General features: G+C 43.3%; 51 protein-coding genes, 4 tRNA genes, 3 rRNA genes and 1 pseudogene. 53 read left to right on the top strand and 6 right to left on the bottom strand.

Annotated elements, in window-relative coordinates; genetic code table 11:
- Nucleotides 1-15: 15 nt before the first annotated feature.
- Nucleotides 16-1,833 carry a glutamine--fructose-6-phosphate transaminase (isomerizing) gene (gene glmS, locus KW136_RS03875; RefSeq protein WP_216797307.1) on the top strand — a complete coding sequence of 606 codons (1,818 nt, stop codon included), beginning with the start codon at nucleotides 16-18 and terminating at the stop codon, nucleotides 1,831-1,833.
- 955 nt (nucleotides 1,834-2,788) lie between these two features.
- Here the strand turns inward: glmS and KW136_RS03870 are convergent.
- Nucleotides 2,789-3,022 (bottom strand): hypothetical protein, encoded by a 234-nt coding sequence (locus KW136_RS03870; RefSeq protein WP_216797305.1) that lies wholly within the window; start codon nucleotides 3,020-3,022, stop codon nucleotides 2,789-2,791.
- A 1,100-nt stretch (nucleotides 3,023-4,122) separates the two neighbouring features.
- A complete protein-coding gene (locus KW136_RS03865) occupies nucleotides 4,123-4,812 on the bottom strand; it encodes an orotate phosphoribosyltransferase (RefSeq protein ID WP_216797303.1) in 690 nt (229 codons plus the stop codon).
- 325 nt (nucleotides 4,813-5,137) lie between these two features.
- Between KW136_RS03865 and KW136_RS03860 the strand changes: the two genes are divergently transcribed.
- The 18 genes and pseudogenes from KW136_RS03860 to KW136_RS03775 form a co-directional block, all read left to right on the top strand.
- The gene (locus KW136_RS03860) at nucleotides 5,138-5,287 is read left to right on the top strand and encodes a hypothetical protein (protein ID WP_217946837.1); all 150 of its coding nucleotides are present in this window, start codon (nucleotides 5,138-5,140) and stop codon (nucleotides 5,285-5,287) included.
- Nucleotides 5,288-7,822: 2,535 nt separating this feature from the next.
- Nucleotides 7,823-9,354: ribosomal RNA gene (locus KW136_RS03855) — 16S ribosomal RNA — on the top strand.
- 352 nt (nucleotides 9,355-9,706) lie between these two features.
- A 23S ribosomal RNA gene (locus KW136_RS03850) occupies nucleotides 9,707-12,593 on the top strand.
- 122 nt (nucleotides 12,594-12,715) lie between these two features.
- A 5S ribosomal RNA gene (rrf, locus tag KW136_RS03845) occupies nucleotides 12,716-12,829 on the top strand.
- The 16S, 23S and 5S rRNA genes sit together here, the layout of an rRNA operon.
- 533 nt (nucleotides 12,830-13,362) lie before the next feature.
- A tRNA-Tyr gene (locus KW136_RS03840) sits at nucleotides 13,363-13,450 on the top strand.
- A 35-nt stretch (nucleotides 13,451-13,485) separates the two neighbouring features.
- Nucleotides 13,486-13,559: transfer RNA gene (locus KW136_RS03835), tRNA-Gly, on the top strand.
- Nucleotides 13,560-13,574: 15 nt separating this feature from the next.
- Nucleotides 13,575-13,649, top strand: a tRNA-Thr gene (locus KW136_RS03830).
- Between the two features lie 61 nt (nucleotides 13,650-13,710).
- On the top strand, nucleotides 13,711-14,901 hold the full coding sequence (gene tuf / locus KW136_RS03825; RefSeq protein WP_216797272.1) for an elongation factor Tu: 1,191 nt from the start codon (nucleotides 13,711-13,713) through the stop codon (nucleotides 14,899-14,901).
- A 56-nt stretch (nucleotides 14,902-14,957) separates the two neighbouring features.
- Nucleotides 14,958-15,033: transfer RNA gene (locus KW136_RS03820), tRNA-Trp, on the top strand.
- Nucleotides 15,034-15,072: 39 nt separating this feature from the next.
- Nucleotides 15,073-15,453 carry a preprotein translocase subunit SecE gene (gene secE / locus KW136_RS03815; protein WP_216797301.1) on the top strand — a complete coding sequence of 127 codons (381 nt, stop codon included), beginning with the start codon at nucleotides 15,073-15,075 and terminating at the stop codon, nucleotides 15,451-15,453.
- A gap of 1 nt (nucleotide 15,454) precedes the next feature.
- Nucleotides 15,455-16,012, top strand: coding sequence for a transcription termination/antitermination protein NusG (nusG, locus tag KW136_RS03810; protein WP_216797300.1), 558 nt, complete (start codon nucleotides 15,455-15,457; stop codon nucleotides 16,010-16,012).
- Nucleotides 16,013-16,172: 160 nt separating this feature from the next.
- Nucleotides 16,173-16,613 carry a 50S ribosomal protein L11 gene (gene rplK, locus KW136_RS03805; protein WP_216797296.1) on the top strand — a complete coding sequence of 147 codons (441 nt, stop codon included), beginning with the start codon at nucleotides 16,173-16,175 and terminating at the stop codon, nucleotides 16,611-16,613.
- Entirely contained in the window at nucleotides 16,606-17,319 is a 714-nt protein-coding gene (rplA, locus tag KW136_RS03800) for a 50S ribosomal protein L1 (RefSeq protein WP_216797294.1), read from the top strand. The genes rplK and rplA overlap by 8 nt, the downstream gene beginning before the upstream one ends.
- 301 nt (nucleotides 17,320-17,620) lie before the next feature.
- Nucleotides 17,621-18,118 (top strand): 50S ribosomal protein L10, encoded by a 498-nt coding sequence (rplJ, locus tag KW136_RS03795; RefSeq protein ID WP_216797292.1) that lies wholly within the window; start codon nucleotides 17,621-17,623, stop codon nucleotides 18,116-18,118.
- Nucleotides 18,119-18,192: 74 nt separating this feature from the next.
- The gene (gene rplL / locus KW136_RS03790; RefSeq protein ID WP_216797291.1) at nucleotides 18,193-18,570 is read left to right on the top strand and encodes a 50S ribosomal protein L7/L12; all 378 of its coding nucleotides are present in this window, start codon (nucleotides 18,193-18,195) and stop codon (nucleotides 18,568-18,570) included.
- A 329-nt stretch (nucleotides 18,571-18,899) separates the two neighbouring features.
- Entirely contained in the window at nucleotides 18,900-23,012 is a 4,113-nt protein-coding gene (gene rpoB / locus KW136_RS03785) for a DNA-directed RNA polymerase subunit beta (RefSeq protein ID WP_216797283.1), read from the top strand.
- Between the two features lie 21 nt (nucleotides 23,013-23,033).
- A complete protein-coding gene (gene rpoC / locus KW136_RS03780; RefSeq protein WP_216797281.1) occupies nucleotides 23,034-27,284 on the top strand; it encodes a DNA-directed RNA polymerase subunit beta' in 4,251 nt (1,416 codons plus the stop codon).
- A 1,199-nt stretch (nucleotides 27,285-28,483) separates the two neighbouring features.
- Nucleotides 28,484-30,030 (top strand): annotated as a pseudogene (locus KW136_RS03775) (RecQ family ATP-dependent DNA helicase); the annotation flags it as partial.
- A 352-nt stretch (nucleotides 30,031-30,382) separates the two neighbouring features.
- Here the strand turns inward: KW136_RS03775 and KW136_RS03770 are convergent.
- Complete coding sequence (locus tag KW136_RS03770; protein ID WP_216797279.1) at nucleotides 30,383-30,541, bottom strand: hypothetical protein; 159 nt, start codon at nucleotides 30,539-30,541, stop codon at nucleotides 30,383-30,385.
- On the opposite strand from KW136_RS03770, the gene rpsL reads away from it, so the two are divergent.
- The 33 genes from rpsL to rplQ all read left to right on the top strand — a co-directional run bounded on the left by rpsL (nucleotide 30,535) and on the right by rplQ (nucleotide 49,719).
- On the top strand, nucleotides 30,535-30,915 hold the full coding sequence (gene rpsL / locus KW136_RS03765) for a 30S ribosomal protein S12 (RefSeq protein ID WP_216797277.1): 381 nt from the start codon (nucleotides 30,535-30,537) through the stop codon (nucleotides 30,913-30,915). The two genes, KW136_RS03770 and rpsL, sit on opposite strands and share 7 nt — an antisense overlap.
- Before the next feature lie 161 nt (nucleotides 30,916-31,076).
- On the top strand, nucleotides 31,077-31,547 hold the full coding sequence (gene rpsG, locus KW136_RS03760) for a 30S ribosomal protein S7 (protein WP_216797275.1): 471 nt from the start codon (nucleotides 31,077-31,079) through the stop codon (nucleotides 31,545-31,547).
- Nucleotides 31,548-31,673: 126 nt separating this feature from the next.
- Nucleotides 31,674-33,776 (top strand): elongation factor G, encoded by a 2,103-nt coding sequence (fusA, locus tag KW136_RS03755; RefSeq protein WP_216797273.1) that lies wholly within the window; start codon nucleotides 31,674-31,676, stop codon nucleotides 33,774-33,776.
- A gap of 44 nt (nucleotides 33,777-33,820) precedes the next feature.
- Nucleotides 33,821-35,011: an elongation factor Tu gene (gene tuf, locus KW136_RS03750; protein WP_216797272.1), complete on the top strand. Its 1,191-nt coding sequence runs from the start codon at nucleotides 33,821-33,823 to the stop codon at nucleotides 35,009-35,011.
- Between the two features lie 131 nt (nucleotides 35,012-35,142).
- A complete protein-coding gene (gene rpsJ, locus KW136_RS03745; RefSeq protein ID WP_216797270.1) occupies nucleotides 35,143-35,454 on the top strand; it encodes a 30S ribosomal protein S10 in 312 nt (103 codons plus the stop codon).
- 204 nt (nucleotides 35,455-35,658) lie between these two features.
- Nucleotides 35,659-36,315 (top strand): 50S ribosomal protein L3, encoded by a 657-nt coding sequence (rplC, locus tag KW136_RS03740; RefSeq protein WP_216797268.1) that lies wholly within the window; start codon nucleotides 35,659-35,661, stop codon nucleotides 36,313-36,315.
- A 2-nt stretch (nucleotides 36,316-36,317) separates the two neighbouring features.
- Nucleotides 36,318-36,938, top strand: coding sequence for a 50S ribosomal protein L4 (gene rplD / locus KW136_RS03735; RefSeq protein WP_216797266.1), 621 nt, complete (start codon nucleotides 36,318-36,320; stop codon nucleotides 36,936-36,938).
- Nucleotides 36,935-37,249, top strand: a complete 315-nt coding sequence (gene rplW, locus KW136_RS03730) for a 50S ribosomal protein L23 (protein ID WP_216797264.1) — start codon at nucleotides 36,935-36,937, stop codon at nucleotides 37,247-37,249. The genes rplD and rplW overlap by 4 nt, the downstream gene beginning before the upstream one ends.
- Before the next feature lie 2 nt (nucleotides 37,250-37,251).
- Entirely contained in the window at nucleotides 37,252-38,079 is an 828-nt protein-coding gene (gene rplB, locus KW136_RS03725; RefSeq protein WP_216797262.1) for a 50S ribosomal protein L2, read from the top strand.
- Nucleotides 38,080-38,089: 10 nt separating this feature from the next.
- Nucleotides 38,090-38,365, top strand: coding sequence for a 30S ribosomal protein S19 (gene rpsS, locus KW136_RS03720; protein WP_216797261.1), 276 nt, complete (start codon nucleotides 38,090-38,092; stop codon nucleotides 38,363-38,365).
- A gap of 12 nt (nucleotides 38,366-38,377) precedes the next feature.
- The gene (gene rplV, locus KW136_RS03715; RefSeq protein WP_216797259.1) at nucleotides 38,378-38,707 is read left to right on the top strand and encodes a 50S ribosomal protein L22; all 330 of its coding nucleotides are present in this window, start codon (nucleotides 38,378-38,380) and stop codon (nucleotides 38,705-38,707) included.
- Between the two features lie 11 nt (nucleotides 38,708-38,718).
- Complete coding sequence (rpsC, locus tag KW136_RS03710) at nucleotides 38,719-39,474, top strand: 30S ribosomal protein S3 (RefSeq protein WP_216797257.1); 756 nt, start codon at nucleotides 38,719-38,721, stop codon at nucleotides 39,472-39,474.
- Nucleotides 39,475-39,476: 2 nt separating this feature from the next.
- Nucleotides 39,477-39,893, top strand: a complete 417-nt coding sequence (gene rplP / locus KW136_RS03705) for a 50S ribosomal protein L16 (RefSeq protein ID WP_216797250.1) — start codon at nucleotides 39,477-39,479, stop codon at nucleotides 39,891-39,893.
- An 11-nt stretch (nucleotides 39,894-39,904) separates the two neighbouring features.
- Nucleotides 39,905-40,099, top strand: coding sequence for a 50S ribosomal protein L29 (rpmC, locus tag KW136_RS03700; RefSeq protein WP_216797248.1), 195 nt, complete (start codon nucleotides 39,905-39,907; stop codon nucleotides 40,097-40,099).
- Nucleotides 40,096-40,368 carry a 30S ribosomal protein S17 gene (rpsQ, locus tag KW136_RS03695; RefSeq protein WP_216797246.1) on the top strand — a complete coding sequence of 91 codons (273 nt, stop codon included), beginning with the start codon at nucleotides 40,096-40,098 and terminating at the stop codon, nucleotides 40,366-40,368. Before rpmC ends, rpsQ begins: the two co-directional genes overlap by 4 nt.
- A 283-nt stretch (nucleotides 40,369-40,651) precedes the next feature.
- Nucleotides 40,652-41,020, top strand: coding sequence for a 50S ribosomal protein L14 (rplN, locus tag KW136_RS03690; RefSeq protein WP_216797244.1), 369 nt, complete (start codon nucleotides 40,652-40,654; stop codon nucleotides 41,018-41,020).
- Between the two features lie 8 nt (nucleotides 41,021-41,028).
- A complete protein-coding gene (gene rplX / locus KW136_RS03685) occupies nucleotides 41,029-41,337 on the top strand; it encodes a 50S ribosomal protein L24 (protein WP_216797242.1) in 309 nt (102 codons plus the stop codon).
- A 13-nt stretch (nucleotides 41,338-41,350) separates the two neighbouring features.
- Complete coding sequence (gene rplE / locus KW136_RS03680; protein ID WP_216797240.1) at nucleotides 41,351-41,890, top strand: 50S ribosomal protein L5; 540 nt, start codon at nucleotides 41,351-41,353, stop codon at nucleotides 41,888-41,890.
- A 7-nt stretch (nucleotides 41,891-41,897) separates the two neighbouring features.
- Nucleotides 41,898-42,203: a 30S ribosomal protein S14 gene (rpsN, locus tag KW136_RS03675; protein WP_216797238.1), complete on the top strand. Its 306-nt coding sequence runs from the start codon at nucleotides 41,898-41,900 to the stop codon at nucleotides 42,201-42,203.
- Nucleotides 42,204-42,215: 12 nt separating this feature from the next.
- On the top strand, nucleotides 42,216-42,611 hold the full coding sequence (rpsH, locus tag KW136_RS03670) for a 30S ribosomal protein S8 (RefSeq protein WP_216797236.1): 396 nt from the start codon (nucleotides 42,216-42,218) through the stop codon (nucleotides 42,609-42,611).
- Nucleotides 42,612-42,632: 21 nt separating this feature from the next.
- Nucleotides 42,633-43,166, top strand: a complete 534-nt coding sequence (gene rplF, locus KW136_RS03665; protein ID WP_216797234.1) for a 50S ribosomal protein L6 — start codon at nucleotides 42,633-42,635, stop codon at nucleotides 43,164-43,166.
- Nucleotides 43,167-43,178: 12 nt separating this feature from the next.
- The gene (rplR, locus tag KW136_RS03660) at nucleotides 43,179-43,544 is read left to right on the top strand and encodes a 50S ribosomal protein L18 (RefSeq protein WP_216797232.1); all 366 of its coding nucleotides are present in this window, start codon (nucleotides 43,179-43,181) and stop codon (nucleotides 43,542-43,544) included.
- An 11-nt stretch (nucleotides 43,545-43,555) separates the two neighbouring features.
- A complete protein-coding gene (rpsE, locus tag KW136_RS03655) occupies nucleotides 43,556-44,074 on the top strand; it encodes a 30S ribosomal protein S5 (RefSeq protein WP_216797230.1) in 519 nt (172 codons plus the stop codon).
- Between the two features lie 15 nt (nucleotides 44,075-44,089).
- Nucleotides 44,090-44,272, top strand: coding sequence for a 50S ribosomal protein L30 (gene rpmD, locus KW136_RS03650; RefSeq protein ID WP_216797228.1), 183 nt, complete (start codon nucleotides 44,090-44,092; stop codon nucleotides 44,270-44,272).
- A 26-nt stretch (nucleotides 44,273-44,298) separates the two neighbouring features.
- Nucleotides 44,299-44,733, top strand: coding sequence for a 50S ribosomal protein L15 (rplO, locus tag KW136_RS03645; RefSeq protein ID WP_216797226.1), 435 nt, complete (start codon nucleotides 44,299-44,301; stop codon nucleotides 44,731-44,733).
- A gap of 48 nt (nucleotides 44,734-44,781) precedes the next feature.
- Nucleotides 44,782-46,116: a preprotein translocase subunit SecY gene (gene secY, locus KW136_RS03640; RefSeq protein WP_216797225.1), complete on the top strand. Its 1,335-nt coding sequence runs from the start codon at nucleotides 44,782-44,784 to the stop codon at nucleotides 46,114-46,116.
- Between the two features lie 11 nt (nucleotides 46,117-46,127).
- On the top strand, nucleotides 46,128-46,346 hold the full coding sequence (gene infA / locus KW136_RS03635) for a translation initiation factor IF-1 (protein WP_216797223.1): 219 nt from the start codon (nucleotides 46,128-46,130) through the stop codon (nucleotides 46,344-46,346).
- Between the two features lie 20 nt (nucleotides 46,347-46,366).
- Nucleotides 46,367-46,483: a 50S ribosomal protein L36 gene (gene rpmJ / locus KW136_RS03630; RefSeq protein ID WP_216797222.1), complete on the top strand. Its 117-nt coding sequence runs from the start codon at nucleotides 46,367-46,369 to the stop codon at nucleotides 46,481-46,483.
- Between the two features lie 35 nt (nucleotides 46,484-46,518).
- The gene (gene rpsM / locus KW136_RS03625; RefSeq protein WP_216797221.1) at nucleotides 46,519-46,884 is read left to right on the top strand and encodes a 30S ribosomal protein S13; all 366 of its coding nucleotides are present in this window, start codon (nucleotides 46,519-46,521) and stop codon (nucleotides 46,882-46,884) included.
- A 28-nt stretch (nucleotides 46,885-46,912) separates the two neighbouring features.
- Nucleotides 46,913-47,317, top strand: a complete 405-nt coding sequence (gene rpsK, locus KW136_RS03620) for a 30S ribosomal protein S11 (protein ID WP_216797220.1) — start codon at nucleotides 46,913-46,915, stop codon at nucleotides 47,315-47,317.
- Between the two features lie 144 nt (nucleotides 47,318-47,461).
- Nucleotides 47,462-48,085 carry a 30S ribosomal protein S4 gene (gene rpsD, locus KW136_RS03615; RefSeq protein ID WP_216797219.1) on the top strand — a complete coding sequence of 208 codons (624 nt, stop codon included), beginning with the start codon at nucleotides 47,462-47,464 and terminating at the stop codon, nucleotides 48,083-48,085.
- A 119-nt stretch (nucleotides 48,086-48,204) separates the two neighbouring features.
- A complete protein-coding gene (locus tag KW136_RS03610) occupies nucleotides 48,205-49,182 on the top strand; it encodes a DNA-directed RNA polymerase subunit alpha (RefSeq protein ID WP_216797215.1) in 978 nt (325 codons plus the stop codon).
- 141 nt (nucleotides 49,183-49,323) lie between these two features.
- Nucleotides 49,324-49,719, top strand: a complete 396-nt coding sequence (gene rplQ, locus KW136_RS03605; protein ID WP_216797214.1) for a 50S ribosomal protein L17 — start codon at nucleotides 49,324-49,326, stop codon at nucleotides 49,717-49,719.
- A 1,236-nt stretch (nucleotides 49,720-50,955) separates the two neighbouring features.
- On the opposite strand, the gene yihA is transcribed toward rplQ, so the two are convergent.
- Both yihA and lysA read right to left on the bottom strand, forming a co-directional pair.
- Nucleotides 50,956-51,576 (bottom strand): ribosome biogenesis GTP-binding protein YihA/YsxC, encoded by a 621-nt coding sequence (gene yihA / locus KW136_RS03600; RefSeq protein ID WP_216797213.1) that lies wholly within the window; start codon nucleotides 51,574-51,576, stop codon nucleotides 50,956-50,958.
- A 414-nt stretch (nucleotides 51,577-51,990) separates the two neighbouring features.
- Nucleotides 51,991-53,265 (bottom strand): diaminopimelate decarboxylase, encoded by a 1,275-nt coding sequence (gene lysA / locus KW136_RS03595; protein ID WP_216797211.1) that lies wholly within the window; start codon nucleotides 53,263-53,265, stop codon nucleotides 51,991-51,993.
- Between the two features lie 99 nt (nucleotides 53,266-53,364).
- Here lysA and KW136_RS03590 point away from each other — a divergent pair, with 99 nt between their 5' ends.
- Nucleotides 53,365-53,514, top strand: a complete 150-nt coding sequence (locus tag KW136_RS03590) for a hypothetical protein (RefSeq protein WP_216797210.1) — start codon at nucleotides 53,365-53,367, stop codon at nucleotides 53,512-53,514.
- A 482-nt stretch (nucleotides 53,515-53,996) separates the two neighbouring features.
- On the opposite strand, the gene KW136_RS03585 is transcribed toward KW136_RS03590, so the two are convergent.
- Nucleotides 53,997-56,384 carry a penicillin-binding protein 1A gene (locus tag KW136_RS03585; RefSeq protein WP_216797209.1) on the bottom strand — a complete coding sequence of 796 codons (2,388 nt, stop codon included), beginning with the start codon at nucleotides 56,382-56,384 and terminating at the stop codon, nucleotides 53,997-53,999.
- Nucleotides 56,385-57,671: the final 1,287 nt, after the last annotated feature.

The raw sequence follows: 57,671 nt of genomic DNA, 5'->3' as shown, positions 1-57,671 counted from the left end.
TCAGGGATAAATATCATGTGTGGCATTGTTGGTGCGGTAGCGCAACGTAATATTGTCCCAGTTCTTGTTCAGGGGTTACGACGCCTAGAATACCGTGGCTACGATTCGTGTGGTGTAGCCGTCATCGTCGATGGAGTCGCTCGGTGCGCTCGCAGCGTATCGCGCGTGGCGGACCTTGAACAGAAGATTCTCGACTCGCAACTGCTGGGAGAAACAGGTATTGCACATACGCGTTGGGCAACGCACGGAGCACCAGTCACGCATAACGCGCATCCGATTTTTTCACATGAAACGATTGCGCTAGTTCACAACGGGATTATTGAAAATCATGAAATCCTCCGGGAAGGCCTGTGCGAGAACGGTTATAAATTTGTAACGCAGACTGATAGCGAGGTTATTGCCCACCTAATTTACAGTGTATATAAAAATGATTTATTTGCTGCTGTGCGCGCAGCGGTAAAGCAGCTTCATGGGGCTTACGCGATTGCGGTTTTTTCAACAGATCAGCCGCATCTGGTATGCTGTGCTCGCGGAGGATCGCCGCTGGTAGTTGGGCTGGGTAAAAGCGAAAATTTCCTGGCCTCAGATGCTCTCGCCCTAGCGGGTAGCACTAATCGCCTTATCTTCCTCAAGGAAGGCGATGTAGTTGAATTAACGCTTGATAGAGTTCGGATCGCGGATTGTAACGGGGACCTTGTGCAGCGGCAAGTACATACCGTTAATACTTATAGTAGCGCGGTAGAACTTGGGCCATACCAGCACTTTATGCACAAAGAGATCTTTGAGCAGCCGCGTGCCATTTCGGATACGATTGCGCACATTGACGCATTCGATCCTGAGCTGTTTGGAGCTGGTGCTAGAGATGTATTCAATAAAATTGACAGCCTCCTGATTCTTGCATGCGGCACCAGCTATTACTCTGGCTTGACAGCCAAATACTGGCTGGAATCGATCGCTAAAATTCCTACACAAGTCGAGATCGCAAGTGAGTATCGCTATCGTGACTCTGTACCAAATCATCGGTCACTGGTTGTAGTAATTTCCCAGTCTGGTGAAACGGCGGACACGCTTGCTGGACTTAAGCATGCGAATGAGCTCGGACACTTGCATACGATGGCGATTTGCAATGTGGAAGGCAGCGCTATAGTTCGGCTCACTGCACTACGTTTTCTAACGCACGCCGGTACTGAAATCGGCGTTGCTTCGACAAAAGCATTCACTACGCAACTCGTCGCTCTGTTTGTGCTTTCAGTAACATTGGAATGGTTGCGAGGTCATGCGGATTCAAGTCTTCTGGCACAGCATTTAAAACAGTTACGACACCTACCGGCGGCGCTTAATAGCGTGCTCTCGCTTGAGCCGCAGATCATCGCATGGGCAGAAGAATTTTCTAGTAAAGAAAATGTGCTGTTTCTTGGAAGAGGCATGCATTACCCGATTGCACTAGAAGGCGCATTAAAGCTGAAGGAAACCTCATATATTCACGCTGAGGCATATCCAGCCGGCGAGTTGAAGCATGGGCCACTCGCGCTGGTGACTGAAGCAATGCCAGTAGTTACTGTTGCACCTAATGATATGCTTCTTGAAAAACTGAAGTCCAATATTCAGGAAGTCCGTGCACGGGGTGGCCAACTATATGTATTTGCTGATGCGGATACACGAATTGTTAACGATGAAGGCCTGCATGTGATTAGAATGCCAGAACATTATGGGCTGCTCTCACCGATCTTGCATGTAGTGCCATTACAATTGCTCGCGTATCATACTGCTTGCGCGCGCGGTACTGATGTAGATAAGCCGAGGAATCTCGCTAAGTCGGTGACGGTAGAGTGATTGATTAAATATCCTCGACAGCCACCCCTCATATCGCTTATTGAGCAATACGGTAGAAGCAAAATTAATACATACCCCAGAGTTCTCGAGGCGACTTCAGGTTTAGCTTTAGATTTTCAATCTATAATTGAGAGTTACTGCTATCTTCTACTTTTTACCATAGACGTGATATTTGCCTTATGCGCATTATATTACCTACATGAATAAATAGGCAAAATCTCGTCTTCTCAAATACTTAAAGTTTAAATCTACATATTAGTAAAGTAAGTTTTCCCTTGTTTTCTATTAGTGCTAATTCCAAGGTATTAATTGCTGCTTTAAGCAGGGCGCTTATTGAGCTAGATATCGCGCTGAACTCTTCTATAAGAACTAATATTTTAACTGCTAGTAGCTCATATAGTTTTTGAAACTAGAGTTATAAACTTATATGTTCAATTATATAAAATAAAGAGATATTAAATCTTATAGCTGTCTAAGATTTAGAGATTACACTAACGTTATATAGGTTAGTAGCAATTAAGGAAAATTGATACTGAATAATGTAATGCACCGTAACAAAGTCAATATAGTTTGGCTATACCAGCATAATAGCGCTGCTCAGTAGAAGGTGTTTTCCATAAGCGCGCTCGTGATGTTGCGAGATTATCCGATCTACTAATTTACGCTGATAGCAAGTTCATGTACTCTATAAGGCAGTATCTGATGCACTTTTTCACGGTTATAGAGTGGCACGATCGCGATGATTTACCCCCATCATTCCTGATGCCAAGTAGGTTAATACAATGAGCGATATTATTAGCTTATACATTACCATGCATCATCCGGGTTTTGAGCGAACGGAATAGTATAACCTGCAAACATGATTTGCCGGCGCAGTATTTAGTTCAGTAAGAACGTAGGTGTATTACGACTGAATAGAAGGTGCCGACGATTGGCCTGAGTGCCATAATCATCGTTAGGCCGAATAAAAAACCTTGATGTCTGGTAGGTATACAAGCCTTGGCGTGAGAATGTAGGGGTGCGGACTTGATAATACGGCACTAAAGTGCTCCCCGTAAGTTACGATCAATTTTGCTGCTATCACTGTATCTGATAATAAAATACGCGGTTTTGCTAAAACCAGCTGGTACAATATCCGGTACAAACGTCGATGAATATATAATACACGTACCGCGATGCGCCTACTCAAGCGCAATTTTTCCGTTGTTTTGGTTTAGCTTAGGTCACTCGTTCGACCCGTCCCATTGCATTCGGAACATTATGCTGGCATCCCAATATAACCACATACTTATTTTTACAACTAGAGATACGGAGTAGCACGACTTAATATCTGGTAGGCAGGGCATGCAACGTTAGAAGCATTAATTAGCTGCCAGCGCCTATTAGGATTTTACGCTGCGCCTTATCAGCGCGAAATACCTTAATATTACATCGCTTTAAAAGGTATTTATTGGTTTTGAACCTAGCCGGACTATCCTATCTATTAACAAAAACTTTTGTTGTTATTCTAAATTTACGTTGTGCTTAAGCACAAAAAATTTATATAGACACGTCGTATATGTGACGCTTTAAAAAGCTATTATCCAGTATATGTTACACCGACTAGTATCAGCTTCTAAGTGAATGTAATGTTACATACATAGCGCCCAGATGTCCTGTAGTATATAGAAATTAGGTACATTATTATGTATAGCACGACATAGCGACCCACTCTATTGGTCTGTATAAGCTAGTATTTCTCCAAAATTGTTAAAAGTTTTAAATAATAGAGTATTATAATATATAGGGAAGATGTGTCTATTGTAAGAATCTTGGGTAGCAGTATATAACAATATAACAAATCTAGGAAGAATTGTTCAATTCACTATGTACGTTTTTAGATGTGTGTGTTGCCTGTCTTAGTTAAGGTGCTTCTTATTACGCTGCGCAGAAGACAAACTATTTATATAGCGCTAACCTAATTCTCATAGACTATTAGATATTTTGTTCTCCGTCTCCCGCTTAGAAGACGCGTAAGTAGTAAATATCTAGTATAAGATAAAGAGGCTTCAACACATAAATATAAAAATAGCTGGATACTCGATGTTACAAGCAAAGTAGCTGCTGAAGCAGGGAGATTGCAAATATAAACTCGTGTTTAAAGTAAACGGTTAGACACGGCCAGCGTAGTATAACTTAACCAGGATGTGACTAGCTAAAGCCGAAAAGCCCGTAATAAGGCCAGCTATTCCTACAAGCTGGGCATGTTTTGATGATCATACTTGAAGGCTTTTTTTACTTCGATGGGTTTTACTGTGGTGGTACAGACATCGCGCCTCCGTGCTCTGCTGACCATTGAGCGGGAGCATGTAGAAACTTCTCAATTTCATCTAGTGTTTTAGTGTCGAAGTACCCCTCATCTTTAGCTACGCGTAGTAAGTCCCACCAAGTCGCTAATGCGTGTAGAGCGACCCCAGCATCCTTAAGAGCCGACACATTTTCTTTAAAGATATTGTAGTGGAATAATACAAAGCAGTGCTCGACGCCCGCATTAGCAGTGCGTAATGCATTAATAAAATTGAGCTTGCTGCGACCGTCGGTCGTTAGATCCTCGACCAGTAAAACCCGCGAACCCTCTAGTAAAACCCCTTCGATCTGCGCATTACGGCCAAAACCTTTTGGCTTCTTGCGAATATATTGCATTGGTAAGCCCATGCGGTCGGCAATCCATGCAGCAAACGGGATGCCAGCAGTTTCTCCGCCCGCTACAGAAGTAATTTTTTCGAATCCAATACGGGTATAAATTTCTGCTTCGGCCATGTCCATCAACGCATTGCGCACGCGTGGATAGGAAATTGGCTTTCTGCAATCGACATAGACTGGGCTAGCCCATCCAGACGTGAGGATATATGGTTTTTTAGCGTTGAAATGAATAGCCTGGATCTCGAGTAGAATTTTAGCGGTCGCATCGGCAATTGTTTGCTGATTTATAATTTTCATTAAGAAATTCCTTAAAATATAGGGTAGTCTGTATAAGATTAAACTTTGCGTACAACCCGCCATTATAAATTAATAAGATACTATATGGCTTAACCGTGCTCTGAGTTACTCAGTAGGAACTAGCTATTTGTCAAGTAGTTATTTAGGATTGCAAATTTTATCTCTACTGTATTTCATTTTATATAAATATACGCTTTACTATAAATAAATCATGATAGAGTAATACTCTTGCCTATCACTACAAATTACTGTAATTAAAAGTTCCTTAAGCTTTCGGCTACTCTCTAAAATAGCGGGTGTTTAATTAGTTGAACTGAATGTCCCCTTGCTTACGCCTCAAGCAGCGTACGTAGTCATTAATGCCCGGAAGCTATACAAGATGCATAAAGCAGGATATCTCAAGGCGGCTAAATTAGTGTCTTCACAACTGGAACGCATAGTAGTGCCGATTAGCCATTGGCTAGCAAGCCAGTAATACCGGGGAAAGGGTGGCTTATATAAGCATAATTCCAGTATAATTATGTTCAAAAAAAAATTTTCAGAATCTAATCTAAGAAAGCTATGTACTTTAAATATTAGTGAGTTAAGCCTATTAGGCTAGAAGCCTAGTTACTATCGTAGGAGAGTGTTAATATTCCGCCATAACGCGACAAACTATTCAAGCTTCTCTGCTAAAGTCGTTTGCTTAAGAAATATACAGCGGAATTTTGATGTACCACGCATCGTGGCATAGTGTCGCCTGACACTAGGATCAGGTAATTTTATACGATTTCTAGACGATGGTAACCGCTAGATTGTCATTCGATTCGCGTTTAAATATAATTTTGTGCATATATAGATATCGGCTGGCTTTCACTACATTCGCCCGGTATACCAGATCGCGATACTTGGACAATCTATCTTGTAGTATTCGGGTTAGCTGATAAGTTGCGTTTTTGTCGAACTATGGGTCGATCCCTATATGAGGCCTTAAATACTACTTATATAAACGTAGTTATACATGTTTTTTTATAAAGCGAAAGCGATATAGTTGATAACTATGCTAGTCTCGACGAGACCTCTAAAATTCTAGAGGTTACATCTTTTTTCCTTAAGGTTCATATTCTCATCTAATATATATGTAAAGTGCTGAGAGGAATAAAAAGGGGCAGGGTGGGAGATAATCCATACTGTTAGCGGATATATGTCCGCTAACAGTATGGATTATCCGAGTGTCACTACTGCGCTGACACGCCAAGAATTATTACTTGGCCCTCCAGAAACGTATAGCTAGCAAGTCACTACTAATTCTGTTTTATATTAATTGTGCTGAGAACCAGTTTAGCTTCAAATAGCTAAGTATATACACCACCTACCCGGTTCTGGGTCCCTATTCGGTTTAAGTTGTGTGTTTTAAAAGGGTCCGTCTTGGCTACTGACCAAGAACTATCTACTATATATATTTATTATAATACTTAGTCGCGGAAGGTTAGAATCCTTGTTCTATTTGAAGTCTTAATCGAGCAGCATAGTATCGAGAATACTAGCTCGCCGGATATCTACTTGATATATATCGGGACTTAGTAGATAGCACTAAGTCCATCTGTTTTATGGCCAGTATTATAGTTAGAAATTATATCAAGATATTTATAGGCATTAATAAGTGATATATAAAATCTTAGCGTTAGTGGCACTATAAATCTATAAACATCATACGTGCACGCAATAGGAGCTCTTGTTTAGTATGGTGGCATCACTGACTGCAGCTGCGGTGTAGCATGAGATGCGTTAATCCGCACGCTCTATGCTGATCGTTCCCATAACGCTATACGGATATAGTCCCCGAACCTCTGTTTTGCACCTTGGCGGTAAGATTATGTTTTGTTGTCATATCTCAGCACGACTGATTTTGTGTCATTCAGGTAAAACTCTAGAGAGAGTAGAATATGAGCTCCGAGAGACTTTCTGAATTAGCGGTATATTATTAATAGATATTAAAGCATTTCGTTCCAGAGTTTTATATTCAATTTTCTTCAAGAACACCTAATAAATAGAAAGATGGTATAGACAGGAGAAGTCTTTATCAAAGATATTGCACTTGGAAGAGGCGTGCTAGCCGGTTTATTAGTTTGAATCTAAAATTCGCTAGTAGGTGGCCCCCTTATATAAGTATCTAAACTTCTTAAACACGAGCAATACTAGGCCCAGTAAGTCTTTTACTAGCGATCGCAGTATTACTGGTCCCAGTCCTATATAGTAAACGATAATCTCACATCTTTAACTCGCCCTGGCTAGGGTATTAAATAGGCATACAATAAATACGACCGTTGACTCGATCCCATTTATTATAATATGCGTTGGCTATAAATCTGTCGCAGCCTACCCGACAAGTTAGAGTGTTTATAGATAATTAACATGCAGCAAGTGTACTGATGCCATGATCATACTAGGCGGTATCGTGTTCTAGCAATCCAGTGCAGCTTAAGTTAGTATAACCGACCAGAGTAGTAAAAGTAATATTATATCTAGACGTCGATTACTATCGCCTATAGTTATAGTAGCTATCAACGGTATGATAACCAACAAATAGCCTATAACGTAAACTTAGAATTAATAATATTCTACAAATTACTAGACAAAAAATAATATATAAAGTTATCATCATAAATGAATATAGTAAAACAGTAAGTAGTTACTAAGACTAAGAAATTTTCTAAAAAGCTCTTGACGTTTCGTAGAATTACACCGAGAATGCTAGTTCTTTGTTGTTAACACAATAAAACGCAAAAAAATCTTTAGCTCAAATAAGTTAAAGCTAATTTAGCGCGATGCTCTTTAAAAAAGTAACAGCCGATAAGTGTGGGTACTTGATGGTCAGGCAAAACTACACTTTACATAAAATATAAAGTGTAAAAAGCAAAGAAAATAATCAAGTCTCATGCAAAATTAAAGTAATTTTTAGAAATTTAAAAATTATCAATATTTTGAGTTGAGCGACAAAGCCTAAAAAGCTAAAATAAGTAACAGGTTTAAACTGAAGAGTTTGATCCTGGCTCAGATTAAACGCTGGCGGCATGCCTTACACATGCAAGTCGAACGGCAACGCAGGCTTCGGCCTGGCGGCGAGTGGCGAACGGGTGAGTAACACATCGGAACGTATCTTAGAGTGGGGGATAGCCCGGCGAAAGCCGAATTAATACCGCATACACTCCAAAGAGGAAAGCGGGGGACCCTATGGGCCTCGCGCTCAAAGAGCGGCCGATGCCAGATTAGCTAGTTGGTAAGGTAAAAGCTTACCAAGGCAACGATCTGTAGCTGGTCTGAGAGGACGGTCAGCCACACTGGGACTGAGACACGGCCCAGACTCCTACGGGAGGCAGCAGTGGGGAATTTTGGACAATGGGGGAAACCCTGATCCAGCAATGCCGCGTGTGTGAAGAAGGCCTTCGGGTTGTAAAGCACTTTTGTTCGGAAAGAAAGCAGTCTAGTTAATACCTAGACTGGATGACGGTACCGGAAGAATAAGCACCGGCTAACTACGTGCCAGCAGCCGCGGTAATACGTAGGGTGCAAGCGTTAATCGGAATTACTGGGCGTAAAGCGTGCGCAGGTGGTTTGCTAAGACCGATGTGAAATCCCCGGGCTCAACCCGGGAACTGCATTGGTGACTGGCAGTCTAGAGTATGGCAGAGGGAGGTAGAATTCCACGTGTAGCAGTGAAATGCGTAGAGATGTGGAGGAATACCAATGGCGAAGGCAGCCTCCTGGGTCAATACTGACGCTCATGCACGAAAGCGTGGGGAGCAAACAGGATTAGATACCCTGGTAGTCCACGCCCTAAACGATGTCAACTAGTTGTTGGGGATTTATTTCCTTAGTAACGTAGCTAACGCGTGAAGTTGACCGCCTGGGGAGTACGGTCGCAAGATTAAAACTCAAAGGAATTGACGGGGACCCGCACAAGCGGTGGATGATGTGGATTAATTCGATGCAACGCGAAAAACCTTACCTACCCTTGACATGGTCGAAACTCTACTGAGAAGTAGAGGTGCTCGAAAGAGAATCGACGCACAGGTGCTGCATGGCTGTCGTCAGCTCGTGTCGTGAGATGTTGGGTTAAGTCCCGCAACGAGCGCAACCCTTGTCCCTAGTTGCTACGCAAGAGCACTTTAGGGAAACTGCCGGTGACAAACCGGAGGAAGGTGGGGATGACGTCAAGTCCTCATGGCCCTTATGGGTAGGGCTTCACACGTCATACAATGGTCGGAACAGAGGGTTGCCAACCCGTGAGGGGGAGCTAATCCCAAAAAACCGATCGTAGTCCGGATTGTAGTCTGCAACTCGACTACATGAAGCTGGAATCGCTAGTAATCGCGGATCAGCATGTCGCGGTGAATACGTTCCCGGGTCTTGTACACACCGCCCGTCACACCATGGGAGTGGGTTTTACCAGAAGTGGCTAGTCTAACCGAAAGGAAGACGGTTACCACGGTAGGATTCATGACTGGGGTGAAGTCGTAACAAGGTAGCCGTATCGGAAGGTGCGGCTGGATCACCTCCTTTCTAGAGCGAAATGTCTGTACTACAAGTACTCACACTTATCGGCTGTAAAGTTACGGGGACAGACAAAGGGTCTGTAGCTCAGTCGGTTCGATTCCGTCTGCCTCCACACTGCTTAATTACTAATATTTAAACCTAAATGTTAGTAATTAAGCAGTGTATAAAAATATTTATACGACTGTAGCGTTCTTTAACAATCTGGAAAAGCAGTCTATCTATTAAATACATCTTAAAATAGATGTAAAAATAGATGGGTAGAATCATTTACTTTTTAAGTTAATTAAAATACTTAAAAAGTATTGCACAACACAAAACTTAGACTTTAACAAGTCTATTAAAAACGGACTTGTTATAGGATCAAGCAAGTAAGTGCATGTGGTGGATGCCTTGGCGATCACAAGCGAAGAAAGACGTAGTAGCCTGCGAAAAGCTGCGGGGAGCTGGTAAACAAGCCTTGATCCGCAGATGTCTGAATGGGGCAACCCGGTCTGTATAGACCATCCATAACTGAATCTATAAGTTATGTGAGGCGAACGCGGCGAACTGAAACATCTAAGTAGCCGTAGGAAAAGAAATCAACCGAGATTCCCAAAGTAGTGGCGAGCGAAATGGGATCAGCCTGTATCATTTAGCACTCTAGTTAACTAAACGCTTTGGAAAAAGCGGCCATAGTAAGTGATAGCCTTGTAAGTAAAAACTAAGGTGTAGAACTAAGGATACGATAAGTAGGGCGGGACACGTGAAATCTTGTCTGAAGATGGGGGGACCATCCTCCAAGGCTAAATACTCGTGATCGACCGATAGTGAACTAGTACCGTGAGGGAAAGGTGAAAAGAACCCCGAGAGGGGAGTGAAATAGATCCTGAAACCACATGCATACAAACAGTCGGAGCCTTGTAAAAGGTGACGGCGTACCTTTTGTATAATGGGTCAGCGACTTACGTTCAGTAGCAAGCTTAACCAAATAGGGAAGGCGTAGCGAAAGCGAGTCCGAATAGGGCAAATTAGTTGCTGGGCGTAGACCCGAAACCAAGTGATCTATCCATGGCCAGGTTGAAGGTGCGGTAACACGCACTGAAGGACCGAACCCACTAACGTTGAAAAGTTAGGGGATGAGCTGTGGATAGGGGTGAAAGGCCAAACAAACTTGGAAATAGCTGGTTCTCTCCGAAAACTATTTAGGTAGTGCCTCGTGTATCACCTTCGGGGGTAGAGCACTGTCATGGTTGAGGGGTCCATTGCGGATTACCTCGTCATAGCAAACTCCGAATACCGAAGAGTGTAATCACGGGAGACAGACGCCGGGTGCTAACGTCCGACGTCAAAAGGGAAACAACCCAGATCGCCAGCTAAGGTCCCTAAAATTAGCTAAGTGGGAAACGAAGTGGGAAGGCAAAAACAGTCAGGAAGTTGGCTTAGAAGCAGCCATCCTTTAAAGAAAGCGTAATAGCTCACTGATCGAGTCGTCCTGCGCGGAAGATGTAACGGGGCTAAGCTAATTACCGAAGCTGCGAATATGTACGCAAGTACGTATGGTAGGAGAGCGTTCCGTAAGCCTGTGAAGGCGCATTGAGAAATGCGCTGGAGGTATCGGAAGTGCGAATGCTGACATGAGTAGCGATAAAGGAGGTGAAAAGCCTCCTCGCCGTAAGCCCAAGGTTTCCTACGCAACGTTCATCGGCGTAGGGTGAGTCGGCCCCTAAGGCGAGGCAGAAATGCGTAGCTGATGGGAAGCAGGTTAATATTCCTGCACCATTGTTAGATGCGATGGGGGGACGGATCGCAGAAAGTTGTCCGGGTGTCGGAAGTCCCGGTCTCTACATTAAAGAAGGTGCTTCGGCAAATCCGGGCGTCATAATTCAAGGATGTAGAGCAAGCGGCTTTTTAAGCTGCAAAGCAATTGGAAGTGGTCCCAAGAAAAGCCTCTAAGCTTCAGTCTAACAAGACCGTACCGCAAACCGACACAGGTGGGCGGGATGAGTATTCTAAGGCGCTTGAGAGAACTCGGGAGAAGGAACTCGGCAAATTGGTACCGTAACTTCGGGATAAGGTACGCCCTATTAGCCTAACTGGCCTGCGCCAGAAGGGTAAAAGGGTTGCAATAAACTGGTGGCTGCGACTGTTTAATAAAAACACAGCACTCTGCAAACACGAAAGTGGACGTATAGGGTGTGACGCCTGCCCGGTGCCGGAAGATTAAATGATGGGGTGAAAGCTCTTGATTGAAGTCCCGGTAAACGGCGGCCGTAACTATAACGGTCCTAAGGTAGCGAAATTCCTTGTCGGGTAAGTTCCGACCTGCACGAATGGCGTAACGATGGCCACACTGTCTCCTCCCGAGACTCAGCGAAGTTGAAGTGTTTGTGATGATGCAATCTACCCGCGGCTAGACGGAAAGACCCCATGAACCTTTACTGTAGCTTTGCATTGGACTTTGAACCGATCTGTGTAGGATAGGTGGGAGGCTTGGAAGTGTGAACGCTAGTTCGCATGGAGCTGTCCTTGAAATACCACCCTGGTTTGTTTGAAGTTCTAACCTAGAACCCTGAATCGGGTTTGGGAACCGTGCATGGTAGGCAGTTTGACTGGGGCGGTCTCCTCCCAAAGCGTAACGGAGGAGTACGAAGGTACGCTAAGTACGGTCGGAAATCGTGCTGATAGTGCAATGGCATAAGCGTGCTTAACTGCGAGACCGACAAGTCAAGCAGGTGCGAAAGCAGGTCATAGTGATCCGGTGGTTCTGTATGGAAGGGCCATCGCTCAACGGATAAAAGGTACTCTGGGGATAACAGGCTAATACCGCCCAAGAGTTCATATCGACGGCGGTGTTTGGCACCTCGATGTCGGCTCATCTCATCCTGGGGCTGTAGCCGGTCCCAAGGGTATGGCTGTTCGCCATTTAAAGAGGTACGTGAGCTGGGTTTAAAACGTCGTGAGACAGTTTGGTCCCTATCTGCCGTGGGCGTTGGAAGTTTGAGAGGGGCTGCTCCTAGTACGAGAGGACCGGAGTGGACGAACCTCTGGTGTACCGGTTGTCACGCCAGTGGCATTGCCGGGTAGCTATGTTCGGAAGAGATAACCGCTGAAAGCATCTAAGCGGGAAACTTGCCTCAAGATAAGACTTCCCCGGGGACTTGATCCCCTTAAAGGGTCGTTCAAGACTAGGACGTTGATAGGTCGGGTGTGTACGCGCAGTAATGCGTTAAGCTAACCGATACTAATTGCCCGTAAGGCTTGATCCTATAACTAGTCCGTTTTAATGTTTTGTCGTTAATTTATGCTAACCTCTACCGACTGCTTTTCTCCAGATTTGTTGTACTATATGCTGTATAGAATCAAACAATAACTAACTCTTTTCTTTTTGCCTGATGACCATAGTAAGTTGGACCCACTCCTACCCATCCCGAACAGGACCGTGAAACGACTTCACGCCGATGATAGTGCGGATTGCCCGTGTGAAAGTAGGTAATTGTCAGGCTTTTATTTTGTGCCAGTACGCCCGTTTCAGATATAGAAACGGGCGTACTGTATTTATTAATTAACGAGTTTAATTAATAAATACAGTACCGATCATTAGCGGATTTAATTTACTTAGTTCACTAACTATAGTTCCTAACATTTTGTATTACCTAAATAATTTATATAAAAAATAAAAATATAATTAGCCGTTTTTAAACATATCTGAAATCTAAATATAAATACTACTAAGGTTAGTATTAAATCCAGAAAAATAATTTCTTTAAAAACATTTTTAGAACCAGGTAAAAGCCGACTAATATATTGTTAAGTCTGCTAAATTTCTACTCAAGCAAAAGCTATAGATAATTTATAATTAGCTCACTTAAAGCTTTTAACCTTTAGGGTTGTAACATAAAAGCTACACAACCAAAGTTACGCCCTTGAAATAAAGATAAGCCGTATTAAATAAAAACTAATGTTTACTAAGCTAGGGATTAATGATAGGGCGGTTGACACTCGCACCTAATTAGCTGACAATATATATTCTATACCGGAGGGGTGCCCGAGTGGCTAAAGGGGGCAGACTGTAAATCTGTTGGCTTATACGCCTACGTTGGTTCGAATCCAACCTCCTCCACCAAGATTTGCGGTAGCAGTATGAGACAAAACTATTTTGCGGGTGTAGCTTAATGGTAGAGCAGAAGCCTTCCAAGCTTATGACGAGGGTTCGATTCCCTTCACCCGCTCCAACGTTTTAAGTGTTTGCCCATGTGGCTCAGTGGTAGAGCACTCCCTTGGTAAGGGAGAGGTCGGCAGTTCAATCCTGCCCATGGGCACCAATGTCTCAGTAATGCGTTTGCGCGCGAAGAAACAGATCACGCCCCCTGTTAGGAGTCAAAAATGGCCAAAGGCAAGTTTAGACGAACCAAGCCGCACGTGAACGTAGGTACGATCGGTCATGTTGACCATGGAAAAACCACGCTGACGGCGGCACTCGCAACAGTGCTCTCATCGAGGTTTGGTGGCGAAGCAAAGAAGTATGACGAGATTGACGCGGCACCAGAAGAAAAAGCGCGCGGTATAACAATCAATACAGCTCACATCGAGTACGAGACAGAGCAGCGTCACTATGCACACGTAGACTGCCCGGGTCATGCGGATTACATAAAGAATATGATAACGGGTGCAGCGCAGATGGACGGAGCGATCTTAGTGGTGTCAGCCGCAGATGGCCCGATGCCTCAAACACGCGAGCATATTCTGCTAGCGCGTCAGGTAGGTGTACCGTATATCGTTGTTTTCTTAAATAAATGCGATATGGTAGACGACGAGGAGCTGCTTGAACTAGTCGAAATGGAAGTGCGAGAGCTGTTATCTAAGTATGAATTCCCTGGTGACAACACGCCGATTATAAAGGGTTCAGCGAAGCTAGCGCTGGAGGGAGATAAAGGCGAGTTAGGTGAGGCGGCAATGATGCGTCTAGCTGACGCGCTAGACGCTTACATTCCAACACCTGAGCGTGCGATAGACGGCACATTTCTTATGCCAGTAGAAGATGTTTTCTCGATTTCTGGTCGAGGTACAGTAGTTACTGGACGGGTAGAGCGTGGGGTAATCAAGGTCGGTGAAGAAATCGAGATTGTAGGAATCCGTAATACATTAAAGACAACATGTACTGGCGTAGAAATGTTCCGAAAGCTACTAGACCAGGGCCAGGCTGGTGACAACGTAGGTATTCTGCTACGCGGAACTAAGCGCGAAGATGTGGAGCGTGGCCAAGTGCTTGCTAAGCTTGGAACAATTACACCGCATACGCACTTCACAGCAGAAGTATATGTACTAAGTAAGGATGAAGGTGGACGACACACACCGTTTTTTAATAACTATCGACCGCAGTTCTATTTCCGCACAACAGACGTGACGGGATCAATTGAGTTACCTGAAGATAGGGAAATGGTAATGCCAGGTGATAATGTATCAATCACAGTCAAGTTGATTGCGCCCATTGCTATGGAAGAAGGACTACGCTTTGCGATCCGCGAGGGTGGTCGTACTGTTGGTGCCGGTGTTGTGGCCAAGATTCTTAAATAAAATCGTGAATTTTGATAACTGTAGTAGCAAAAGCTATCGCTGCAATAATAGTCTTTAGGGGTATAGCTCAACCGGTAGAGCATCGGTCTCCAAAACCGAAGGTTGGGGGTTCGACGCCCTCTGCCCCTGCCAATACAGCACTAATTATACGGTGTATTTGTTTAGAGTGTTATGGCGAATTCATCTATTAAAACTGTAAGTATTATAAAAAATAGACTATTACTGGCGCTAAGCATATTGCTTATTATCGCCGGGATTGCTGGCTTTTATTTGCTGGAGATGCATAATTGGTACGTGCGTAGCTTAGTTTTAGTCATTGGTATTGCTACAGGTATTGCCGTAGAGCTGTCTTCAACCTTAGGTAAAAGCTTTATTGCATTTTCGAAAGATTCGTATCGTGAAATTAATAAAGTTGTTTGGCCCTCTCGAAAAGAAGCCGTCCAAACAACTATGGTTGTATTTGGTTTTGTGCTACTGATGGCAATCTATCTTTGGATTAGCGATAAGACTATTGAATGGGTTATCTTTTCGCTAATTCTAGGTTGGAAATAATATGAATGATAGCGCATCATTATCAAGTGATAATCGTTGGTATGTCGTGCATGTTTACTCTGGTACGGAGAAAAGCGTTCAGCGTACGCTTCAGGAGCGTATCGAGCGTGCTGGCATGCAAAGTAAATTTGGTCGGATTTTAGTTCCAACTGAAGAAGTCGTCGAGATTAAGGGTGGACATAAATCTCTAACCGAGCGCAGGTTCTTTCCAGGCTATGTACTGGTAGAAATGATCATGACTGACGAAACATGGCATTTAGTAAAAAATACTGCCAAAGTAACAGGGTTTGTCGGTGGCGCTCGAAATCGGCCAAGTCCTATCTCAAAGCATGAAGTTAATAAGATTATGTCCCAAATCCAGGAGGGTGTTGAAAAACCACGGCCAAAAACTCTTTTTGAAATCGGGGAGCTCATTCGTGTTAAAGAAGGTCCATTTACGGATTTCAATGGCAGCGTTGAAGAAGTTAATTATGAGAAGTCGCGTGTTCGTGTTTCAGTGACAATTTTTGGTAGAGCTACTCCTGTTGAGCTGGAGTTTGGCCAGGTTGAAAAAGTTTAAGACTGAGTCTTATGCTTGACGCATGTATGTTACGTAACAAAGTTATAGTAAGCATTAGAGTATTTTTTGTATGTTTGTCAGTTATTAAAAATCACTGGTACAGTTTGCTAAAAAGCGCGTTATCACTCGCCGAACGTTAGGCGTTCACCCAAGGTTTTAAATGGCAAAAAAAATTATTAGCTTTATTAAGTTGCAGATTCCTGCGGGTAAAGCCAACCCTTCGCCGCCTATAGGCCCAGCACTGGGTCAGCGAGGCTTAAATATCATGGCGTTTTGTAAAGCGTTTAACGCTCAAACTCAAAACCTCGAGCCAGGTTTGCCAACGCCAGTTTTAATTACTGCCTATGCAGATAAAAGTTTTACGTTTGTTCTAAAAACTCCACCTGCAGCTGTACTTATTAAAAAAGCAGCAAAAGTTGATAGAGGCTCGAATAAGCCACATATAGATAAAGTAGGTAATATCACATACGAGCAAGCTAAAGAAATTGCTAAGACAAAAATGCCAGATCTTACCGCGGCCAATCTTAATGCGGCAGTTCGGACGATTGCTGGTACTGCTCGTTCGATGGGAATTACTGTGGAGGGGTGTGTAGATGGGTAGAGTTTCAAAGCGCCTAAAAGTGCTCAAAAATAAAGTCGATCACCTGAAGCTATATCCTATAGATGATGCGCTTGTGCTTGTGAGGCAGTGTGCAACTGCTAAGTTTGATGAGTCAATTGACATTTCTGTACAGCTTGGTATTGATGCAAAAAAATCGGATCAAGTAGTTCGTAGCTCAGTTGTATTACCAGCCGGTACTGGAAAAAGCGTGCGTGTTGCTGTATTTGCGCAAGGTAACAAAGCAGAGCAAGCTAAAGATGCGGGCGCTGACATTGTCGGGATGGAAGACTTAGCTGAACAAGTGAGAGCAGGTAATCTAAACTTCGATAGCGTAATTGCATCGCCGGATACAATGCGTGTAGTTGGCGCCCTTGGTCAAATCCTTGGTCCAAGGGGTTTAATGCCGAATCCAAAAATGGGTACAGTGACGCTAGACGTAGCAACAGCAGTAAAGAATGCGAAAGCTGGTCAGGTGCAGTTCCGTGTTGACAAAGCTGGAATTATTCATGTGACCATTGGTCGCGCGTCATTTGAATCGACCGCTTTAAAAGCTAATCTTATTGCGTTAGTTGGTGCCCTCCAACAGGCTAAACCAGCCGCCAGTAAAGGAATTTATCTACGTAAAATTGCAATGTCAAGTACGATGGGTATCGGTATACGAGTTGACTTAAGCACTATTAATGCAGAAAAAGTAGCAACGCAATAAGATGCGTGCTAGTAGTTATGCTTCCTTGCTGTATATAGGCTATATTCCTATATATTAATAGTAAACAGTAAAACAACATAAGTAATTATCAAAAATTTCTGCCAAAAAGTGGCTGTAGCACCTGTTTTTAATTGAAAGCTAAAGCAGATAATAAACCTAAGATAGTTTTTCTGAATAGAAGCTAGGTACAGTAATAGCTGTACTAGAAGAAATATTCCCAACAATCTCGGGCACCGTTTATAAACGCGGTGCGCGATGTGGTCGGAACGACCCTCTAACGGACTAAATCTGGAGGTTAAACGTGCCGCTTAATCGTGAAGATAAGCGAGCTATCGTGGCTAAGATTTCCGCCAAAGTTACGAAAGCTCAGACTATTGTATTAGCTGAATATCGTGGAATTTCGGTTAGCGATCTAACTAATCTTCGTGCGAGGGCCTTCGAGCAGCGGGTGTATCTGTGCGTATTAAAAAATACGCTTGCCCGTCGCGCGGTCATAAATACACCATTTGCTCTGCTCGCTGAGCATATGACAGGTCCCTTGATTTATAGCATTTCAGACGACGCAATTCCGGCGGCTAAAGTTATTCATGACTTTGGTAAAACTACCGATAAGCTTGTAATTAAGGCTGGCTTCTATGATGGTAAGGTGATGAACAGGGCTGATGTGCAGGCATTAGCTTCCATTCCAAGCCGCGAGGAACTATTTGCGAAGCTGCTAGGTGTTATGCAGGCACCTGTTTCTGGCTTTGCATACGCTTTGGCTATTCTGGCCGAAAAGCAGCAAAGTGAAGCCACCTGACAGGTAGCCGGGTATAAGCCCGGTTAGCCCTGGATCGTTAGCTAAAATCCAAATTCCAAGTTAGGAGTATTTAAATGGCAATCGCAAAAGAAGACATCCTAGAAGCCGTTGGCGCGATGTCAGTCCTCGAGCTAAATGAGCTAGTTAAAGCTTTCGAGGAGAAGTTTAGTGTATCGGCTGCTGCGCTTGCTATTGCGGGTCCGCCTGGTTCAGGTAATTCTACCGCGGTAGTAGAAGAGCAGACGGAATTTTCAGTAAACCTGCTAGAAGTCGGTCCGAATAAAGTATCGGTTATTAAAACTGTTCGTGAACTTACTGGTCTTGGTCTAAAAGAAGCTAAAGATTTAGTCGACAGCGCACCTAAGCCCGTTAAAGAGGCGGTGACAAAAGATATCGCTGAAGAAGCGAAGAAAAAGCTTGAAGACGCTGGTGCAAAAGCTGAAATTAAATAATTTTCAGCGATTTGCGCGAAGGGCTGGCGGTTCCAAACTGTCAGCCCTTCGCGCTTTATGGATTTAGTAAGCGCTTTATTTATTAGGTAGTACTGTAATCTTCATAGCTTTGCCTTTTGAAGCGACTGCAGAAGGCAAGTTTGGTCCGGGTAGCGGGAAACATTGGCAACCGCTGCTGTCAGCCAACGGTTGGTAGCGCGGCCAACCACCAAGCTTTTTAGTCTGTTCAAACGCTTGAACGACTACAGGGTTTCAGTCGGTGAACACTTGGGTAATTTTGTTCGCTGCCGTTGGAGCAATGAACTATCACGCCGTGATTCGGAGATCGTATGCAATATTCCTTCACCGAGAAGAAGCGCATTCGCAAGAGTTTTGCGAAACGCCCTATCGTTCACCCGGTTCCTTTTCTGCTGGCTACTCAGCTTGAATCATTTAGTGCTTTCTTACAGGCGGATGTACCTGCTGCACAACGTAAACCGGAAGGGCTGCAAGTTGCTTTTACATCAGTTTTTCCAATCGTCTCGCATAATGGTTTTGCCCAGCTTAAGTTTGTCAGCTATGCGCTGTCATCTCCGGTGTTTGACGTTAAGGAGTGCCAACAGCGCGGCTTAACCTATTGCTCTGCATTGCGGGCTAAGGTTCGCCTAGTAATCTTCGATAGGGAATCCTCAACTAAGCCGCTTGTTAAAGAGGTAAAAGAACAAGAAGTATACATGGGCGAAATTCCGCTTATGACACCAACCGGCTCGTTCGTAATCAACGGTACTGAGCGTGTAATCGTTTCACAGCTACACCGATCACCAGGTGTGTTCTTTGAACATGACAAGGGTAAAACGCATAGCTCAGGTAAGCTATTATTCTCGGCTCGTATTATTCCCTATCGCGGCTCCTGGCTAGATTTTGAGTTCGATCCGAAAGATATCTTATACTTTCGAGTTGATCGTCGCCGTAAAATGCCAGTAACAATCCTACTAAAAGCTATTGGCTTGACGTCAGAGCAGATCTTGGCGAATTTCTTCGTGTTCGATAACTTTATGTTGACCAACGAAGGCGCACAGATGGAATGTGTTTTGGATCGATTACGAGGCGAGGTTGCACGTTTTAACATTATTGATCGAGATGGAAAGGTTATTGTCCAAAAAGACAAACGGATTAATGCTAAGCATATCTGTGATCTTCAGAGCACAAAAACGAGGTATATCTCGGTGCCAGATGACTATTTGATTGGCCGCGTTCTTGCGAAGAACGTGATTGATACCGAGACTGGTGAGGTAATAGCCAATGCAAACGAGGAGATGACCGAGGCTCTGCTTGATAAGCTCAGAGAAACACGTGTACAAAAAATCCAGACCTTATATACAAACGATCTAGACCAGGGTCCGTACATATCATCTACGCTTCATATTGATGAAACTACCGATAAGGCTGCTGCGAGAATCGCAATTTACCGGATGATGCGGCCGGGCGAGCCACCTACAGAAGATGCGGTTGAGTCGTTGTTTAATCGTCTTTTTTATAGTGAGGATACGTACGATCTATCGAAAGTTGGTCGAATGAAGTTTAACCGTCGAGTCGGTCGTGATGAGATTCATGGTCCGATGACCTTGACCGATGATGATCTACTTGCGGCAATTAAGATTTTAGTTGGGCTGCGCAACGGTAAAGGAGAGGCCGATGATATCGACCATCTTGGTAATCGTCGTGTGCGTTGCGTCGGTGAGTTAGCTGAAAATCAGTTTCGCGCTGGTTTAGTGCGTGTAGAACGCGCAGTTAAAGAGCGCCTTGGTCAGGCGGAGAGTGAGAATTTAATGCCGCATGACCTAATTAATTCAAAACCAATTTCATCAGCGATTCGCGAGTTCTTCGGCTCCTCACAGCTATCGCAGTTTATGGATCAAACTAATCCTCTATCTGAGATTACGCATAAGCGACGCGTATCAGCGCTAGGACCAGGAGGATTGACACGTGAGCGTGCTGGATTTGAGGTGCGTGACGTTCACCCGACACACTACGGTCGTGTATGCCCGATCGAAACGCCGGAAGGTCCAAATATCGGTCTAATTAACTCACTCGCGCTGTATGCTCACTTAAACGAATATTGTTTCCTCGAGACGCCCTACCGGAAGGTGATTAATGGTCAGGTAACTGATAAGATAGACTATCTGTCTGCGATCGAGGAAGGTCAGTATGTAATTGCTCAAGCAAATGCAGCGATTGACGACGAAGGTCGGCTAGTGGACGAGCTAGTTTCGGCTCGCGAAGCTGGTGAAACGCTGATGGTTATACCAGACCGAATCCAGTATATGGATGTAGCACCATCACAGATTGTGTCTGTAGCTGCGTCACTAATTCCGTTCCTCGAACACGATGATGCAAACCGAGCACTTATGGGCTCAAACATGCAGCGTCAGGCGGTGCCTTGCCTGCGGCCGGAAAAAGCAGTAGTTGGTACGGGCATCGAGCGTAGGACTGCTGTAGACTCAGGTACGACGGTGCAGGCATGCCGTGGTGGGGTGATTGACTATGTTGACGCTAGCCGTGTGGTAATTCGCGTGAACGATGACGAGGCGGTAGCCGGTGAGGTTGGCGTCGATATCTATAATTTAATTAAATATACGCGCTCAAATCAAAATACGAATATTAACCAGCGGCCCATCGCGAAGGTTGGAGATCGTGTCGCATGTGGCGATGTAATTGCTGATGGTGCATCAACCGATCTAGGAGAGCTTGCGCTCGGCCAGAATATGCTAGTCGCGTTTACACCGTGGAATGGCTACAACTTTGAGGATTCACTCTTAATTTCTGAGCGCGTTGTCTCCGATGACCGCTATACCTCGATCCATATCGAGGAACTCAATGTTGTAGCACGCGATACAAAGCTTGGCCCGGAAGAAATTACGAGAGATATCTCTAATCTAGCTGAAGTGCAGCTAGGTCGTCTAGATGAATCAGGAATTATTTATATCGGTGCTGAGGTCGAGACTGGCGATGTATTAATTGGTAAGGTAACTCCGAAAGGCGAGACTCAACTAACTCCGGAAGAAAAGCTGCTACGCGCAATCTTCGGCGAGAAAGCTTCTGATGTAAAAGATACGTCTCTGCGCGTCCCATCAGGCATGACCGGAACGGTAATCGACGTACAAGTATTTACACGTGAAGGAATCCAGCGTGATAAACGTGCACAACAGATTATCGATGATGAACTTAAACGCTATCGATTAGATTTAAATGACCAGTTACGCATCGTCGAAAGCGATGCATTCGAGCGATTAGCTCGAATGCTCAACGGTAAGCTTGTGAACGGTGGTCCAAAAAAACTTGCAAAAAATTCGAAGATTACGCGCGAATACTTAAATAATTTAGCTCATTATCACTGGTTCGATATTCGCCTCTCCGACGAGAACGCAGCAGCGCAACTAGAGGCAATTAAAGAATCAATCGAGCAGAAGCGTGATCAATTTAGCCTCGCGTTTGAAGAAAAGCGAAAGAAACTAACACAGGGAGATGAATTGCCTCCAGGTGTGTTAAAAATGGCTAAAGTATACCTGGCAGTCAAGCGGCGATTGCAACCTGGCGATAAAATGGCGGGCCGACACGGTAATAAAGGTGTCGTCTCAAAAATCGTTCCGATTGAAGATATGCCATATATGGCTGATGGCCGCCCATGCGATGTTGTATTAAATCCACTGGGGGTGCCGTCGAGAATGAATGTCGGCCAGATCCTTGAAACCCACTTAGGCTGGTCTGCAAAGGGTTTAGGGTGGCGTATAGGTGAAATGTTACAGGCTAAAAAATCGACCCTAGTCCAGGATCTGAGATTGTTTTTGATGAAGATTTATAATGAGTCGGGTCGTTTAGAGTCAATTGATGAGATGTCTAATGATGAAATTATCGAGCTTGCACAAAACTTAAAAGAAGGTGTGCCATTTGCAACACCAGTATTTGATGGCGCGCACGAGAGAGAGATTTCGTATATGCTGGATTTAGCGTTTCCAGACGAGGTGGCCCAGCAGCTAGGAATGACAAAGTCGAAAAACCAGGTGACACTATACGATGGGCGTACTGGCGAGGCTTTCGAGCGTCCAGTAACAGTAGGCTACATGCATATGTTAAAGCTCCATCATTTAGTGGATGATAAGATGCATGCGCGCTCGACCGGCCCATATTCACTGGTAACGCAGCAGCCGTTAGGCGGTAAGGCACAATTTGGTGGCCAACGCTTTGGGGAAATGGAGGTGTGGGCGCTAGAGGCATACGGCGCATCCTACGTGTTACAGGAAATGTTAACGGTAAAGTCGGATGACGTAACAGGTCGCACGAAAGTGTATGAGAATCTTGTCAAGGGTGATCACGTGATCGATGCGGGCATGCCAGAGTCATTCAACGTGCTAGTGAAAGAAATACGGTCGCTCGGTATCGATATCGACCTAGACCGGAACTAATCGGACTACTGGAGAGAAGCGATGAAAGCTTTGCTCGATCTATTCAAGCAAGTCCAACAAGAAGAAGTTTTTGATGCCATTAAGATAAGTCTAGCCTCACCGGACAAGATCCGATCTTGGTCGTTTGGTGAAGTAAAAAAGCCGGAAACTATTAACTACCGCACCTTCAAACCTGAGCGAGATGGTTTATTCTGCGCAAAGATCTTTGGCCCAATCAAGGATTACGAGTGTCTCTGCGGCAAGTATAAACGTCTAAAACATCGCGGCGTAATCTGCGAGAAATGCGGCGTTGAAGTAACGCTCACGAAAGTACGCCGCGAGCGTATGGGCCATATTGAGCTTGCCTCTCCAGTCGCACATATATGGTTTCTAAAGTCGCTGCCATCACGGTTAGGTATGGTACTCGATATGACATTACGCGATATTGAGCGCGTACTTTATTTCGAAGCGTATGTCGTGATCGATCCAGGCATAACACAGCTTAAAACGCGACAGATTATAACCGAAGAGGATTACTATAAAGCCGAAGAAGATGGTGAAGAGTTCCGGGCAGAAATGGGCGCAGAAGGTATACGTGAGCTACTGCGCTCAATTGATATTGATGCGCAAATTGAACAACTTCGTGCTGAGTTAAAGAATACTGGATCCGAAGCAAAAATCAAAAAGTATGCAAAGCGCCTAAAGGTGCTGGAGGCATTCCAGCGTTCCGGCATTAAGCCAGAGTGGATGATCCTTGAGGTGTTACCTGTATTACCACCGGAGTTGCGTCCACTGGTACCGCTAGACGGCGGTAGGTTCGCGACGTCGGATCTAAACGACTTGTATCGTCGCGTTATTAATCGTAATAACCGATTAAAGCGTCTACTTGAATTGAAAGCGCCCGAGATCATCATTCGCAATGAAAAAAGGATGTTGCAAGAGGTAGTCGACTCGTTGCTCGACAATGGACGTCGTGGAAAAGCAATGACCGGCGCTAATAAACGACCTCTAAAGTCGCTTGCCGATATGATTAAAGGCAAGGGTGGTCGCTTCCGCCAGAATTTGCTGGGTAAGCGCGTTGACTACTCTGGCCGATCAGTGATCGTCGTCGGTCCAACTCTTAAACTACACCAGTGTGGATTGCCTAAGTTGATGGCGCTTGAATTGTTTAAACCATTCATTTTTCACAAGCTAGAGGTAGTAGGCGTCGCGACAACAATCAAAGCAGCAAAGAAGGAAGTTGAAAGTCAGACACCCATCGTATGGGATATTCTAGAAGAAGTGATTCGCGAGCATCCAGTGATGCTAAATCGTGCCCCAACTCTGCATCGTCTTGGGATTCAGGCTTTCGAGCCGGTACTAATAGAAGGCAAAGCAATTCAACTACACCCACTAGTGTGTGCTGCATTCAATGCTGATTTTGATGGCGACCAGATGGCTGTACATGTACCTCTGTCGCTCGAAGCACAGATGGAGGCGCGCACGCTAATGCTTGCGTCTAATAACATTTTGTTCCCGGCTAATGGCGATCCATCAATCGTTCCATCGCAGGATATCGTACTAGGCTTATACTACGCGACGCGCGAAGCAATTAATGCGAAGGGCGAGGGAATGACTTTTACTGGTGTAGGAGAAGTTCTTCGAGCGTATGAGAATAAGACAGTAGAACTAGCCTCGCGCGTCAATGTACGCATTACTGAAATGGTAGCCAATGGGGATCATCGCTCTAATGATTCGCCAAAATTTGTACCTAAGATCTTACTACATGCAACCACGGTAGGTCGTGCAATCCTCTCGGAGATTTTACCACCGGGCCTGCCCTTCAGCGTGCTAAATAAACCGCTGAAGAAAAAAGAAATCTCTCGGTTAATTAACACTGCTTTCCGTTGTTGCGGTTTACGAGAAACAGTAATTTTTGCAGATCAGCTTATGCAGTTAGGCTTCCGACTAGCTACCCGGGCCGGGATCTCGATTTGCGTTGATGATATGCTGGTTCCGGCACAAAAAGAAACGATCGTAGGTGAAGCTGCTAAAAAAGTTAAGGAATATGATCGACAATACATGTCAGGTCTAGTTACTGCTCAGGAGCGTTATAACAATGTAGTTGATATTTGGTCGGCAACCTCTGAATTAGTTGGTAAGGCGATGATGCAGAGACTATCAACCGAACCAGTTATTGATCGAAACGGTAATAAGACGCACCAAGAGTCATTTAACTCGATTTATATGATGGCGGATTCTGGTGCTCGTGGTTCGGCGGTACAAATTCGCCAATTAGCGGGTATGCGCGGGCTTATGGCTAAGCCGGATGGTTCAATTATTGAAACGCCAATTACCGCGAACTTCCGAGAAGGCTTAAATGTATTGCAGTACTTTATTTCAACACATGGTGCCCGTAAGGGATTAGCAGATACTGCATTAAAAACTGCAAACTCAGGCTATCTAACCCGTCGTTTAGTTGACGTAACACAAGACTTGGTAGTAGTTGAGGACGATTGCGGTACTAGCCAGAGCGTAGCAATGAAGGCGCTTGTCGAAGGCGGTGAAGTCATCGAAGCGCTACGCGATCGAATTCTCGGCCGGGTAGCAGTAGCTGAGATTATTAATCCAGAAACTCAGGAAGCTTTATACGAATCAGGTTCGCTGTTAGATGAAACTGCAGTTGAAGAAATTGAGCACCTCGGTATCGATGAAGTGCGCGTTCGCACGCCACTGACCTGTGAAACACGTTATGGTTTATGTGCGAAGTGCTATGGCCGCGATCTTGGGCGCGGTACGCTAGTAAATGTAGGTGAGGCGGTCGGTGTAATCGCTGCGCAATCAATTGGTGAGCCGGGTACTCAGCTAACGATGCGTACATTCCATATTGGTGGTGCGGTATCACGGGCAGCTATAGCTTCCAGCGTCGAAGCGAAGTCTAACGGAACTGCACGCTTCACCTCAACAATGCGCTATGTTACAAACGCAAAGGACGAGCAAATTGTTATTTCTCGCTCCGGAGAAATTATTATCGCAGACGACCATGGCCGTGAGCGTGAATGCCATAAAATTCCGTATGGTGCAACGCTCCTGCAGTTAGATGGCACACAAATTAAGGCGGGTACGCAGCTTGCAACATGGGATCCAATGACACGTCCGATTATCACAGAGTACGGTGGCACAGTAAAATTTGAAAACGTTGAAGAGGGCGTAACTGTCGCTAAGCAGATTGATGAAGTAACGGGCTTATCGACTCTTGTTGTGATTGACGCAAAGCACTGTGGCTCTCAATCCACTAAAAGTGTGCGCCCACAAGTGAAGATGCTTTGTGAGAGCGGTGATGAAGTAAAGATTCCAGGAACAGAGCATGCGGTGCAAATTGGTTTCCAGGTCGGCGCACTAATCACGGTTAAAGATGGTCAGCAGGTCCAGATTGGTGAGGTTCTGGCACGGATTCCGACCGAGTCTCAAAAAACTCGCGACATTACTGGCGGGTTACCACGAGTTGCCGAGCTATTCGAGGCCCGTTCACCAAAGGATGCGGGCTTTCTAGCAGAAGTGACTGGAACTGTATCGTTTGGAAAAGATACAAAAGGCAAGCAACGCTTAATCATCACAGACCTGGATGGAAATCAACATGAATTTTTAATTGCGAAGGAAAAGCAAGTTCTTGTACATGACGGTCAAGTTGTCAACAAAGGAGAGATAATTGTTGATGGGCCTGCTGATTCGCACGATATACTGCGCCTGCAAGGAATCGAAGCTCTATCGCGCTATATTGTTGATGAAGTACAAGACGTATATCGCTTGCAGGGTGTAAAAATTAATGACAAGCATATTGAAGTGATTGTCCGCCAAATGTTGAGACGTGTGCAGATCATAGATAATGCAGATACACGGTTTATACTAGGAGAGCAAGTGGAGCGTTCTGATATGCTTGACGAAAATGATCAAATCATTGCGGAAGGTAAGAAACCAGCAACATATGAAAATGTGCTACTTGGTATTACGAAGGCGTCACTATCAACTGATTCATTTATTTCAGCCGCCTCGTTCCAGGAAACAACGCGCGTGCTAACTGAGGCTGCTATTATGGGCAAGCGTGATGACCTCCGTGGTCTAAAAGAGAATGTAATCGTTGGCCGCCTAATCCCGGCTGGTACAGGACTTGCCTTTCACAAAGCTAGAAAAAGCAAAGAGATAGCCGACCGAGAGCGTTTTCAGCAGATTGAGGCAGAAGAGGAGAACATAAGCCCATTTGACTTTACTATACAGAAAACACTGGTAAAACAATCTTTTTCTGAAAACAAGTAACGTATATAGCCTGCTAGCAAATAGTCGAGGTGCTGGCAGGCTATAACTATTTACTACTTGAAGAAGACTATTCTATAACAATAAAGACTTTGAGTGGATACATAGACTCTTGCCGATATTAATTTTAGAAACTATAGCCTTATGATCTGCACGCAGAGCTAGTATATATTTTCACTAAAGTTATTACTACTACAGAGTAGGGGTCGGTCATTTTATACTTAGATAGATGCTAATTAACTTATAAAGTTAGTGTATGAGCAAGAATTTGTATTCTTCTTAATAAAGAAATTAAAGTTTTTGTGTAGCTGTTTGGGAAAGTTTTAACGCCCCCCCCAAGAGCAAGGTTAGTAATAACAAATTGACTAGCATAATATCAGTCTCTACTTATAGCTGGGTTCAAGATGTACTTAACAGCGCTACGAAAATCAGCAAAACTATTATTATAAATACCGCACTCTGCGCCTCTGTCGCTAGTAAAATAAATAGAGCTCGTTAAGCAGAGATCACATAGCTCTCGAAATATACTTAGTATTCTTAGTTAATTATCAGAATAACTTACATTTATCTAGTCGATTACGCAGATGCTTATCGTGCGCGTTGCCCAAAAAGTAAAATTAAGAGGAGTTCCCAGATAATATACAGACATAGTATCTATACTATACAACAAAGTTGTACTGTTTATTACTGCAGGAAAAAGTAAAAATTTCTATTTAAATAAACAGTACTCATACTGTACTGGTATAACTATATTAAAATCAGTCTATTTAAATTTTAGTAAAATTCAAATAATATTAATATATTATATGCATCACATAATTCTGTTCTATATAATATTCTATATTAATATATTTTTATAAGAGCTATTGTATATCTCTAGTAAAAAATAAGTATCGCTACAATAGCCCTATTAACAGATAAATGTTAAGCGTAATATCACTATACATAAAGATATAAGGATCGATCTAGATATAATTATTTATAGCTTGCTTAAAAAATTTCTCTTCTTGAGCTAATGTGATTCACAAGTACTGTAGATTAAAAATAAAGCTAGCTACACAATGATAAGTGCTCAGGGTTGCCTAAATAACTAATAACTAATCGATAGCTTTTTTAGCCATAGAGAAAATATTATCTCTATGGCTAAAAAATGTATTGGTTGAAATGAGCACGGCGCTTGCTATTCCACTCCCTGGAGTTTCATGTCTCACTCTTTTATTGCTCAAAAAATTTTTGGCTATTCTGCATTTCGCTGGATACAGGCTGATATTGTCGAACATGTTGCAGCGGGACATAATAGTTTTGTTCTAATGCTCACTGAGAGTGGCAAGTCGTTATGCTATCAAATTTCAGCGCTAGTACGCATACTACTATCCTGGCTTAGGAACTAGTATCGTAGTATCGCCGTTAATTTCGTTGATGCAGGACCAAGTTTCAGCACTAACTGCTATAGGAGTGCGAGCGGCATACCTGAACTTAGCATTTACCACAGAGAAAGCGACAATAGCCGAACGTGCATTTGAACGCGCTGAGTTGCAATTGTTATATGTTGCGCCGGAGCGACTGCTAACAGGTTGGTTCTTAGAACTGCTTGCGCGAAGCCGGGTGGGGTTGTTTGCGATTGATGAGGCCTACTGTATGTCTCAGTGGGGCTATGATTTCCGGTGTAAATAATCGTTATATATACTACACAAGCGTTTCCCAAGAGTACCTCGCATTGCCTTGACCGCAACGGCAGATACACTCCGCGAGAAGACATTATCAAACGGCTCTTACTAAACAACGCTCGGGTATTTATTTCTAGTCTTGATAGACCGAATATTCACTACCGCATTTTTGAGAAAAATAACGCACGCGTACAATTATGAAACTTTATTCGATCTGAGCATCCATCCATAGATGGTACTGCTGGTGCAGGTATTATTTATTGCCTGTCTCGCCGGAAAGTTGAAGAAACAGTTAACTAGCTAGTACAACAGGGATTGCGTGCATTACTGTATTATGCCGGTATGAATACGCAACTACGTCAGCAAAATCAAAGAGTCTTTTAATGTGAGGAAAGTGTTGTGATATGTGCAAAGATTGCGTTTGGAATGGGGATTAATAAACCGGACGTTCGCTTTGTTGCACATCTAGATCTACCCAGAAATATTGAAGGCCCCCATTAGGAAACCGGTCGAGCTGGTCGTAATAACTTTGCCTTTAACGCGTGGATGGCCTACGGACTAGGCGATATGGTACAACAGCGCAGGTTAATTAGCGAATCAACGGCTGACAAATTACATAAGCAAGTGCAAATGGCGAAGCTTGATTCAATGCTTTTAAATTATGTGAGACAGCTAAATGTCGGCGCATGCAGCTGCTAAGCTATTTTGGCGAAACAAGCCAACCATGTGGTAACTTGTGATACATACCTAAAGCCGCCAGTAACCTGTGATAACACACGTGAGACACAGATGGCGCTCTCATGCGTATATTGAGCACATCAAGCTGGTAGTTTTAGATTTAGTAGGGCACATCTGATTGACATATTGCGTGGCAACCAGACCAAGCGCATTAAGCGCTGGGGCATGATACGTTAAGTACTTTTAGTATTAATGCGTCTTTATCGGCAGCGCAATGGCAAGCGATTTTTCGCCAATTGCTTGCGCTAGGTCTGCTTGCTATAGATCATAAGAGCTGCGGTATACTACTCCTTGCGGAATTAAGTAAGTCGGTGTTAAGGGGGGGGCGTAATATTACACTCCGCTAATATACTAACTTTCAGCGAGGTGCCCTAAGGGGGGGTCGTATATATACGATATAAAGTACTCATGCATTACCAATATAGCTATATAGCTATCTGGGACGAATGCTAGGAGCCGATGAATACCTATCTTAGCGAGAGTGCTAAGGCTAAAGCATACAGCAGTGCTATGTGATTACTCAATATAATATTAGGTGAGCCGATCCTAAACTATATTGAGGATAATTACCCAGCATACTAGAATAAATAGAATTTTAAAACATAAGTGCTTGAATAACCAGTTTCTCGAGGTAAGTAGAACTTTAGCGGTAGCTATTCCGTTAGCGCGAGAAAATTCCGAAATTTGTTGACGTACTTAAAAATTCTGAAATAAAATAACAGGTTGTTCTCTCGGCGAGACTGCATATGCATTGCTGGCCGATCTCTCGATATCTAAGCCGGCTATTGCCAGCATGACCGCTGCCCGAGCCAGCGTAGTCCGGTTTTGACTACTTCCAGGAATTAATAATGCCAACCATCAATCAATTGGTTCGCAAAGGCCGCGCTTCGGAGCATGCTAAAAGCAAAAGCCCAGCTTTGCAGGACTGTCCACAGCGCCGCGGTGTATGTACTCGTGTATATACAACAACCCCTAAAAAACCAAACTCGGCTCTTCGTAAGGTCGCTAAAATTCGCTTGACAAACGGCTTTGAAGTTATCTCATATATTGGTGGTGAGGGTCATAATCTTCAGGAGCACTCAGTTGTTCTAATTCGCGGTGGCCGAGTTAAAGATTTGCCGGGTGTGCGTTACCATACAGTGCGAGGGTCTCTAGATACCCAGGGCGTCAAGAACCGTAAACAAGCCCGCTCAAAATACGGCGCTAAGCGTGCTATTGTAAGTAAATAAGTAGCTCTGCTGACGATTCAAAAGCGGTAGTACTGAATTAATCAGCCTTATCAAGTAAAAGTTTACGTGGTTGAGCCGGTTAATCGTAAGATAAATCGAGATTTAGTGGATAGCCGCTGGAGGAATAAAATCGCTTTAATTGAATAGTCAAAGGAAGAAACATGCCTCGTCGTCGCGAAATTCCTAAGCGGGACATATTGCCAGATCCAAAATTTGGTAATGTTGATGTTGCAAAATTCATGAATGTACTAATGCTTTCAGGCAAAAAATCAATCGCTGAACGCATCGTATATGGGGCTTTTGAGCAAATACAGGGAAAAAGTGGGAAAGACCCACTAGAGGTATTTACGGTCGCACTAAGCAACGTAAAGCCGGTAGTTGAAGTAAAGAGCCGTCGTGTTGGCGGTGCAAACTATCAGGTTCCAGTCGAAGTACGTCCATCACGCCGTATGGCATTATCAATGCGATGGTTACGTGAAGCTGCGAAGAAACGTAGCGAGAAGTCTATGGCGTTACGTCTAGCAGGTGAATTGCTCGAGGCTGTAGAAGGTCGGGGAGGCGCGATGAAAAAGCGCGATGAAGTACATAGAATGGCGGAAGCAAATCGAGCTTTCTCGCATTTCCGTTTCTAATGGCTGTCTAGCTTAGAAACTATAGTAAGCGAAAATTTCGGGCGGGTGCGCTGCCGAAGCGCCTCGCCCGTTTGTGTTAAAGCGTATCGCGGTCCTCCCGCTGCGCAATCCTCTTGAGAGATTAAAGTGGCGCGTAAGACTCCTATTGAGCGTTACCGTAATATCGGTATTAGCGCTCACATTGACGCTGGCAAAACGACGACAACAGAGCGCATCTTATTTTACACTGGTGTAAATCATAAAATCGGCGAAGTGCATGATGGTGCTGCGACGATGGACTGGATGGAGCAAGAGCAGGAACGTGGTATTACAATCACGTCCGCTGCGACGACGGCTTTTTGGAGAGGCATGGGTAATAACTACCCAGAACACCGTATTAATATTATCGATACGCCAGGTCATGTAGATTTCACGATCGAGGTTGAGCGATCAATGCGTGTGCTCGATGGTGCATGCATGGTGTACTGCGCAGTCGGCGGTGTTCAGCCTCAATCGGAAACAGTATGGCGCCAAGCTAATAAATACAAGGTGCCACGGCTTGCATTCGTTAACAAAATGGACCGTACTGGCGCAAACTTCTTCAAGGTGTATGACCAGTTGAAGACACGCCTAAAAGCTAATCCCGTACCGATTGTCGTGCCGATTGGTGCAGAAGAATCGTTCAGGGGTGTGGTTGATCTGTTAAAGATGAAAGCAATTATTTGGGAGGATGCTTCGCAGGGCACGAAGTTTGAATATACTGATATTCCACCCGAACTCTTAGGTGTATGTAAAAAGTGGCGAGAGAAGATAGTAGAGTCAGCGGCTGAGGCGAGCGAGGCTCTTATGGAGAAGTATCTGAGTGGCGCAATATTAAGCGAGACCGAGATCATCCGCGCGTTACGCGATCGTACAATTGCCTGCGAAATTCAGCCTATGTTATGTGGAACAGCATTTAAGAATAAAGGTGTACAACGCATGCTGGATGCGGTAATCGATTTTCTGCCATCACCAGTCGATATTCCCCCGGTTAAGGGCGAAACCGAGGGCGGCGAGGATATTAAGCGCCACGCAGCTGATGACGAAAAATTCTCAGCACTAGCCTTCAAGATTATGACAGACCCATTTGTCGGCCAATTAATTTTTTTCCGGGTATATTCAGGTGTCGTTAATTCTAGCGATACAGTGCTAAATTCAACAAAGGGTAAGAAAGAGCGTATCGGACGAATTCTACAGATGCATGCAAACCAGCGTGAGGAAATTAAAGAGGTACGCGCTGGCGATATTGCTGCTGCAGTCGGTCTAAAAGAGGTGACAACTGGTGACACATTATGTGCTCTAGTTAACCCAATTGTGCTTGAACGTATGTCTTTCCCGGAGCCGGTTATCTCACAGGCTGTCGAACCAAAAACAAGAGCCGACCAGGAAAAAATGGGTATTGCATTAAACCGCCTAGCGCAAGAAGACCCTTCGTTTCGCGTGCATACTGACGAGGAATCTGGCCAGACGATCATCTCCGGCATGGGCGAGTTGCACCTAGAAATCTTGGTCGACAGAATGCGGCGAGAATTTAACGTTGCGGCGACGGTGGGTAAACCACAGGTTGCTTACCGAGAAACAATCCGCACTTCAGCAGCCGATATCGAAGGCAAGTTTATAAAGCAATCCGGCGGTCGTGGTCAATACGGTCATGCGGTTATTACATTAGAGCCGAATGAGCAGGGCAAGGGATATGAATTCCTTGATGAGATCAAGGGTGGTGTAATTCCGCGTGAGTATATCCCTGCAGTTGATAAAGGTATTCAAGAAACGCTAAAAAGCGGCGTACTAGCTGGTTTTCCGGTCGTCGATGTAACGGTGCATTTAACGTTCGGTTCATATCATGACGTAGATTCAAACGAAAATGCATTCCGGATAGCCGGATCAATAGCGTTCAAGGAGGCGATGCGCCGGGCAAATCCAGTAATTCTGGAGCCAATGATGGCCGTCGAAGTTGAAACTCCAGAGGAATACATGGGCAATGTAATCGGTGACCTATCGGGCCGCCGCGGTATCGTACAAGGCCTGGAAGATATGGTCGGGGGCGGTAAGATTGTCCGTGCTGAAGTGCCGATGTCTGAAATGTTCGGATACTCGACGTCTCTACGATCTCTAACGCAAGGCCGAGCAACGTATACCATGGAGTTCAAGCATTATACCGAGGCTCCACGAAACGTGTCTGATACGATTATTAATGCAAAGACAAAATAATTAGTTAATAAGATATTTACGAAACACTTTAAAAAGAAAAGACAATGGCCAAAGGCAAGTTTAGACGAACCAAGCCGCACGTGAACGTAGGTACGATCGGTCATGTTGACCATGGAAAAACCACGCTGACGGCGGCACTCGCAACAGTGCTCTCATCGAGGTTTGGTGGCGAAGCAAAGAAGTATGACGAGATTGACGCGGCACCAGAAGAAAAAGCGCGCGGTATAACAATCAATACAGCTCACATCGAGTACGAGACAGAGCAGCGTCACTATGCACACGTAGACTGCCCGGGTCATGCGGATTACATAAAGAATATGATAACGGGTGCAGCGCAGATGGACGGAGCGATCTTAGTGGTGTCAGCCGCAGATGGCCCGATGCCTCAAACACGCGAGCATATTCTGCTAGCGCGTCAGGTAGGTGTACCGTATATCGTTGTTTTCTTAAATAAATGCGATATGGTAGACGACGAGGAGCTGCTTGAACTAGTCGAAATGGAAGTGCGAGAGCTGTTATCTAAGTATGAATTCCCTGGTGACAACACGCCGATTATAAAGGGTTCAGCGAAGCTAGCGCTGGAGGGAGATAAAGGCGAGTTAGGTGAGGCGGCAATGATGCGTCTAGCTGACGCGCTAGACGCTTACATTCCAACACCTGAGCGTGCGATAGACGGCACATTTCTTATGCCAGTAGAAGATGTTTTCTCGATTTCTGGTCGAGGTACAGTAGTTACTGGACGGGTAGAGCGTGGGGTAATCAAGGTCGGTGAAGAAATCGAGATTGTAGGAATCCGTAATACATTAAAGACAACATGTACTGGCGTAGAAATGTTCCGAAAGCTACTAGACCAGGGCCAGGCTGGTGACAACGTAGGTATTCTGCTACGCGGAACTAAGCGCGAAGATGTGGAGCGTGGCCAAGTGCTTGCTAAGCTTGGAACAATTACACCGCATACGCACTTCACAGCAGAAGTATATGTACTAAGTAAGGATGAAGGTGGACGACACACACCGTTTTTTAATAACTATCGACCGCAGTTCTATTTCCGCACAACAGACGTGACGGGATCAATTGAGTTACCTGAAGATAGGGAAATGGTAATGCCAGGTGATAATGTATCAATCACAGTCAAGTTGATTGCGCCCATTGCTATGGAAGAAGGACTACGCTTTGCGATCCGCGAGGGTGGTCGTACTGTTGGTGCCGGTGTTGTGGCCAAGATTCTTAAATAAAATCGTGAATTTTGATATAGAAATATATCTCAGTAGCTTGATCAGCCCCCCCTTTTTTTCTATGAGGGGGGCTGCTTTATGTTCTTTTATTATAGCGATGTAATATCGCTTCGCTCTTTACAGGAAAAGTCATGCAAAAGCAGAAAATCCGTATTCGGCTAAGAGCTTTCGATTACAAGCTAGTCGATCAATCTGCACGCCAGATTTTCGAGACGGTACAGCGTACTGGAGCAGTTCTTGTCGGACCGATTCCACTGCCTCGGCGTATCCAGCGCTTTGACATTCTACGTTCACCACACGTGAATAAGACATCGCGAGATCAGCTAGAAATCCGAACACACCTACGCCTCCTAGATATCGTTGATCCGACAGACAAAACTGTTGATGCGCTGATGAAGCTTGACTTACCTGCCGGTGTCGACGTCGAAATAAAGCTGCAGTAATATTGCCTTGTAACGCACTTTACATAGTAATCGAGCATGGCTCGAAAGTCATTTATTTCTTTCAAAAAAATGAGAATTCCGTTAAAATTCTTTAGTATTTGCGTTTTAAAAAAATTAATGTAACTGGAAAGCGTTACGATATTCCCCACTTACTAGTAATTGGCAATTAGCCCCGACCAATCGCAGTCGGAAATGGAGAAAAACATGAGCCTTGGACTCATAGGTCGCAAGGTTGGAATGACCCGAATTTTCGCGGATGACGGTGATTCGATTCCTGTGACTGTGTTAGACGTATCAAACAACCGGGTAACACAAATTAAATCCATTAAAACGGATGGCTATACAGCAGTTCAAGTTTCCTTTGGAAAACGTCGTCCCTCACGAGTCACTAAACCGCAGGCAGGACATTTTTCTAAAGCTGGCGTTCAGGCTGGTGAGACTCTTAAAGAATTTCAGGTTGAGGCGAATAAAACGGCTGAACTGTTGCTAGGAAAACTAATTAATATTAATTTGTTTGAGGTAGGTCAGAAAGTCGATGTGCGAGGCGTCTCTATTGGTAAAGGTTATGCTGGTACAATTAAGCGCTACAATTTTAGTTCAGGTCGAGCATCGCATGGTAACTCACGTTCACATAACGTGCCAGGCTCTATCGGCATGGCGCAGGACCCAGGTCGTGTATTCCCTGGTAAGCGCATGACTGGTCACCTTGGTAATGTTATGGTTACTACTCAAAATCTTGAGATTGCGCGAGTCGATACAGCACGCGAGCTTATTTTTATTAAGGGTGCAGTGCCTGGCTCAAAAGGCGGAAAAGTTTTTGTGACACCAGCTGTTAAGGCTCTCATAAAGAAAGGAGCATAACAATGGAACTAAGGCTTCTCAGCGACCAAGGTCAGGAAAGTGTCGGTGTAAACGCATCAGACCTTATATTTAGTCGTGCTTATAATGCAGCACTAATTCACCAAATCGTTGTTGCATACCAAGCAAATGCACGTAGTGGAAACCGCGCGCAAAAAGATCGCCAGCAAGTAAAGCATACAACTAGAAAACCATGGCGACAGAAAGGTACAGGCCGTGCCCGGGCCGGTATGTCATCGAGCCCATTATGGCGTGGTGGTGGCCGTATCTTCCCAAGCTCTCCAGAAGAAAATTTTAGCCAAAAAGTTAATAAAAAAATGTTTCGTGCTGGCATCTGCACGATCCTGTCACAGCTTGTCCGAGAAAGTCGTCTATTAGTAATTGAGGATATCAAAATCGAGGCGCCGAAGACAAAGTTACTTTTAACTAAATTTAGGGCCATGGGACTTCAGTCGGTGCTTATGATTACCCATGTTATTGATGAAAATTTATATCTTGCGTCGCGCAACATACCATATGTAGCAGTGATTGAACCACGTTATGCCGACCCATTATCGTTAATTTACTTTAAAAAAGTACTAATTACGAAAACTGCGGTTATGCAAATCGAGGAGTTACTCTCATGAGTGATATTTGCCGGAATAATCATCGTTTAATGCAGATTCTGCTTTCGCCAGTAATTTCTGAGAAAGCAACGTTGATAGCCGATAAAAATGAGCAAGTTATATTTAATGCTGCACCAGATGCTACAAGGAAAGAGATTAAGGCAGCGGTAGAGTTATTGTTCAAGGTTGAGGTAGATTCGGTCAACGTGCTTAACTTAAAAGGCAAAGTTAAGCGCTCCGGTCGTTTTATAGGCCGCCGAAAGGGAATACGTAAAGCATATGTAAATTTGAAGCCAGGTCAGGAGATTAACTTTGAAGCGGAGGCTAAGTAATTATGGGGCTTATTAAACTTAAGCCAACCTCGCCTGGCCGTCGCGCGATGGTAAAAATATTTAACAGAGAGCTACATAGAGGCAAGCCTTATGCGGCACTTCTAAAAAAGCAAATTTCTACCGCTGGTCGAAATAATCACGGTCATATCACAACACGACATAAAGGCGGGGGTCATAAGCATCACTATCGTATAATTGACTTTTGCCGAAATAAAGATGGTATTCCGGCAAAAGTTGAACGTCTTGAATACGATCCTAATCGCAGCGCGAATATTGCCCTTCTATGCTATGTTGATGGAGAGAGACGCTACATTATTGCGCCGAAAGGTATAATGCCACACGCTCAGCTATTATCGGGTTCAGAAGCGCCAATTCGGCCAGGTAATGCGCTACCAATCCGAAATATTCCGGTAGGTACAACTATTCACTGCGTTGAAATATTACCTGGTAAAGGAGCACAAATCGCTCGCTCAGCTGGATCGTCAGTCATGCTATTAGCCCGAAAAGGCACATATGCACAGCTTCGATTACGATCAGGCGAAATCCGACGTGTACATATTGAATGCCGCGCAACGATTGGTGAGGTCGGTAATGAAGAGCACAGTCTGCGCCAGATTGGTAAAGCTGGTGCAAATCGTTGGCGTGGTATTCGTCCAACAGTTCGCGGCGTTGCAATGAATCCGATTGATCATCCGCATGGTGGCGGGGAGGGGCGTACTGCAGCGGGTCGTGATCCTGTAAGCCCGTGGGGTAAGCCAACAAAAGGCTTCCGCACGCGTCGCAATAAGCGCACAAGGACGATGATCGTCCAGCGCCGCCATAAGCGTTAAGGAGTAGGCAATGGCACGTTCTGTTAAAAAAGGTCCTTTCTGCGATGCCCATTTGCTAAAGAAAGTTGGGGTAGCCGTATCTTTACGTGATAAAAAACCGATTAAAACTTGGTCTCGTCGTTCAACTATTTTGCCTGATTTTATCGGCTTGACCATCTCTGTCCATAATGGACGCCAGCATATTCCGGTATACGTGTCAGAAAACATGGTGGGCCATAAACTCGGCGAATTCGCGTTAACCCGTACATTTAAGGGACACGCAGCTGATAAAAAAGCCAAAAAATAAGAGACCATTACAATGGAAGTAAAAGCAATTCATCGGGGCGCTCGTATTTCAGCGCAGAAAACACGTCTTGTGGCCGACCAAATTCGCGGTTTACCGGTTGACAAGGCACTCAATATTTTAACGTTTCTACCAAAAAAAGCGGCTGGTATTCTTAAAAAAGTACTGTTATCAGCAATTGCCAATGCAGAGCACAATCAAGGTGCTGATATCGATAGTCTAAAAATTACGACTATTTGTATTGACAAAGCAGCTTCGCTAAAGCGCTTTTTTGCGAGAGCGAAGGGTCGTGGTAACCGCATTGAGAAGCAATCCTGTCACATCACTGTGACGATCGGGAATTAAAGGATCACACGATGGGACAAAAAATTCATCCGACTGGCTTTCGCTTAGCTGTTAGCCATAACTGGGCATCGCGTTGGTATGCAAATAACGCTCAATTTGCTGGGATGCTTAAAGAAGATATTAGTGTTCGTGAATATCTAAAGAAAAAGCTAAAAAATGCATTAGTGAGCCGTGTTGTCATCGAGCGTCCAGCAAAAAATGCACGTCTTACAATTTTTAGTTCGCGCCCGGGTGTTGTAATTGGTAAAAAAGGCGAGGATATCGAATCGTTAAAAACCGAATTACAAAGACGTATGGGTGTTCCAGTTCACGTTAATATTGAAGAGGTCCGTAAGCCAGAAACTGATGCCCAACTAATTGCTGATTCAATTACACAGCAACTTGAGCGCCGGATTATGTTCCGTCGAGCAATGAAGCGCGCGATACAAAACGCGATGCGTCTAGGTGCACAGGGAATTAAAATTATGAGTGCAGGCCGCCTAAACGGCATCGAAATTGCCCGAACAGAATGGTATCGAGAAGGTCGTGTACCACTTCATACGCTACGTGCTAGCATTGACTATGCAACTTCAGAAGCGAAGACGACTTATGGAATTATCGGCGTTAAAGTATGGGTCTACAAAGGTGATTCGCTTAATCGAAGCGATCTATTAACTACTGAAGAGCCTCGGGAAGATAAACGTACACGCCGTAATATCCGGCCAAGTGATCGACGCGCGCGCCGTGGCAGCTTTGTTGTTGGCGGCAACGTAAAGAGTGGGGCATAAATATGCTGCAACCAAAACGCAGAAAGTATCGTAAAGAGCAAAAAGGCCGTAATACCGGTATTGCAACACGTGGCAATACAGTGTCATTTGGCGAGTTTGGTCTAAAATCGATTGGGCGTGGTCGCTTAACCGCGCGTCAAATTGAAGCGGCACGTCGAGCAATGACTCGTCATATCAAGCGTGGAGGTCGCATTTGGATTCGCATTTTTCCGGATAAGCCGATTTCAAAAAAGCCTGCTGAAGTTCGGATGGGTAATGGTAAAGGTAATACCGAGTACTACGTTGCCGAAATTCAACCTGGTAAAGTATTATATGAGATGGATGGCATTAACGAAAAATTAGCACGTGAAGCTTTTCGTCTAGCAGCAGCAAAATTGTCGTTAAAAACAATATTTGTGACTCGACAAATTGGTGTTTAAGGAGCTGAGTAATGAAAGCTTTTGAGCTTCGCGATAAGAACAAAGATCTGCTTAATAAGGAATTATCGGATCTATTAAAATCCCAATTTGGGCTACGTATGCAGCTTGCAACCCAGCAGCTGCAAAATACCAGTCAGCTTCAAAAAGTCCGCCGCGATATCGCACGTGTGCGTACAGTGTTGACTGAAAAGGCGAACCAAAAATGAAAAAGAATGTTAAAACATCGCTTAAGCGGGCCCTAGTAGGAAGGGTTGTTAGCTCTAAAATGAATAAAACTGTGACCGTTCTCGTTGAACATCGCGTGAAGCATCCAATCTATGGTAAGTACGTAATACGTTCGAAAAAGTATCATGCGCATGATCAGGAAAATGCATACAATGAAGGCGATCTCGTTGAAATTCAAGAAAATCGTCCAATTTCAAAAACAAAAGCCTGGACTGTATCTAGTTTAGCTAAAGGAAAATTATGTGAATAAGAATAGTATAAATTTATATAATTTTTAAAAATTATTGCAAGTCCATAATTATTTGATATAATATTAAACTTGCCTAATATTAAAAGCAAGTAGCCACTAAGTAGTAAAAATAAATTGGCTCTGCGCTATAAATATGCTTTTATTTCGCCGTGAAAATTTCAAGTTTCGATATCTTATTTTCGCATTCGCCTCTTTTCTAATACGGTCAGTAAATCGGCCAACAAAACCAAGACTAACCGAGCGTTTTATAATAGCATCCGGATTAAGTTGTGGAAAATAAATCATGATTCAGACCGAATCTCGGCTAAAAGTGGCTGATAATACAGGTGCACGAGAAGTGTTATGTATTAAGGTGCTCGGCAGTTCAAAGCGTCGCTATGCACGTATTGGTGACCTTATTAAGGTAAGCGTTAAAGAAGCTACGCCGCGTGGGCGTGTCAAAAAAGGCGAAGTTTACAGCGCAGTAGTAGTTCGAACAGTTAAAGGTGTTCGTAGAAAAGATGGCTCACTAATCAAGTTTGATGGTAATGCAGCTGTACTGTTAAATAACAAACTTGAGCCAATTGGCACGCGTATTTTTGGGCCAGTCACTCGTGAATTGCGAGGTGAGCGTTTTATGAAAATTGTTTCACTCGCGCCAGAAGTATTGTAAGGAATCGCATGAATAAAATTCGTAAAGGTGATGAAATTATCGTTATCTCTGGTAAAGATAAAGGTAAGCATGGTGCGGTTCTGACAATTTCTGGCAACTATGTGATGGTTGAGGGTATTAATTGTGTAAAAAAGCACTGCAAGCCAAACCCTATAAAAAACGCTACTGGCGGTATAGTCAGTAAACTAATGCCGCTACATATTTCTAACGTTTCGTTGTCCGATTCAAACGGTCGTGCTACACGTGTAGGAACAAAAGTAAAAAACGGGAAAAAAGTACGTTTCCTAAAAACCACCAGTGCTATATTAAGCGCCTGAGTTTGGGGACAAAATGGTACGTTTACAGAAAGTTTACAAAGAAAAAATTATTTCTGAACTTACTCAAAAGTTCGGGTACCAGTCTGTTATGGAAGTGCCCCGAATTACCAAGATCACCTTAAATATGGGTATTGGTAAAGCGGTTGCTGATAAAAAAATTATTGATAGCGCAGTCAATGACCTAGCAAAAATTTCTGGGCAAAAACCAATTGTGACAAAAGCGCGCAAAGCAATCGCAGGATTTAAGATCCGCCAGGGCTATCCTATTGGTTCAATGGTTACGCTTCGTGGCCGTATTATGTATGAATTCCTTGATCGTTTTGTAACAATTGCTTTGCCGCGCGTTCGGGATTTTCGAGGTATTTCGGGCCGAGCATTTGATGGTCGCGGCAACTATAATATAGGAGTAAAAGAGCAGATTATTTTTCCCGAGATTGATTATGATAAGATTGATATGCTGCGCGGGCTAAATATAAGTATTACAACTACAGCAAAATCTGACGAAGAAGCGAAAGCATTACTCGCCAGCTTTAAGTTCCCCTTTAAAAACTGAGGTTACCGTGGCCAAACTGGCACTGATCGAGCGTGAAAAAAAACGCGCTTATCTCGCGGCAAAGTATGCTCCAAAACGCGCATCTCTGAAAGCAATTATTAACGATACCAGCAAGTCCGAAGAAGAGCGCTATGAAGCTCGACTGAGACTACAGCAACTACCGCGTAACGCTAACCCAACCCGAAAGCGTAATCGCTGTGCGATTACTGGGCGTCCTCGCGGTACGTTCCGTAAATTTGGCTTAGCGCGTAGCAAGATTCGAGAAATTGCATTTCGCGGCGAGATTCCTGGCCTAACAAAAGCGAGCTGGTAAGGAGTAACGTAAATGAGTATGAGTGATCCTATCGCCGATATGCTAACTCGCATTCGCAATGCACAGATGGTTGAAAAAGAAGCAGTAACAATGCCCTCATCAAAAGTAAAGGTTGCAATCGCAAATCTTCTGAAAGAAGAGGGATATATTAATGATTTCGTCGTGAAAGTTCATGCCCCGGAGACAAAACTAAATATTGAATTAAAGTATCATGCCGGAAAACCGGTTATTGGGCGTTTAGAACGCATCTCCAAGCCTGGACTCCGCGTATATCGTCGTCGCAATGAGATTCCACGAGTTATGAATGGTTTTGGCGTTGCCATAATATCTACCCCAAAAGGACTAATGACTGATCGCAAGGCGCGTGCTATAGGCGTAGGCGGCGAAGTCGTTTGCTACGTCGCCTAAGGGCTGATAGGAGATTATAGTATGTCTCGAGTAGGTAAAAACCCTGTTTTTCTCCCTAACGATACGAAGATAACGCTCGATAGTACACAGATTACCCTACAGGGACGATTAGGCAAGATTTCTCAAAAGCTAAATCCACTGGTTAAAGTCATTAATAACAGCAGTGAACTAAGATTTCAACCGATTAATCAATCGAGCGAAGCAAAAGCGCTGTCAGGCACAATGCGTGCTCTCGTTGCAAATATGGTCAGTGGCGTGACAAAAGGTTTCGAACGCAGACTTATGTTAGTCGGTGTCGGTTATCGTGCGCAAGCACAAGGCGATGTATTAACTCTGTTATTAGGCTTCTCACATCCGATTACATATCGGATGCCAGAAGGTGTAAAGGTTGAAACGCCGTCGCAAACAGAAATTATTATCAAAGGGATTGATAAGCAAAAAGTCAGCCAAGTAGCCGCGGAAGTTCGCCACTATCGCCCACCTGAGCCCTATAAAGGTAAAGGTGTTCGCTATGCCGACGAAATCGTGATCCTTAAGGAAACGAAAAAGAAGTAAAGGGTGCGCATTATGAATAAAACTCAATCTCGCCTGCGCCGTGCTCGTCAAACACACATCAAGATTGCCAGGCTACGAGTTGCGCGTTTAGCCGTGCACCGAACTAACCAGCATATTTATGCGCAGGTGTTTTCGCCGTGCGGCACAAGAGTAGTGGCTAGTGCGTCGACCGTTGAGAGTGAAGTACGCCAGCAATTAGGCGGAAAGTTGGGCAAAGGTAGTAATGTTGCTGCAGCGCAGTTAATCGGCAAGCGCGTTGCTGAGAAAGCTCTAGCTGCCAGCATTGAATCTGTTGCCTTTGATCGCTCTGGCTTTCGCTATCATGGCCGTGTTAAAGCTCTTGCTGATGCCGCACGTGAAGCTGGACTTAAGTTTTAAATGGGATTCGTATGGCAAAAATGCAAGCAAAAATTCAAACTAGTGAACGAGATGATGGCCTACGCGAAAAAATGATATCAGTTAATCGTGTAACCAAAGTAGTCAAAGGTGGTCGCGTTCTTGGTTTTGCTGCACTAACAGTGGTTGGAGATGGTGATGGCCGAATAGGTATGGGTAAAGGTAAGGCTAAGGAGGTACCAGTTGCCGTCCAAAAAGCAATGGAGCAAGCTCGTCGCAATATGTTTAAAGTACCACTAAAAAACGGCACTCTACAACATGAGGTAGACGGTAAGCATGGTGCATCGAAGGTTTTACTTGCACCAGCTAAACAAGGTGCAGGTGTAATTGCTGGTGGCCCGATGCGTGCAGTCTTTGAAGTAATGGGTGTAACGAATGTCGTAGCAAAAAGTCACGGCTCGACAAATGCGTATAATCTTGTTCGAGCCACACTAGACGGTTTGCGTCGCCAGACTACTCTAAGTAGTATTGCTGCTAAGCGCAGTAAAAGCGTCGAAGAAATTTTAGGTTAAGACAAGGCAGTCACTATGTCTGAAAAAACTATTAAAATACGGCTTGTAAAAAGTCTAATTGGTACTAGAGATACACACCGTTCAACAGTGCGCGGTCTTGGTCTTCGTCGCTTAAATTCAATCAGTGAATTACAAGATACACCTTCGGTACGAGGCATGATTAATAAAGTCTCGTACCTCATCAAGGTTGACAGTTAAGTGCTATACAAGCTTAAGAGGTCAGTATGCAATTAAATAATCTGAAGTCAGCTGTAGGCTCTAGGCACGCAAAGCGTCGTCTAGGACGGGGCATTGGATCTGGACTAGGAAAGACTGCAGGCCGTGGTCACAAGGGTCAAAAATCACGGTCAGGTGGGTTTCATAAGGTAGGTTTTGAAGGTGGGCAGATGCCATTGCAACGCCGTTTGCCAAAACGTGGATTTACCTCATTAACAAAAAAATGTATGCGTGAAGTGCGTTTGAGCGACCTGTCAAAATTACTTTCTGAAGAAATTGATCTATTAGTATTAAAACGAGAAAATCTTGTAGGCCCTTTTATTAAAAAAGTAAAAATTATTGCGACTGGCAAGATCAATCGTAAGATGATAATTAAGGGACTAAGTGCTACAAAAGGTGCTCGAAATGCAATTGAAGCCGAAGGAGGGCGGCTCATTTGCTAAGTAAGTCTTTATATATCAGATCATTGCGACTTGCTGCGGAGAAGATTTATGGTTAACAGTCCGATTTTTTCAAAGACTGGACGCAGTAAACCGCACTATAGTGATCTACGTCGGCGACTAATCTTTTTACTGCTAACATTAGTTGTCTACAGAATTGGTGCGCATATTCCAGTTCCAGGAATTGACCCTACTCAGCTAGCTAAGCTGTTCCAAAGTCAGTCCGGTGGTATTTTGGATATGTTTAATATGTTTTCAGGTGGTTCGCTATCTCGGTTTACGGTATTTGCACTAGGAATTATGCCATATATTTCGGCATCAATTATCATGCAACTGTTTACGATCGTATCCCCAAAGTTAGAGGCGTTAAAAAAGGAGGGGCAAGCTGGTCATCGTAAGATTACTTACTACACGCGCTACTTTACAGTTGCGTTAGCAATTTTTCAGGCTTTTAGTATCGCGTTAGCGCTAGAGAGCCGGCCGAATTTAGTAAATGATCCAGGTATAATGTTTCGGCTTATAACTGCAGTAACGTTAGTAACAGGAACAATGTTCCTAATGTGGCTCGGCGAGCAGATTACTGAGCGCGGCTTAGGAAACGGGATTTCAATTATTATTTTTAGTGGTATTGCTGCGGGCTTGCCTAATGCGGCCGCTAATTTATTTGAGCTAGTAAGTGCTGGATCAATAGGTATTATTTCAGCAATTATTATTATTGCGTTAGTTGCTTCGGTCACATATTTAGTTGTTTTTATCGAACGGGGGCAACGTAAAATTCTTGTAAACTACGCAAAACGCCAAGTTGGAAAAAAAATATACGGTGGCCAGTCATCTCACCTGCCATTAAAGCTAAATATGTCGGGTGTAATTCCACCAATTTTTGCGTCATCAATTATTTTACTACCCGCGACCATTGCTAACTGGGTCAGTGCTAGTGCCAATATGTATTGGCTTCATAAGCTTGTATCAGTATTAGAGCCAGGGAAACCTCTATATGTAATTTTATATTCACTAGCTATTGTCTTTTTTTGTTTTTTTTATACATCGTTAGTGTTTAATACTAAAGAAACAGCAGACAACCTAAAAAAAAGTGGTGCGTTTGTTCCAGGGGTTCGCCCAGGTGATCATACTTCTCGTTATATAGCCAAGATTCTTACACGTCTAACGCTAGCTGGTGCAGTATATATTGTATTCGTGTCTCTTCTACCCGAATTCCTAGTACTACGCTGGAATGTACCGTTTTACTTCGGGGGAACTTCATTATTAATTATAGTTGTTGTAACGATGGACTTTATGGCGCAGGTGCAGTCGCATATTATGTCGCAACAGTATGAATCTCTACTTAAGAAAGCTCATTTCAAAAGTAGTAACCTTCCGATGCGTTAAATACAAGGAATATGGCCAAAGACGATGTTATTCAGATGCAGGGTGAGGTTCTTGAAAATCTCCCTAACGCAACATTTCGAGTTAAACTCGAAAATGGTCATATTGTATTGGGACATATCTCCGGGAAGATGCGCATGCACTATATTAGAATTCTCCCCGGCGATAGAGTAACACTAGAATTGACACCTTATGATTTGTCTCGTGCGCGAATTGTGTTTCGGGCAAAATAATTGAGAGAATAAATAATATTATGAAAGTAATGGCATCGGTTAAATGCGTGTGTCGTAATTGTAAAGTTATTAAACGCAAAGGTGTTGTGCGTGTGATTTGCAGCTTAAATCCACGTCATAAGCAGCGTCAAGGCTAAGGCAGCGCCTTCGCTTTTTTGTTTAAGGAAAAACCATGGCTCGTATCGCGGGAGTAAATATCCCAGTTCACAAACATACCGTGATTGCCTTACAAGCTATTCTTGGCATTGGCGTCTCGCGTGCACGGTTAATCTGTACATTAGCTAGTGTTAGTACTTCAAAACGAGTTAAAGAACTGACCGATACAGATTTTGAAAAGCTGAGGGATGAAGTTGCAAAATTTATCGTCGAGGGTGATTTGCGCCGTGAAGTGACGATGAATATTAAGCGTAAGATAGACATCGGATGCTATGAAGGTGTTCGTCATCGCAAGGGTTTGCCTATGCGTGGTCAGCGCACTCGAACAAATGCTCGTACTCGTAAGGGTCCACGTCGTGCGGCTCAAGCGTTGAAGAAGTAAGTTGAACTGATAGTTATAGGAAAACTTAATGGCTAAAGCTTCGAGTAACAGCGCAGCGCAACGCGTTCGTAAAAAAGTTAAAAAAAGTATTGCTGAAGGCGTAGTACATGTTCATGCGTCATTTAATAATACAATTATTACGATTACAGACCGTCAAGGTAATGCATTAGCGTGGGCGACATCTGGTGGGCAGGGATTTAAAGGTTCCCGAAAGTCTACTCCATTTGCTGCACAGGTTGCAGCTGAGTCAGCTGGGCGTGCGGCAATTGAATATGGCGTAAAAAATCTTGAAGTTCGAATTAAAGGTCCCGGTCCAGGTCGTGAATCGGCTGTTAGAGCACTTCATGGCCTTGGTATTAAAATAACAACTATTTCTGATGAAACTCCTATACCACATAATGGATGCCGTCCACCGAAACGCCGTCGTATCTAAAAAAATAGTCTATTAAAGCTTACTGTTGAGCATAACAGTAAGCTGTCTGTGCAAAAGTACTGACTAAGTCCACTGTTTGGCTTACAAGCACAAACTAGCGCAGATTAATTAGATCTGCGTGAATTAATATTAAGGAACTATAAAGTGGCACGCTATACCGGCCCAAAATCAAAACTGTCTCGCCGCGAAGGCACTGATCTTTTTTTAAAAAGCGCACGTCGATCGCTTGCTGATAAATGCAAAAGTGATAGTAAGCCAGGGCAGCATGGTCGTACGTCGGGTGCACGTACATCTGATTACGGCCTGCAATTGCGAGAAAAACAAAAAGTAAAGCGGATTTATGGTGTGCTTGAGCGTCAGTTTCGTCGTTACTTTGCCGAAGCTGATCGTCGCAAGGGAAACACTGGTGAAATGCTATTACAACTGCTAGAGTCTCGTTTAGATACAGTTGTGTATCGAATGGGTTTCGGTTCAACACGTGCTGAAGCGCGTCAACTAGTGAGTCATAAAACGATCTCTATAAACGGTCAAATAGCGAATATCCCGTCATTTCAAGTAAAAGCTGGCGATCTGCTTACTGTACGTGAGCTAGCAAAGAAACAGATACGAATTCAAGAGGCGTTATCGCTAGCTGAGCAAACTGGCTTTCCAAGTTGGGTATCAGTCGACATAAAAAAATTTGAAGGAATTTTTAAGCAAGTTCCTGAGCGTAGCGATATTGCCGGCGATATAAACGAAAGTCTAATTGTTGAATTATATTCGCGCTAATTGTATTAATAGTGGAGTCGCTTATTTAATCTTTATATACAGGCGTCTCAGCTGTTTATTTTCAAGTTATTACTTAATCAGCCTTATCGGTGTAACGAACCGAGGGTATTGAAAAATATATGCAAACCAGTTTGTTAAAACCTAAAATTATTGCGGTAAATTTGCTTGGTGAGAATCATGCAAAAGTAATTATGGAACCGTTTGAACGCGGCTATGGTCACACTTTGGGAAATGCGCTCCGGCGTGTTTTATTATCATCAATGATTGGTTATGCTCCAACTGAGGTAATAATTTCTGGAGTCGTTCATGAATACTCAACCCTTGATGGTATTCAAGAAGATGTGATTAACCTGTTGTTAAACCTCAAGGGTGTAGTATTTAAGCTACATAACCGCGCTGAAGTTACGGTTAACTTACGTAAGGCATGTGAGGGTGTAGTGGTTGCCGGTGATATTGATATTCCGCATGATTGTGAGCTTATAAATCCAGATCACGTTATTGCTCATCTATCAAAAGGCGGTAAACTAGATATGCAGATTAAAGTCGAGAAGGGGCGCGGCTATGTCCCGGGTAATGTACGCTGTTACAGCGATGCAAGCGCTAAAGTCATTGGCAGAATTGTACTAGATGCATCATTTTCTCCAGTTCATCGAGTTAGCTATGCAGTTGAGAGTGCGCGTGTTGAGCAGCGTACAGACTTAGATAAACTTGTAATGAATATCGAGACTAATGGCGTAATTTCACCAGAAGAAGCAATTCGTCAATCAGCTCGAATTCTAGTTGAGCAGTTATCTGTCTTTGCGGCGCTTGAAAGTACTGAAATAACATCTAAAGCGCCTTTGCGTATACCTCAGATTAATCCAATTCTACTGCGTCCTGTTGATGATCTCGAGCTAACAGTCCGATCAGCAAATTGTCTGAAAGCAGAAAATATTTATTATATTGGCGATCTAATTCAGCGTACTGAAAATGAGCTACTAAAAACGCCGAATCTAGGACGAAAGTCATTAAATGAAATCAAAGAAGTTCTTTCTTCACGTGGTTTAATGCTCGGTATGAGATTAGAAAATTGGCCGCCGACTGGCCTAAATGAGTAATTAACGGGCATTTACTGTTTATTATCAAAAAGCTTGGTAACAACGCAAATTTTCTTTATTTTCGTACTAGTTTATGTGCATATTTCGTATTAGGTCACGAAATAAAAAACTGGATTAAAACTCTAAATCAAGGAAATTAAAATGCGTCACCGTCACGGTTTGCGGAAATTAAACCGCACGAGCAGCCATCGCTTAGCAATGCTTCGTAATATGTCAAACTCGTTAATTGAGCACGAGTCTATCAAAACAGCCTTACCAAAAGCTAAGGAGCTTCGTAAGGTTATTGAACCACTGATTACGCTAAGTAAAAAATCTTCTATTGCAAATCGCCGACTGGTTTTCTCGAGATTACGTGACAATAAGTCAGTAACAAAGTTGTTTGAAGTGCTTGGTCCACGTTATATAACGCGCCCCGGAGGTTATCTTCGAATCCTAAAGTTCGGTTTCCGTATTGGTGATAATTCGCCTATGGCGCTAGTTGAATTAGTAGATCGCCCACTTATTGATGGAGTAGTAAAAGCAGTAGAAAGTAAATAAGCGCTATGTTAATAAAAAAGCTAAGCGTCAAGCTTAGCCTTTTCCAGTATAGTACATCTAAACGTTATTTGTCACACAAGAATCATTAAGTTTATTCATCATTATTTAATAATAAATAAGAGAGTGTATTATTAACGCTAATCTCAATACTTACAATATTGCTTAATGTAAATTTTATACAACACTTACCTACGCCGTTCCTAATTTTGAGTGTATCGCTCTTTATGCTGTATAGCTTGTGCTATCTTTTCACTAGCAAGGGGTAAGATATCTTTTTATTTAAGACAGTATATCGTTTATTTAAGTTAAAAATTCATTGTAGTAAATCATCTTTACCGGATGATAAGGGCTTAATAGTATTTAACTATATTAGTATTTACCTGTATATTTTAATTAAGTTAATAGTTAATATATAGATATACTGCTGGCTAATTTTAGTTAGCTGCATTATATAATGCAAAAAAATTTACATTTTTGTAAAATGTACTCACTTAGTTTTATATAAAATTCTTTAACTTGGTGGTTAAAAGTAGCGCTATAAATATGATAGCGATCTATGACGATAATGCATGATTCACTTATATAATTAAGTATTCATAAGGTATTGATGATATATATTATTTTTATATGAAATCTTATCTTGAATTTTTTTATTTTAATTATTCTTACTACTAAGGTAGATGTATTATTTTGTACGCTTATTTTAAATAGATTAATATCTATCTTTAATAAATAAGAATTTTTTATTTAGCAATAAGTATGCGTTACTAGGTTAGTAACTACGAATTAATATTATTAATATATAAAATTATATAAAAAATTAAAAGCTAGTAATAAATTAAATAATTCTAGAATTATATTCTAGTTAATTAGAACCTAATTTAGGTAGGTTAGTTTTTTATTTATTTAGCTATATTTATTAATAATAATCAACATACATTTAGAGCTTAGTAAATAATAAAAATGCTAGTTAGCCATATTTATAAAAATATTTTTAAGACGTATACAACACACACTATCTGCTTGCTATAAAGAAGCTGATATTAATTTGTATAAGATTTATTTACTTTTTCGATGGCCTGTATTTTTTCGAAATTCTCAGATTTTTAAGCGCTTTTTTATAGTTTTATGATGTGTCTTTTAATCTTTTAAGGTAGCTCTATTAAAAATTAATTGGCCCCAATATATATACATTTTTATAGAAAATATAATTTTTCGTTTACTTGTAAATCAATATTAGATACCTAGCCAACGCTCTAATAACGCCTGAGCCTGGTCTACTCCGGTGCGTTTAGGGGCTGAAAATAACTGTATCGTGATTTTGCTTTGCAGACCAGTAATCTGGTAAATAGTAATAGATTTTTGAGCAGCACGCAGTGCGTTCAAACTTTCATTTCTTGATAATTTATCGCATTTAGTCAGCAGTATATGAATTGGACGCATAGTCATGCTAAACCACTTAATCATATGATTATCTAATTCCATGAATGGCCGTCGAGAATCCATTACAAGGATTAGGCCGCGGATCTGCGACCGTTCTATTAAGTAGGCGCTTAGTAATTTTTCCCAATATGTTTTTATAGTGCTAGGAACTTTAGCGTACCCATATCCAGGTAAATCTACTAAATGCGCAATAGGCGTGCTTACTGGTCCGACTGTAAAGTAATTGATATGCTGTGTGCGCCCAGGTATTCTGCTGGTGAATGCCAGCCGCTTTTGGTTGCATAACATATTAATCACAGTAGATTTACCAGCGTTAGAGCGGCCGGCAAACGCTACTTCTGGCTGTACTGTCTCGGGCAGATCACGCAGATGGTTAACGGTCGTAAAAAAATGGGATTGATATAAAAAAGACATAAAATTACTAGCTAATGGGATGGCCTAATATTAGGCTGGGATAGTAGTCGGGCAATCCCGCGCTAATATTATCTGAACAGCGTTATTGTAAATATAATAAGTTATGGGCTATTTAAATGCGTACTCGTTTGGTTAAGAGTAAGTAAACAATTACTAAATAATTATTAATCGTATTATGCAGCTTGGTTTTACAAATGCTCTAATAACAGAATTCGTGGTATGCAGTATTATTTTTATAAGAGCTTTTATTCGAATTTTTTCGTGCTTTATGCACTTTTTATTATTAAGGTATATATAAATACGCTATATACTAGCCATAGTAAACGCAAGTTACCACTAACATATGGTGGCTCTATAAAGCATATAGTTTTTTACTGAATATAGAAATAAATATTCTATGAGCATACTATATAGTTATTTTATGTAGTGAGGAAGTGCTGATTCTCCATCCATTAACTGCGTGAGTGTTTCGCGTTGTCGAGCTACGTGTACCCGAGTGTCGTCTACGAGTAACTCGGCCGCTCTGGGGCGGCTATTATAATTTGAGCTGCTTGAGAACCCATATGCGCCAACTGATCGTATTGCAAGTAGATCGCCAGACTCTAAGATAAGGGGACGATCTCGAGCTAACCAGTCACCACTTTCGCATACTGGGCCTACGATATCATAGGTTACTAACGGTTGGCTATCATCACGTGGCGTAACTGCGTCGATTGCATGGTACGCGCCGTACATAGCGGGACGGATAAGGTCATTCATTGCCGCATCGACGATCGCGAAATTTTTAACTGCTCCCGGCTTCAAGTATTCAACGCGGGTCAGCAAGATTCCTGCATTGCCGACCAGCGAGCGGCCGGGCTCAAACCAAATTTCACGATGGCTATGGCCGCGTTGATCAAAATGGTCTAGTATTGTTTTAACGAATGTACCAATATCCGGGGGAGTTTCGGTATCATAGCGAATGCCTAGACCACCACCGATATCAATATGGTGGATTAGTGCGCCGTCTGACTCAAGTTGTACGACTAACTCAAGTATCTTATCAATAGCATCAAGATAAGGCGAGATTTCAGTAATCTGAGAGCCGATATGGCAATCAATTCCAGTAATTCGTAAATATTTCATATCTAGTGCCGCGCGATACGTCGTGCGTGCATCATCAAAAGCGATACCGAATTTAGTCGATTTTAAGCCTGTTGAAATATATTGATGAGTCTTTGCGTCAACATCGGGGTTTACTCTTAGTGAGATTGGCGCGATCCGGCCAGATTCACCAGCAACTCGGCTCAGTTGCGCTAATTCAGCGCGAGATTCGACGTTAAAACAACGTCCGCCCATATCTAACATCATACGCATCTCGGCGATGCTCTTGCCAACACCAGAAAATACTATATCATTTGGTTTTCCACCAGCAGCAAGTACGCGTGTGAGTTCACCGCCAGAAACGATATCAAATCCAGCGCCCAAGCGTGCGAATACGCTTAGAACAGCAAGGTTGCTATTAGCTTTGACAGCAAAATGAATTTTTGCTCGACGGCCAGTACATGCATCTGCATATGACTGATATGCATCTATTAGCGCGGCTCTCGAATAGATATAGAGCGGTGTGCCATATTGTTCCGCAAGAACACGAGCGGGCACGTGTTCAGCATAAAGTTGATTATCAATATAAGTAAAGGCATTAACCATATAATCAATCAATCGAGAGTAGGGCGAGAAGTAGAGAGATCGGACGCAATCCGAAGACTGGGCTGCAATATATTGGGTGATAATATCGGGGATGTGTGTATGACGTTATTAATCGATGACAGCGCAGCAGACGCTGGTTCTGTAGTAAATTCTGACCAAGAAGGTTGCAGAGGCGAACTTGGTAAGTACAATGAGCCTCGCTGCACACAGCCAGTAAGCAGTATTACTCCCCAGAGAGAGATCTTATAAGATACCGAGATAACGTATACTCTCAAAACCTTTATTATGCCTAATAATCCTGAAACCGCCCGCATAACAGACCCCGTCTAAGCTAACAAGAAGAGTTTAGCATGGTCAATGCCCACTATTTTAAGCTGAGCTAAATAGGCACCATACAGATGGTGATTTTGGATGCATCCAAATAGGTTCAGAATCTATATGTAAATTCGGTAGAAATAATTTACCAATACTTGAATTTAAATTCAATGTAAAAATTACAGTAAATCCATCTCTGCCAATGCTCAAAATCTAGGTTAATATACAAAGCATAGATTACAGAGCGATCTGGCGGGTATCACTTAAATGTATATTGGCATTATATAATACAATACTCGTACATTAATTATTTACTTTTAGTATTATTCATGTAGGATTTTTTATACGGGTCGGTTGAGAATATTCACCGTTATATTGTACGCGGAGCGTATTTATTTACTAGTCCTTAAACAGTTTTAAGATAAACTTTTATTAAATTCGTTATCACGCGTATTAATAGCAGAGTCAGAGACATTGCTTATTGATTCTTCAATTATTTCTGAGGAAGGCATGCCTACTGTTTCAATAAAGCCTGCGCCCGGAAGCATACTAGCGTAGTACAGCTCACCATTAATTTCTTCTATGCCCGGTGGTCTAGGAATAGTGTATACAGGCCTGTTTTTAAGCGCTTGGCTCATATAATCAATCCAAATAGGCAATGCGAGCCTACCCCCGGTTTCACGATCGCCTAGGCTATGAGATCCGTCAAATCCAATCCATGCAACTGCTACCAGGGTGTGTTGGTAGCCAGCAAACCACGCGTCGCGCGATTCGTTAGTCGTTCCGGTCTTACCACCAATGTCGACACGCTTCAGAACATTTGACTTAGCACCTGTTCCGTGCTGTGCGACATCGATAAGTAAGTTATTCATAATGTACGCGTTGCGGGGATCAAGCACGCGAGGCGCATTTTTCTTAGCTACTATTGGCTGCGCGCGCGCGACAAGCTTGTCGCGCGCATCAGTAACCTTAGTAATCAGGTAGGGATTAGTTCGGTAGCCGCCATTGGCGAATACTGCATACCCGGCGGCCATCTGTAATGGTGTAACGAGCCCCGCACCAAGCGCCATAGGCAAGTAAGCCGGGTGTTTATCTGCGTCGAAACCGAAGCAGACAACGTGCTGCTTCGCATAGTGCGTACCGATATAGCTTAAGATTCGAATCGACACAAGATTTCTTGATTGCTGTAGAGCAGTACGCATCGTTATCGGGCCATCATAGTTACCACCATAATTTTTTGGTTCCCACGCCTGACCACCAGGCGTGCTTGGTGGAAAATATATCGGTGCATCATTAATAATCGTTGCCGGACCTAGTCCCTTATCTAGTGCAGCGGAGTAAATAAATGGCTTAAAGCTTGAGCCAGGCTGACGCCATGCCTGCGTAACGTGATTAAATTTACTCTTATTAAAATCAAAGCCACCAATTAGTGCCCTGATTGCGCCATCCTGTGGCACGAGTGCAATCAGGGCACTCTCAACTTGAGGCACCTGCGCAATACTAAAAGTATTATGCGCATCTTTAGTAATCCGGATAATAGATCCGGGATGGATGCGCCGGTTCTGCTGAGCCCGTCTAGATAAAGCCTCTGCTGCAAAACGCAGCCCATCACCTCGAATGATGACGATGTTGCCATCGATTAAGGAAGCTCTAACTTCCTGTGGGCTAGCTCGAGTGACAACAGTGGCAATTAAGTCGCCGCTATCTGGGTACTCTAGTAATGCGTCACCTATTGCCTGTTCCCTCGCGGCGCTATTACGCGGCAATTTAATAAAGCCTTCTGGTCCACGGTAACCATGGCGGCGATCGTAGTCTACTACACCCTTATGCACAGCACGGTATGCCGCTTCCTGATCCGATGAATGAATCGTTGTGATAACCTTGAAGCCACGCGTGTAAATTTCATCGCGATACTGCGCGTACATCAATTGTCGAACTATCTCCGCTACATACTCAGCGTGTATACTGTATGGAGAGCTCACTGTTTTAAGCGCGATTGGCTCTTGTATTGCTGAATTATATTGATCTTCATTAATGTAGCGCAACTTCAGCATACGTTGTAGTATATACTCCTGGCGAATCTTTGCGCGCCTTGGGTTTGCTATAGGATTGTATGAGGATGGAGCCTTAGGTAGACCAGCAAGCATAGCAGCCTGAGCAAGTGTGATATTCTTTAAATCCTTACCGAAGTACACGCGAGATGCGCTAGCGAAACCATATGCGCGTTGGCCAAGATAGATATGATTCATATAGACTTCAAGAATCTGATTTTTCGTTAATGCAGATTCGATCTTATACGCAAGTAGGATTTCATATAGCTTGCGCATATAGGTTTTCTCTCTAGACAAGAAAAAGTTTCGGGCTACCTGCATCGTGATCGTACTAGCACCTTGAGCATTATTACCCCGAGTAAAATTGGCTATACTAGCACGCAGTATGCCGGTTAGGTCAACGCCGCTATGATTGTAGAATCGATAGTCCTCAATCGCTAGGACCGCTTTTTTTAGCGTCTCTGTAATTTCGTCAAGTTTCACAACATTTCTGCGCTCCTGGCCGAATTCACCGATAAGAACATGGTCTTCTGTATAGATACGCATCGGCACCTTAGGCTGATAGTCTATAAGCACAGTTAATGGTGGGAGATTACGCCCAGCAAGAATTACCGCGTAGCACAGAACCAACCCTAATGCTAAGGTTGTCCCGATTAGTAATTTGATAAGTACGAACAAAAACCGCCACCATGACGTGTTCTGGTGCTTCGTTCCAGATGGAGGAAAGGGAGTGTCAGGTGTCGTTAATTGCATGAGAATACTAAAACACGAACGCGTAATTATACTTGGGGCGTGCTGACATAGTAATTTTCTACTTGTCTACAGTGAATGCTGATTGTAGGCGAAACATAGTACTAATTAATTAACCACTGGTAGATTATCTAGTGTGCGAGAGCGGCACAATTATCTATGTATGTATTCGAATGTAGACTTGTAGTGATTCCGATCTAACGCGGCAGAGCAAGATAGGATATAGGAAATGCCCAATTATTTATTGAATTAAGATTTAAGATAGGAGCTAATAATACAGCTATTAGTAGTCCGAATAGCAATGACTAGCCGAAGGGGGGTTAGCTGAGATGCTGTATATATTGTTCACAGGCCCCGCATAGCGCCCTATTAAGAGGAGATCGTGTGTTTACAGTGTAATAAACAGAGGCCTATCTCTCTTGTTCTTTTACGAGAAAACCGAGGCATTCAGTCGGTAATTTCGACAGCCCAGCTGAGGCTCAACTAACAGTGGGCTCTTTAGGTAATGCTCTTTACGCCCGCTGTATTAATAATAAAGTCATGCGCAATGCATCTGCTCTGTATAGATAACTGTGTAACGGTTGGTATACGAGTCTTAAGCGGGTGTGCTATTGCTGCCGCGCCACCGCTAGCAGCGGATACAAAACTATATCTATGCTTGTAATGCTAGTAGCGATACTCTTATCTGGCTAGTATCGCGGAGATCCTTGTCGGAGGCGTACACCATTCACTTCACCATAGCAAGCTGTAGGTAATTAGTGCTTAACTCAGAAAAACTATTTTATTTAAAAAATGCTTGTTACAACTGTAGGTAATATACTTTTACGATTTTCTAAGGCACGGGCGTGTAGCTAATTGTTGTATAAATGTATCGCACATTCACTACCCGCTCCATCTCAGCTTACGCATTCCACGGCCACCGGGCCTTGAGATAGCAGCAAAAGCTTTAGTACCTTATCTTGAGCCCTCATTAGACCGTGCATTCACGGTCGCATCCATACTATATATAATCTCAGCCTAAATCTGAGCAGACGCTATGAGACTGATATATTAGACATTTATAATGAGTGCTGAGCGCAATATCTAGTTCCCTGTAGTAAATAACAGGATTAAAATTGTTACTAGTAACAGTGATTACATTTATCACCATATCTAAATAACGCTCTATCATTCTGTATATTAGCTAGTCACCTATTCTAACTTTATTATTATTTGATATAATATAAAGCTCCACATTCAAGCTCAGCTTTTAGAAATATCTAATAGATGCTATCCCGTCTTCAATGCGCT

This window comes from Candidatus Vallotiella hemipterorum (assembly GCF_910593725.1).
GTDB lineage: Bacteria > Pseudomonadota > Gammaproteobacteria > Burkholderiales > Burkholderiaceae > Mycetohabitans > Mycetohabitans hemipterorum.
The sequence above is the reverse complement of the archived record's forward strand: the minus strand, read 5'-3'. Positions and strand labels throughout refer to the sequence as shown.

Bases quoted from the DNA above. Each gene is read 5' to 3' on its own strand.
- glmS (WP_216797307.1), top strand. From the start codon at position 16: ATGTGTGGCATTGTTGGTGCGGTAGCGCAACGTAATATTGTCCCAGTT.
- KW136_RS03865 (WP_216797303.1), bottom strand. From the start codon at position 4,812: ATGAAAATTATAAATCAGCAAACAATTGCCGATGCGACCGCTAAAATT.
- tuf (WP_216797272.1), top strand. From the start codon at position 13,711: ATGGCCAAAGGCAAGTTTAGACGAACCAAGCCGCACGTGAACGTAGGT.
- secE (WP_216797301.1), top strand. From the start codon at position 15,073: ATGGCGAATTCATCTATTAAAACTGTAAGTATTATAAAAAATAGACTA.
- nusG (WP_216797300.1), top strand. From the start codon at position 15,455: ATGAATGATAGCGCATCATTATCAAGTGATAATCGTTGGTATGTCGTG.
- rplK (WP_216797296.1), top strand. From the start codon at position 16,173: ATGGCAAAAAAAATTATTAGCTTTATTAAGTTGCAGATTCCTGCGGGT.
- rplA (WP_216797294.1), top strand. From the start codon at position 16,606: ATGGGTAGAGTTTCAAAGCGCCTAAAAGTGCTCAAAAATAAAGTCGAT.
- rplL (WP_216797291.1), top strand. From the start codon at position 18,193: ATGGCAATCGCAAAAGAAGACATCCTAGAAGCCGTTGGCGCGATGTCA.
- rpoB (WP_216797283.1), top strand. From the start codon at position 18,900: ATGCAATATTCCTTCACCGAGAAGAAGCGCATTCGCAAGAGTTTTGCG.
- rpoC (WP_216797281.1), top strand. From the start codon at position 23,034: ATGAAAGCTTTGCTCGATCTATTCAAGCAAGTCCAACAAGAAGAAGTT.
- rpsL (WP_216797277.1), top strand. From the start codon at position 30,535: ATGCCAACCATCAATCAATTGGTTCGCAAAGGCCGCGCTTCGGAGCAT.
- rpsG (WP_216797275.1), top strand. From the start codon at position 31,077: ATGCCTCGTCGTCGCGAAATTCCTAAGCGGGACATATTGCCAGATCCA.
- tuf (WP_216797272.1), top strand. From the start codon at position 33,821: ATGGCCAAAGGCAAGTTTAGACGAACCAAGCCGCACGTGAACGTAGGT.
- rpsJ (WP_216797270.1), top strand. From the start codon at position 35,143: ATGCAAAAGCAGAAAATCCGTATTCGGCTAAGAGCTTTCGATTACAAG.
- rplC (WP_216797268.1), top strand. From the start codon at position 35,659: ATGAGCCTTGGACTCATAGGTCGCAAGGTTGGAATGACCCGAATTTTC.
- rplD (WP_216797266.1), top strand. From the start codon at position 36,318: ATGGAACTAAGGCTTCTCAGCGACCAAGGTCAGGAAAGTGTCGGTGTA.
- rplW (WP_216797264.1), top strand. From the start codon at position 36,935: ATGAGTGATATTTGCCGGAATAATCATCGTTTAATGCAGATTCTGCTT.
- rplB (WP_216797262.1), top strand. From the start codon at position 37,252: ATGGGGCTTATTAAACTTAAGCCAACCTCGCCTGGCCGTCGCGCGATG.
- rpsS (WP_216797261.1), top strand. From the start codon at position 38,090: ATGGCACGTTCTGTTAAAAAAGGTCCTTTCTGCGATGCCCATTTGCTA.
- rplV (WP_216797259.1), top strand. From the start codon at position 38,378: ATGGAAGTAAAAGCAATTCATCGGGGCGCTCGTATTTCAGCGCAGAAA.
- rpsC (WP_216797257.1), top strand. From the start codon at position 38,719: ATGGGACAAAAAATTCATCCGACTGGCTTTCGCTTAGCTGTTAGCCAT.
- rplP (WP_216797250.1), top strand. From the start codon at position 39,477: ATGCTGCAACCAAAACGCAGAAAGTATCGTAAAGAGCAAAAAGGCCGT.
- rpmC (WP_216797248.1), top strand. From the start codon at position 39,905: ATGAAAGCTTTTGAGCTTCGCGATAAGAACAAAGATCTGCTTAATAAG.
- rpsQ (WP_216797246.1), top strand. From the start codon at position 40,096: ATGAAAAAGAATGTTAAAACATCGCTTAAGCGGGCCCTAGTAGGAAGG.
- rplN (WP_216797244.1), top strand. From the start codon at position 40,652: ATGATTCAGACCGAATCTCGGCTAAAAGTGGCTGATAATACAGGTGCA.
- rplX (WP_216797242.1), top strand. From the start codon at position 41,029: ATGAATAAAATTCGTAAAGGTGATGAAATTATCGTTATCTCTGGTAAA.
- rplE (WP_216797240.1), top strand. From the start codon at position 41,351: ATGGTACGTTTACAGAAAGTTTACAAAGAAAAAATTATTTCTGAACTT.
- rpsH (WP_216797236.1), top strand. From the start codon at position 42,216: ATGAGTATGAGTGATCCTATCGCCGATATGCTAACTCGCATTCGCAAT.
- rplF (WP_216797234.1), top strand. From the start codon at position 42,633: ATGTCTCGAGTAGGTAAAAACCCTGTTTTTCTCCCTAACGATACGAAG.
- rplR (WP_216797232.1), top strand. From the start codon at position 43,179: ATGAATAAAACTCAATCTCGCCTGCGCCGTGCTCGTCAAACACACATC.
- rpsE (WP_216797230.1), top strand. From the start codon at position 43,556: ATGGCAAAAATGCAAGCAAAAATTCAAACTAGTGAACGAGATGATGGC.
- rpmD (WP_216797228.1), top strand. From the start codon at position 44,090: ATGTCTGAAAAAACTATTAAAATACGGCTTGTAAAAAGTCTAATTGGT.
- rplO (WP_216797226.1), top strand. From the start codon at position 44,299: ATGCAATTAAATAATCTGAAGTCAGCTGTAGGCTCTAGGCACGCAAAG.
- secY (WP_216797225.1), top strand. From the start codon at position 44,782: ATGGTTAACAGTCCGATTTTTTCAAAGACTGGACGCAGTAAACCGCAC.
- infA (WP_216797223.1), top strand. From the start codon at position 46,128: ATGGCCAAAGACGATGTTATTCAGATGCAGGGTGAGGTTCTTGAAAAT.
- rpmJ (WP_216797222.1), top strand. From the start codon at position 46,367: ATGAAAGTAATGGCATCGGTTAAATGCGTGTGTCGTAATTGTAAAGTT.
- rpsM (WP_216797221.1), top strand. From the start codon at position 46,519: ATGGCTCGTATCGCGGGAGTAAATATCCCAGTTCACAAACATACCGTG.
- rpsK (WP_216797220.1), top strand. From the start codon at position 46,913: ATGGCTAAAGCTTCGAGTAACAGCGCAGCGCAACGCGTTCGTAAAAAA.
- KW136_RS03610 (WP_216797215.1), top strand. From the start codon at position 48,205: ATGCAAACCAGTTTGTTAAAACCTAAAATTATTGCGGTAAATTTGCTT.
- rplQ (WP_216797214.1), top strand. From the start codon at position 49,324: ATGCGTCACCGTCACGGTTTGCGGAAATTAAACCGCACGAGCAGCCAT.
- yihA (WP_216797213.1), bottom strand. From the start codon at position 51,576: ATGTCTTTTTTATATCAATCCCATTTTTTTACGACCGTTAACCATCTG.
- lysA (WP_216797211.1), bottom strand. From the start codon at position 53,265: ATGGTTAATGCCTTTACTTATATTGATAATCAACTTTATGCTGAACAC.
- KW136_RS03590 (WP_216797210.1), top strand. From the start codon at position 53,365: ATGACGTTATTAATCGATGACAGCGCAGCAGACGCTGGTTCTGTAGTA.
- KW136_RS03585 (WP_216797209.1), bottom strand. From the start codon at position 56,384: ATGCAATTAACGACACCTGACACTCCCTTTCCTCCATCTGGAACGAAG.